Raw genomic sequence first — 56,679 nt, forward strand, 5'->3', positions numbered from 1 at the left:
AGTCGATGCGCCAGTACCTGGAGGCCGTGGCCGACCAGCGGCTGGCCCGGCTCGGCCTGCCGATCCGGTACGGCTCGACCAACCCGTTCGGCTTCATGGAGCTGCAGAACGTCCAGGAGCTGACCAACTTCTTCGAGCGCCGGGTCTCCGCCTACCAGGTCGCGGTCGAGGGCTCGGTCGCCTTCGACGACGACTTCTAGGCCCGCCCACGGCGAAGGCCGCCTCCCCCCGGTCGGGGGAGGCGGCCTTCGTCATGACCGGCCGTCAGTCGTTCGCGACGGTCGCGTAGCGCGGGGTGCCCTCGGCCATCTGCTTGAGGGCGTCCTTGCGGTCCCGCTTCGACAGCTTGTCGATGTAGAGGAAACCGTAGAGGTGGTCGGTCTCGTGCTGCAGGCAGCGGGCGAAGAAGCCGGTGCCCTCGACCCGGAGCGGGTTGCCGTCCTTGTCCTGGCCGGTCACCGCGGCGTAGTCCGGGCGGGGCAGCTCGGCGTAGGCGGTGGGGACGGAGAGGCAGCCCTCGTTGCCGTCGTCCAGGTTGCGCGGGCGGTCGGCCGGGAAGGGCTCCAGCACCGGGTTGACCACGTGGCCGACGTGGCGCACGCCCTCGTCGTCCGGGCAGTCGTAGACGAACACCTTGGCGTCCACGCCGATCTGATTGGCCGCCAGGCCGACGCCCTCGGCCGCGTACATCGAGACGAACATGTCGTCGATCAGCGCCGACAGCTCGGCGTCGAAGGCCGTCACGGTCCTGGTCTCCCGGTGCAGCACCGGGTTCCCCACCACGGTGATCGGACGGGCGGTGCCCTTGGACGTATCCGGCAGCTCACCCACGATCTTGCCCGCGCCCGACTCCTGGTGGTCGTGGTCGTGGTCGTGGCCCTCGTGGTCGTGGTCGTGCTGGTCCGCCATCGCTCCCGCTCTCCTGTACTCGGATCTTCCGGTAAAGAGTACGGTGCCGAACGGAGCGATAGCCCTTACTCAGCAGACCTCTTCGAGGTCCCGGTACGCCCGGCCGTCCGGCGAGGCGGCCACCCAGCGGTCCAGCAGGGTGCGGACCAGGGCGGCGGGAGCGGCGATCCCGCACTCCCGCTCGACCAGCCAGGCCAGGCCCGAACCGGCCTGGCTGAGGTGGCTCAGGTGGCCGGGGTGGGCGGCGTCCCCGTCGTCGTGCGGGTCGTGGTGCACCGTGCGGCCGTCGTCGCTCGGCATCCGGCTCTCCGAACAGGCCCGGCAGAGCAGCCGGACGGAGGAGGTCCAGTCCTCGGCCGCGTACCCGGCCTCGGCCACCAGGCGCTCCAGCGCGTCCCGGTCGCCCGCGGTGGCGGCGTGCAGCAGCACCACATAGGTGGGCACCGGGGAGGGCGCCCAGAGCTCGATCTCGTCGAAGACCGGGTAGGCCACGCCGTCGGCCACCCGTTCGCCGTGCGGGGCGCCGTCGTGCAGCACCACCTCGCCCCAGCGGCGGCCGGAGGAGGGCAGCGGGATGGAGAGCACCTCGATCCGGGACGGGTCCAGCCGGCGGCCCCAGACCACCTCGGCCTCGCCCTCCGGGGAGAGCCGGACGGGGGTGGTGCCGAGGTCCAGCTGGACCGGGCCGTCCTGGGCGCCGCCGGGCAGCCGCAGGCCGTACGCCTGCCAGGCCCGCCGGGCCAGCGACCAGTCCTGCAGGGCGGTGGCGGTGATGCCGAGGTTCCACCAGTCGGGTGCGCCCTGGTCGCGGTCGAGCAGGGCGACGGCGCGCAGCCCGGCGGCCCTGGCCTGCTCCCAGTCACGGCGGAACTTGTGCAGCAGGGCCAGGTTGAACCAGGAGTCGGAGAGCCACGGCTCCAGGTCGGCGGCCATCACCAGCAGGGTTCCGGCGTCCTCGTAGCGGCCGTCCCCGATCAGGGTGAACGCCCGGTCGGTGGTCTGCCGCCAGGTCGCCGACGGCCGGTGCCGTGCGCGGTGGAAGATCCTCACGTTCCGTCCCTGCCGTAGTCGTCCGCCGGTTGCCCGGCCCGCCGGGTGACGGGCCCTCGGCCCGCCCGGTCCGGGCCCTTTCCACGCTATGACCGCATCCAACCACGACGCCCCGGGGCCGCGCTCCTTGCGAGGGTGCTCAGTCAGGTCCGGACGCCACCTCGGCAGGAACCGTCACGGGGGTGTCAGGTAGCGGCGGCCGGGATCAGTCCGGGTACCGAGGACCCGGGGCTGACGGGAGCAGCCCGCCCAGCGCGTCCAGCACCCTCGGGTCGTAGAGCCGGCCGCCCTCGGCCCGCAGCCGGCCGAGCACCTCCCGGCGGCGCTCCGGCTCGCCCGGCCAGCGGTCCCGGGCGGCGGCCGACAGGTCGTCATAGGCGTTGGCCACCCGGATGATCCGGGCCGCCAGCGGGACGGAGGGGTCCTCCCGGCCGTCCGGCCCGCGGCACGGGTCGGCCAGCCGGGCCACCTGCCCGGCCACCCGCCGGGGCACCCCGGTCCGGCTGATCACCTCGCTGCCGAGCCGGGCGATCCGCTGCTGCTCGGCCTGCGGCAGCAGCGCGGTGGCCCCGCCCGGCACCGGCTCGACCAGCGAGAGCTGGCCGATGTCGTGCATCAGCGCGGCGTACTCCAGCAGGGCCAGGTCCCGGCTGCCCAGCCCCAGCTCGCGGCCGAGCGCGCAGGCCGTGTCGGCCACCCGGCGGGCGTGGCCCGGCGGGGTGTACCCGGCCACCTCGGTGGCCCGGGCCAGCGTCTCGATGGTCTGGCCGGTGGTCGCCCGGATCCCGGCGGCCCGCCGGAACGAGGCCTGCGCCAGCACCAGCGGGGCGCAGAACAGCGGCAGCGCCCAGAGCCCGACCTCGCCGGCCAGCAGGCTGATCAGCATGCCGGTGGCCACGATCGCCGAGCCGATCCCGAGCAGCGAGCGCAGCTCGTCCTCCAGCGCGGCCCCGAACCGCAGCCCGTGCGCGGCCCGCCGCTGCACCGCCGCCAGGGTGGCGTCGCAGAGCGCGGCCAGCGCGGCCACCCCGGTCAGGAACACCCCGTACACCGGCCCGGCGAGCGGCAGCTGGTCCAGCGTCCCGCTGTTGTAGAGCGGCTGGAACAGCACCCCGGCGAACCCCACCGTCAGCACCCGCCGGGCCGCCCCGTCCAGCACCCCGGGCCCGGCGGCGGGCGCCTCCCCCGCGTGCGCGCGGCGGCGGGAGCTCCGCCGTCCCGGGATGCGGCCGAGCAGGGTGCCGGCCCCGGCGACCGCGACCACCTGGGAGACGCTGTGCGTGGTGGGCAGGCCGTGCAGCGGCCCGAGCAGGGCGTACGCCAGCGCCACCGCCGTGCCGATCGGGGCCTGCTCGCGGTCGCCCGGCAGGGTGATCCGGACGCGTTCGCCGACCGCCACCACCAGTGCGAAGGCGGCCGCCACCAGCGGGGCGGTCACCCCGTGGTGCAGCACGTCCAGGCAGCAGAGCAGCAGGAACCCGGCCGCCAGCAGCCGCAGGGCCCGGATCACGAGCTGCCGCGCAGCAGGTCCCAGGAGCCGCGCCGGGCGGGCTCGGGCACCCCGAGCGGGATGTCCGGCACCTCGCCGTCCCAGCCGCCGGGCGGCGGCAGCGCGGGCTGCCAGCCGTGCTCGGCCACCGCCGCGACCAGCGCCCGGACCATCCGCGGGTCGAACTGGCTGCCCGCGCACCGCTCCAGCTCGGTCACCGCCTCGGCCACCGGGCGGCCGCGCCGGTAGGAGCGGGTGGAGGTCATCGAGTCGAAGGCGTCCGCCACCGAGATGATCCGGGCGAACTCCGGGATCCGCTCCCCCGCCAGCCCGCTCGGGTAGCCGCGCCCGTCCATCCGCTCGTGGTGGTGCAGGATGCCGCCGCGCGCCTCGCCCAGGAAGTCGATGCCGCGCACCAGCTCGAAGCCGAACACCGGGTGCACCTCGACCGCCCGCCGCTCGGCCTCGGTGAGCGGGCCGTTGCGCCGCAGCAGTTCGGTGGCCACCCCGAGCTTGCCGACGTCGTGCAGCGTCCCGGCGAAGTGCAGGGTGCGCAGCCGGTCCTCGGCCATCCCGAGCTGACGGGCGATCAGCACGGCCGCCCGGCCGACCCGTTCGCTGTGCCCCCGGGTGTAGGCGTCCTTGATCTCCACCGCCTGCACCAGCGCCTGCACGGTGGCCCGGTGCGCCGTCCGCTCCCGGCTGCCCTGGGCCGAGACCCAGGCCGAGATGGAGAACGGCAGCAGCGCCAGCACCGCGGCGAACGCCCCGTACGGGCCCTGCCAGAGCACCGCCACCATCAGCCCGCCGGCCCCGTGCAGCAGCGCCCCGGCCAGCCTCCCGCCGAGCCCCTCCGGCACCCCGGCCCGCCCGGAGCCGCCCTCGGCCAGCCGCCGCATCCCGGCCACCAGGGCCGCGTTGACCAGGCAGAACAGGGCGACGGCGGCCAGCGCGGGCAGTGCGGCGCCCGGGAAGCGGGAGCCGAGCAGCAGCTCGGGGCCGTGCAGCAGCCGGAACAGCAGGGCGGCCGCGAAGGCCGAGAGCCCCAGCTGGGCCGCGTTCCAGACCCGGCGCAGCGCCCGGGGCCCGGCGGCCGGGGCCACCAGCGCGGCGGGGACGGCGACCAGGGCGGCCGCGGCCGGCGGCAGCATCAGCACCCCGGCGAACAGCACCGGCAGGAAGACCGGCCCGGCGCTCTCCCCTTCGGGGCGGCCGCCCTCCGACGGCGCCGGACGCCTCCCGGTGAGCAGCGCCCGGGCCGCCCGCACGGTGCGCAGGCAGGGCGTCGGGCTGCCCTGCGCCAGCGAGTCCCAGCAGGCGTGCAGCAGGGCCAGTAGCCCGAGCCGGGGCCAGTGCACCGGCCCGGCCAGCGCTCCGGGGCCCGGCAGGGCGAGGGTCAGCAGGGCGCCGAGCGAACCGCACAGCACCAGTGCCACGTACCGTCTGGCCGCTCCCGGCAGGGCCGGGGCCGCCTCGTCACCGACGATCTCCGCCTCCCGACGCGGCCGCACTTCCCTTGGGGCACCCACCTGCTGAGGGCCCGTCAGGGAGAATAGGGGCCCGGCGGCCGGGCTGGACGCCCGATCCCGGAATGCCCCGGTCGGCGCAGCACCTACTCACTCGAACGAGTGAGGACGCGGCGGGTACGGAGAAGCCCGGCAGGCCTCAGGCCTGCCGGGCTCGATCGCTCGGTACCGCTACTCGGCCGCCTCGGCGGCCAGCGGCTCTCCCTCGCGCTGGGCGGCCCGGATCAGGTCGATCCGGGCCAGCACCTTGCCGCGCAGGTCGGCCGGCGAGTGCTCGCTGGAGCAGGAGCGCTTGACCAGGGCCTTGATGGCCGCTTCCAGGCCGTACTCCTCCAGGCAGGGGGAGCACTCCTCGAAGTGCACCCTCAGCTTGGCGCAGTCACCTTCGGCCATCTCGTTGTCGAGCAGCTCGTAGAGGTGGTCCAGCACCTCTCCACAGTCGGTGTCGTGCGGATCGCCGCAGCTCATGAGCCCGAGCCCTTCGCTTCCTGCCCTGCACCGCTGCCGGCCGGGACCAGCCCGCGCTCGCGGGCGTAGTCCTCCAGCATGACGCGCAGCTGACGGCGGCCACGGTGCAGCCGGGACATCACCGTGCCGATGGGAGTACCCATGATGTCCGCGATCTCCTTGTACGCAAAGCCCTCTACGTCCGCGAGGTAGACCGCGATCCGGAACTCCTCCGGGATCGCCTGCAGGGCGTCCTTCACGTCGCTGTCCGGGAGATGGTCGAGCGCCTGGGCCTCGGCCGAGCGCAGACCGGTCGACATGTGCGACTCGGCCCGGGCCAGCTGCCAGTCCTCGATCTCCTCGGCGGCGGTGCGCTGGGGCTCCCGCTGCTTCTTCCGGTACGAGTTGATGAACGTATTGGTGAGGATCCGGTAGAGCCAGGCCTTGAGGTTGGTGCCCTCACGGAACTGGTGGAAGGACGCGTACGCCTTGGCGAACGCCTCCTGGAGCAAGTCCTCGGCATCGGCCGGATTGCGGGTCATCCGCAGGGCCGCCGAGTACATCTGGTCCAGGTAGCCGAGGGCGTCGCGCTCGAAGCGCTCGCGCCGCTCGTCCTCGGTCTCGTCGGCGGACACCCTGAAGGTGTCCTCGCCGATCGCCTCGGCCAGCTCCTCACCCGTCAGCACCGCGCTGACCTCGACCGGCTCGGCCTCGTGCTCCGCTCCGACGACCGGACCCACCTCCTCGGCAGTACGGGCAGGCACCGGGGTGGGCCCGCCCGACAGCGAGGATATCGGGCTGACGGACTTCCCGCCCGCGCCGATCCACTCGGACCAGTCCGGCATCACGGCGCTCGCGGCCGCACGCTCGGGGCACGCGATCGAACCCATCTGCCCTGCCTCTCCACCGGTTTCACCTTGCTGACGTGTGGTGACAACCGTGCATCCGGGCAGGTAATTCCCGGTCCCCCGGAAGGACCTGTCACGGCTGGTCAGAGCCAGTCCACCACCGCGTCGGTGAGCACCGTCAGGGCCTCCTGCTGGGAGACCGGCGCCCGCTTGGGGACGGCGAAGCCGTGGTCGCCGTACGGGACCTCGACCAGCCGGTGGGTGGCCGGCAGGGCCGGGTACTCGGCGGGCGTGCCGAAGGTGTCCCGGCCGCCCTGGATCACCAGGGTGCGGCAGCCGGTGGAGAGCATTTCCTCGGCCCGGCTCTTCTCCGGCCGGCCCGGAGGGTGCAGCGGGAAGGCCAGCGCGAGCACCCCGGCCGCGCCGAGCGCCCCCGCCGTCCGGCAGGCCACCCGGGCCCCGGCGCTGCGGCCGCCGAGGTACAACGGCAGCCCCTGCCCGGCGAGTTCGGTGAGTTGGGCGATCACCGGGAGCCAGCCGGTGTCCAGGGTCTTCGGGGCCGGGGCGACCTTCTTGCCGGCCACCCGCCAGGGCTGCTCGACCAAGGCCACGGTGATCCCGTGCCCGGGCAGCACGGCGGCCAGCGCCTGGAGGTCGCGGGCCTCGACCCCGCCGCCGGCGCCGTGGCCGAGGGCGAGCAGGGCGCGCGGTCCGGCGGTGGCCGGGTGCAGGGTGATCCGGGCCTCGCCGGCCGGGGTGGGAACGAGCATGACACTCCGTCAGGTGGGGCGGCGCTCTGTCAGAACCGCGGTGCAGAACTGCGTCGTATCAGAACAACACGCTCTCGTCAGGCTCGATCTCGCTCGCCGGGCGCAGCAGTTCGGGTCCGTTGTTGCGGATGTTGCCCACCGCCGGGCCGATCTTGCGGGCCAGCAGGGCGCCGGGGGCGGGCGGCACGAGCAGCGGGAAGAGCCGGGCCGGGTCGTCCAGCGCCGGGTCCAGCCAGGCGTCGAAGGAGGACGGGTCCAGGAAGAGCGGCATCCGGTGGTGGATCGGGGCCAGCGCGGGCTCGGCGTCGGTGGTGACGATCGCGCAGGTGACCAGCCAGGCCTCCGGGTGGTCCGGCGGGTACCGGCGGTCCCGCCAGAACTCGTACAGCCCGGCCAGCGCGAGCACGGTGCCGTCCGCCCGGTGCACGAAGTAGGGCCGCTTCCTCGGCTTCCCCTTCTCGGTGGGTATGGTCTCCCACTCGTAGTAGCCGTCCACCGGGACGATGCAGCGGCGGGAGGCGAAGGCCTGCCGGTACGAGGGCTTCTCGTGGATCGTGTCGGAGCGGGCGTTGATCATCTTCACCGCCGCCTCGGGCGAGTTCGACCAGGCCGGGACGAGGCCCCAGCGCAGCACCCGCAGCTGGCGGACGGGCGCGCCGCCGCCCTTCGGCGGGCGGTCCAGCACCACGTAGGCCGGGGAGGTCGGGGCGACGTTCCAGCTGGCCGCGATGGTCTCGGTCGGGTCCCACTGCCGCACCCCGAAGATCCCTGCCAGGTCCTCGGGCGCCGTGGTGGAGGCGAAGCGTCCGCACATGACGGCCAGCTTGCCACGGCGGTTCTCACCCGAAGGGCAGAACCGGACGGTTCCGCCGGGCCGTCCTGGCATGGGAGGCTGCCCGTCCGGCGTGGCAGAGGAGGTACGGAATGGACTTCGCGGGACTGTGGGCGACCGTCACCGACGCGGTCACCGCCACCCAGCCGGCCCCGCCGCGCTGGCTGGTGCTGGCGACCGCCGGGGCCGCGCTGCTGGCGGTGCTGCCCCGGCCGCTCTGGCGGCTCAGCCGGAACGTGGTGACCATCGCCCACGAGGGCGGCCACGGCCTGGTCGCGCTGCTGACCCGGCGTCGGCTCTCCGGCATCCGGCTGCACTCGGACACCTCCGGGCTGACCATCTCCTCCGGCCCGCCGACCGGCCCCGGCATGATCCTCACCGCCGCCGCCGGGTACACCGCTCCCCCGCTGCTCGGGCTCGGCGGCGCGGCGCTGCTGGCCGGGCAGCACGTGACCCAGCTGCTCTGGATCTCGGTGGTGCTGCTGGCCGGGCTGCTGGTGATGATCCGCAACCTCTACGGGCTGCTCTCGGTGGTGGTCACCGGCGGCGCCTTCTTCCTGATCTCCTGGTACGGCGGCAGCCAGCTGCAGTCCGCCTTCGCCTACGCGGGCGTCTGGTTCCTGCTGCTGGCCGGGGTCCGGCCGGTGCTGGAGCTCCAGGGCAAGCGCCGCCGCGAGGGCGCCCGCTCCACCGACGCCGACCAGCTCGCCCGCCTCACCGGCCTCGGCCCCCTCCTCTGGGTCACCCTCTTCCTGCTGGTCGCCCTGCTCTCGCTGGCCCTCGGCTCGGCCTGGCTGCTGGCCTGAACCACCGTCAGCTCCACAGGAGCAGTGCGTACAGCGAGGGCCCCTAGACTGAGGCCATGACCGATGAGCTGTGGCCTGCCCCTCTCGCAAGCGGTGCCGTCGACGCGACCGTCACCATCCCCGGCTCGAAGTCGGCGACCAACCGCGCGCTGGTGCTGGCCGCGCTGGCCGACGGCCCCGGGTGGGTCCGGCGGCCGCTGCGCAGCCGGGACTCCCAGCTGATGGCCGACGGGCTGCGCGCCCTCGGCGTCACCATCGAGGAGACGGTCAACAACGCCAGCGGCGGCACCGGCGGCGGCGAGGCCTGGCGGGTCATCCCGGCCGGCCGGCTGCGCGGCCCGGCCCAGGTCGACGTGGGCAACGCCGGTACGGTGATGCGCTTCCTGCCCCCGCTGGCCGCACTGGCCGACGGCCCCGTGCACTTCGACGGCGACCCGCGCAGCCACGAGCGGCCGCAGCACGGCGTGATCGACGCGCTGCGCGCCCTCGGCGTGCGGATCGACGACGGCGGCCGCGGCGGCTTCCCGCTCACCGTGCACGGCACCGGCGCGGTGGACGGCGGCACGGTGGAGCTGGACGCGTCCTCCTCCTCCCAGTTCGTCAGCGCCCTGCTGCTCTCCGGCGCCCGCTACAACAGCGGCGTGGAGGTGCGGAACACCGGCTCCACCGTCCCCTCCCTGCCGCACATCCGGATGACCGTCGACATGCTCCGCAAGGCCGGCGCCCAGGTCGACGCGCCCGAGGACGGCGGCGAGAAGGGCGTCTGGCGGGTCACCCCCGGCGCCCTGATCGGCCGCGACCTGGTGGTCGAGCCGGACCTCTCCAACGCGGCCCCGTTCTTCGCCGCCGCGCTGGTCACCGGCGGCCGGGTGACGGTCCGGGACTGGCCCAAGCACACCTACCAGCCGGGCGACCAGCTCCGTGACCTCTACACCCGGATGGGCGGCAGCTGCGCCTTCACCGACGAGGGCCTGGAGTTCACCGGCACCGGGACGATCCACGGCATCGAGGCCGACCTGCACGACGTCGGCGAGCTCACCCCGGTGATCGCCGCGGTGGCGGCGCTGGCCGACTCCGAGTCGCACCTCTACGGCATCGCCCACCTGCGCCTGCACGAGACCGACCGGCTGGCCGCCCTCGCCAAGGAGCTGAACGAGCTCGGCGGCGACGTCAGCGAGACCGCCGACGGCCTGCGGATCCGCCCGCGCACGCTGCACGGCGGCACCTTCCACACCTACGAGGACCACCGCCTGGCCACCGCCGCCGCCGTCCTCGGCCTGGCCGTGCCCGGCGTGCTGGTGGAGAACGTGGCCACCACGGCGAAGACCCTGCCGGACTTCCCGCAGATGTGGGCCGAGTTGCTCGGCCGGGGCGGCCAGGGCTGACGGGGGATCAGGACATGCGCCGCTACGGCAAGGACACCGACGAGGACGACATCCGCAACCGCCCGGCCCGCAAGGGCTCGCGGCCGCGGACCAGGATCCGGCCCAAGCACGAGGACGCCTCCGAGGCGATGGTGCTCACCGTCGACCGGGGCCGCATCACCTGCCTGGTCGAGGCCGGCACCAAGCGCGAGCGCGAGGTCACCGCGATGAAGGCCCGCGAGCTGGGCCGCAAGGGCGTGGTGGTCGGCGACCTGGTGAACCTGGTCGGTGACCTCACCGGGGAGCCGGACACGCTGGCCCGGATCGTCCGGGTGGAGGAGCGCAGCTCGGTGCTGCGCCGCACCGCCGACGACGACGACCCGTACGAGCGGATCGTGGTGGCCAACGCCGATCAGCTGGCCATCGTCATCGCGCTGGCCGACCCGGAGCCCCGCTCCCGGCTGATCGACCGCTGCCTGGTGGCCGCGTACGACGCCGGGATGACGCCGCTGCTGGTGCTCACCAAGTCCGACCTGGCGTCGGCGGAGCCGCTGTTGGAGACGTACGCGCCGCTGGGCATCGACTACGTGGTGACCCGGCGGGACGAGCTGGAGACCGCCGGTGCGGAGGCCGTCCGGGACCACCTGCGCGGGCTGGCCACCGTCTTCATCGGCCACTCCGGGGTCGGCAAGACCACCCTGGTGAACGCCCTGGTGCCGCTGCACCAGCGGACCACCGGCCACGTCAACGCGGTGACCGGCCGGGGCCGGCACACCACCGTCTCGGCGCTGGCCCTGCGGCTGCCCCCGCCGCCCGGTGCCAAGCCCGGCTCGAAGAAGGCGCTGGACCCGGGCTGGGTGATCGACACCCCCGGCTTCCGCTCCTTCGGCCTCTCCCACATCGACCCGTCCCGGGTGATCCTGGCCTTCCCCGACCTGGAGCCCGGCACCGAGGGCTGCCCGCGCGCGTGCAGCCACGACGAGCCGGACTGCGCGCTGGACGCCTGGGTCGAGGAGGGCCACGCCGAGCAGGCCCGGCTGTACTCGCTGCGCCGCCTGCTGGCCTCCAAGGAGGCCAGGGAAGGCGACTGAGGTGACGAGGGGATGACGGGTCGGCACCTTTCGGCCCGTCAGAAGTGTCACACCCGCCCCACGCGGCGATCATAGGAAGGTCGGACCGGTCGGTCCGGCCTCGCGAGGGGAGTCGGCTCGGATGGCTTGGGCTTTGGTGATCATCGCCGGACTGCTGGAGACCGGCTTCGCGATCAACCTCAAACTCAGCGACGGCTTCACCAAGCTCTGGCCCACCGTCAGCTTCGCGCTCTTCGCGCTCGGCAGCTTCGGCCTGCTGACCCTCTCGCTGAAGACCCTCCCGGTCGGCCCGGCCTACGCGGTGTGGACCGGGATCGGCGCGGCCGGCACCGCGATCTACGGCATGGTCTTCCTGGACGAGACCACCTCGGTGCTCAAGCTGGTCTCCATCTCCCTGGTGGTGGCCGGGGTGATCGGCCTCCAGCTCAGCGGCTCCGCCCACTGAGCCGGGGGCGTCCGGTGTGCGAGCCGAACTGGTCCCGGACCGACCCGGCTCGCTAGGGTTTTCGGTATGGCCGACTACCACGACGATCTCCGACTCGCCCACGTCCTCGCCGACTCGGCCGACTCGATCACCATGGAGCGCTTCAAGGCGCTGGACCTCAAGGTCGAGACCAAGCCCGACCTCACCCCGGTCAGCGACGCCGACAAGGCCGCCGAGCAGGCGGTGCGGCACGTGCTGAGCCGGGCCCGTCCCCGGGACGCGGTGCTGGGCGAGGAGTTCGGCCTCCAGGGCACCGGCCCGCGCCGCTGGGTGGTCGACCCGATCGACGGCACCAAGAACTACGTCCGCGGCGTGCCGGTCTGGGCCACCCTGATCTCGCTGCTGGAGGTCGGCCCGGACGGCGATCAGCACCCGGTGGTCGGCATCGTCTCCGCCCCGGCGCTGAACCGCCGTTGGTGGGCGGCCAAGGGCCTGGGCGCCTACGCCGGGCGCAGCCTGGCCAAGGCCGGCCGGATCGAGGTCTCCAAGGTCTCCCGGCTGGAGGACGCCTCGCTCTCCTACTCCTCGCTCAGCGGCTGGGAGGAGCGCGCCCGCCTGGACGCCTTCCTCGACCTCACCCGCTCCTGCTGGCGCACCCGCGCCTACGGCGACTTCTGGTCCTACATGATGGTGGCCGAGGGCGCGGTGGACGTGGCCGCCGAGCCCGAGCTCTCGCTCTGGGACATGGCCGCGCCCTGCATCGTGGTCCAGGAGGCCGGCGGCCGCTTCACCGGCCTGGACGGCGTCGACGGCCCGAACGGCGCCGACGCGGTGGCCTCCAACGGGCTGCTCCACGACGACGTGCTGCGGTCGCTCGCGATCTGACGCCGCGGCGGAGGAACTGGTGCGGGCCCCGGGGGTGACTGAACACACCCGGGGCCCGCGGTCTGTGAGGAACCGTCACTTCTGCTTGCGCAGCTCCCGGACGGCGTTCTCCAGGCGCTGACCGAAGTCGGCGTCGGCCTGGCGGAAGTTGTTGATCGCGCGCTCCACGATGTCGTCGCGGTCGGCCGAGACCTTGGCGATGAAGCCGCTGAGGTTGCCGATCAGACGGGCCTTCTCGTCCTCGGAGAACAGCCGGTAGAGGTTGCCCGCCTGGACGAAGTCGTTGTCCTCGGCGTGCGAGGGGGCGGCGGTCTCACCGGTGGAGCCGGCCAGCGGCACCGAGGCCCAGAGCGGGCGGTCGATCTGCACCGGGCCGCCGAAGGAGTTCGGCTCGTAGTTCTTGGCCCGGCCGTGGCGGCCGTCGTAGAGGTGGCCGTCGCGGCTGTTGGTGTTCGCCTCGGTGGCGTGCGGGCGGTTCACCGGCAGGTGGTCGGCGTTGATGCCGACCCGGTAGCGGTGCGCGTCGCCGTATCCGAACAGGCGGCCCTGGAGCATCTTGTCCGGCGACGGGCCGATGCCCGGCACGAAGTGGGCCGGCGAGAAGATCGACTGCTCGACCTCGGCGAAGACGTTGTCGGGGTTCCGGTTGAGCTCCAGCTTGCCGATCTCGATCGGCGGGTAGTCCGCGTGCGGCCAGACCTTGGTCAGGTCGAACGGGTTGAACCGGTACTGCGCGGCGTCGGCCGCCGGCATGATCTGGACCTGCACGGTCCAGGTCGGGAAGTCGCCGTTCTCGATCGAGGTGCGCAGGTCCCGCTGGTGGCTGTCCGGGTCCTCGCCGGCCAGCACGTTGGCCTCGGCCGCGGTGAGGTTCTTGATGCCCTGGTCGGTCTTGAAGTGGTACTTCACCCAGAAGTACTCGCCGGCCTCGTTCTCCCACTGGAAGGTGTGCGAGCCGTAGCCGTTCATGTGGCGGTAGGACGCCGGGATGCCGCGGTCACCGAACAGCCAGGTCACCTGGTGGGTCGACTCGGGCGACAGGCCCCAGAAGTCCCAGACGTTGTCCGCCTCCTGCGAGCCGGTGTACGGGTCGCGCTTCTGGGTGTGGATGAAGTCCGGGAACTTCACCGCGTCCTTGATGAAGAAGACCGGGGTGTTGTTGCCGACGAGGTCGTAGTTGCCCTCCTCGGTGTAGAACTTCAGCGCCCAGCCGCGCGGGTCACGGACGGCGTCGGCCGAACCGAGGTTGCCCGCCACGGTGGAGAAGCGGAGGAAGGTCTCGGTCTGCTTGCCGACCTCCGAGAGGAACTTCGCCCGGGTGTACGCGGTGACGTCCGCGGTCACGGTGAAGGTGCCGTAGGCGCCGGCGCCGCGGGCGTGCACCACGCGCTCCGGGACGCGCTCGCGGTTGAAGTGCGCGAGCTTCTCGAACAGCAGCTGGTCCTGGACCAGCGCCGGTCCGCCCACACCCGCGGTCTCGGTGTTCTGGTTGTCCGAGACCGGCGCACCGGCCTCCGTGGTGAGAATGGGCCGCTCGCTCTGGGTGGTCATGTCGGGGTGCCTCCGCGTGTCCGGTCGTCGGTCGTACCGTGCCTGAACTTCGGATCGATCCTAGCTTGGACTTTGTCTAAGTCAACACTGGAACCAAGTCGAGAACCTGGCTTACCCTGTGGGCATGAGTGACCTGTTGGAAAGACTTCGCGGACGCGGCTGGCGCATGACCTCGCAGCGCCGTGTGGTGGCAGAGGTCCTCGACGGCGACCACGTGCACCTCACCGCCGACGAGGTGCACGCCCGGGCGGTGGCCCGCCTCCCCGAGATCAGCCGCGCGACGGTCTACAACACGCTGGGCGAGATGGTCTCCCTGGGCGAGGTGCTCGAGGTCTCCACGGACGGCCGCGCCAAGCGCTACGACCCCAACGCCCGGCACGCCCACCAGCACCTCATCTGCTCCGGCTGCGGCTCGATCCGCGACGTCCACCCCCAGGGTGACCTGATCGCCGCCCTCCCCGCAGCCGAGCGCTTCGGCTATGTCATCTCCAACGCCGAAGTCACGTACCGAGGCCTCTGCCCTTCGTGCAGTCAGAACTGAGCGCCCGGAAGGGCAAGCGCTCAGGGGCGCGAGGAACTGCGCGAATCGGAAGGCGGCCCACCGGCAACTGAACCTGCGGGTTCTACGCGCTGAGGTCCGTGTGCAGCGCACCCAGGAGGCGGGCGGCCCGCTCGGTGACCTCCGGGGGGCCGTAGTCGGCGGCGCGGCGGCACCAGGACTCGGCCTGGACGGGCTCGCCGCGGCGCAGCGCCAGCAGGGCCAGCCGCAGGGCGGCCCGCCCGTGGCCGGCGTCGGCGGCGCGGGTGTACCAGGCGATGGCCTCGCCCTCCTGGTCCTGACGGGCCAGCAGCAGGCCGAGGTTGAAGGCGGCGCTGCGGCTGCCGGCCTCCGCCGCGCGCCGGTACCAGCTCTCGGCGATCTCCAGCGCCCCGCGCTCCGCGGCCCGCACGCCCATCCGGACCTGCGCCCGCCGGTGCCCGGCGTCCGCCGCGACGGCGTACCAGTGCTCGGCCTCCGCGTCGGCGTCGCCGCGCCGGTCCAGCAGCGAGGCCAGCCGGAAGCCGCCCTCCGCCGAACCGCCCGCCGCGGCCTGCCGGTAGCGCTCCAGAGCGCCCGTCAGCTGCCCGCGCTGCTCGTGGACGACCGCGAGCTGGAGCGCGGCCTCGCCGTGCCCCTCGGCTGCGGCGCGCGCGTACCACTCGTGCGCCTGCTGCTGCTCCCCGCGCCCGGCGTGCAGGACCCCGAGGTTGAACGCCCCGTCCACGCTCCCCGCCTCGGCGGCCTTGGAGAACCACGGCTCCGCCCCGGACTCGTCGCCGCGCTGGAGCAGCACGACGGCCAGCGCGTTGCACGCCTCCCGGTGCCCGGCGTACGCCGCGCGCCGGTACCACTGCTCGGCCTGCGCCTCGCGCCCGGCGCCCGCGCAGAGCAGGCCCAGGTTGAAGGCGCCGTTCTGGTCACCCGCCTCCAGCGCCAGCCGGTACCAGTGCTCGGCCTCGACGGCCTCGCCCCGCCCGGCGTACAGCGCGCCGAGGGCGTTGGCGGCGTTGCCGTCGCCGGCCTCGGCGGCCTCCTGCCACCACTCGGCGGCCGAGCCGAGGTCACCCGCGTCGCGGTGCAGGAAGCCCAGCGCGCACGCCGCGCGCGCCTCCCCGTTCTGCGCCGCCTGCCGGTACCAGCGCGCCGCCTCCTCCAGACAGGCGGGATCCTCGCCGGCCCGCTCCTCCAGGAGCACGCCGAGCCGCAGCCCCGCGCGGGCGTGGCTGCGGGCGGCGGCGGTGCGGTACCAGGTCTCGGCGGTGTCCTTGTCGCCGGCCGCCTCGCGCATCCGGGCGAGGCGGTAGGCGGCCTCGCGGTGGCCGGCGTCGGCGGAGACCTTGAACCAGCGCTCGGCGCGCACGTCGCGCCGGTGCTCCATCAGGTCGCCCAGCGCGTAGGCGCCGAGCGGGTGGCCGTGCTCGGCGGCGAAGTGCAGCCAGTACTCGGCGGCCTCCTCCTCGCCCTGGTCCCGGAGCTGGAGCCCGAGCGCGTGCGCGGCCGGGGCCGAGCCGGCCACGGCGGCCTGCCGCCACCACTGGGCGGCCTCGGCCCGGTGGCCGCGCTGGTGCAGCAGCACGCCGAGGTTGTTGGCGGCGGCCCGCAGTCCGGCGGAGGCGGCGCTGCGCAGGTAGGGCTCGGCGTCCTCCAGGTCACCGCGGCGCAGCAGCAGCGCGCCGAGCTGGCTGGCCGCGTTCGGGTCGCCCTGGTCGGCGGCCTGACGGTGCCTCACCTCGAGGGCGGCCTGCTCGCGGGCGGCGAGGGCGGTCTCGAAGCTGTCGCGGTCGGGCCCGGGCTCGTCGGCGGGCGCGGTGTAGCTGCCGGCGGCGGGCGCGAACTGCTTGGCGGGCACCCGGACCAGACTGTCCGGCCCGTAGCCGGAGGCGGTGGCCCGAGGGACCGTCAGACCGCTGGTGCGCTGGGCCGGCAGCGCGGCGGCCGGCTCCTCGCTCTGCGCCCACGCCTCGGTGTCGACCGCCCCCACGGCCGACTTGTCCGCCCTGCCCGGATCGTTCCTTCCGATCAGCCTCATGCCGACTCCCGCTTCCCCCGAGTGCCGCGGCATCCGCCGGGGACGTCGAGGCTGCGACGGCGACCTCCCCGGGGCAGGGGAGTCAACTGCCGTACGGCGTCCCCCATGTGCTCCATCGTCGCATCACCCGCAACCCGCGTACACCTGCCCCGGCCAGGTTTGGCGGGAGCGGGCCGAAGCCCGGCGAGATTGCTTCAGCGCTTTGTCGATTTCCCGACACTTGCCCCCTACAAACCCCGGGGACGCATCGTACCGGAGCACGAGCCGGACGGGTGAGCCCATTTGACGGGCGATCAGGTCCCGGGAAGCACCGAAGGCCCGGAGATAATCTCCGGGCCTTCGGTTCAGAGTAGCGGGGACAGGATTTGAACCTGCGACCTCTGGGTTATGAGCCCAGCGAGCTACCGAGCTGCTCCACCCCGCGTCGTTGTGTTCACAACTGTAGCACGGGGTTTGATCAGGTCGTTAACCGGCCGTCTGCTGCGCCGCCGCCGTGGCGGCGTCCAGGGCCGACTTCAGCGCCTTCTGGGCCTCGCCGTACTTGGCCCAGTCGCCGTCCTTGCGCGCCTGTTCCATGTCGTTGAAGGCCTTCTGGGCGTCGGCCACCGCCTTCTGCTGCGCCGCGCTGCCGGTGCCCGGCGTGGTCGGCGTCGTCGGGGTGGTCGGGGTGGTCGGCGTGCTGGGCGTCGTCCCCGGCGTGGTCGGTGCGGTCGGGGTGGTCGCGGTCGCGTTGCCGAGGACCTTCTTCAGCGCCTCCTCCAAGGTGCTCTCGAAGGCCACGTTGTCGTTCCCGTAGACCGCCAACACCCGCTGCAGCACCGGGTAGTTGGCGCCGCGGCCGCGGACGTACACCGGCTCGATGTTGAGCAGGCCGCCGCCGACCGGGAGGGTCAGCAGGTTGCCGTACTCGACCTCGGAGTCGCCGCCGATCTTCAGGGTGTTCAGCTTGTTCGCCACGTCGGCGTTGGAGTTGAACTGCGACTGCACCAGCTTGGGGCCGAGCGTGTTGGAGTCGCCCGGCACCTTGAGGATGCGGATCTTCCCGTACTCCGGCCCCGGGTCCGCGCTGACGGCCATGAAGGCGGCCAGGTTGTCCCGCTTGCTGGGCACGAAGGTGGTGGTCAGCGAGAAGCTCGCCTGGGTCACCGCCGGGTCCGGCATCCGCACCGTCATGTAGTACGGCGGCTGCACGTCACCGGTGTTGGTGGTCGGGTCCACCGGGACCTGCCAGATGTCGGTGCCGTTGAAGAAGGAGTTGGCGTCCGTCATGTGGTACATGCCGAGCAGGTCGCGCTGCACCTTGAACATGTCCTGCGGGTACCGCAGGTGCGGCATCAGGGCGGCCGGGATCTTGTCCTTGGCCTCGACCGTGCCGGGGAAGGCCTTCATCCAGGTCTTCAACACCGGGTCGGCGTCGTCCCACTGGTAGAGCGTCACCTCGCCGGTGTAGGCGTCCACGGTCGCCTTCACCGAGTTCCGGATGTAGTTGACCTTGTTGACCGTGGTGAGCGTGCGCCCGCGCTGGTCGGTCAGCGAGTCCTTGGTGACGTCGCCCAGGGTGGTCTTGGAGGCGAACGGGTAGCCGTCCGAGGTGGTGTAGCCGTCCAGCACCCAGACCAGCTTGCCGTCCTGCACCACCGGGTACGGGTCGGCGTCGATCGACAGCCACGGGGCGACCTTCTCCACCCGCTCCTTGGGGGTGCGGTCGTAGAGCACCTTGGCGCCGTCGGTGATGGCGCCCGCGTAGAGGATCTGCGGCTCGGCGAAGCGCACCGCGTAGGCGGCCCGGGTGAACGGGTTGTTGAGCGAGACGCCGCTGTCGCCGGTGTACTTGAACTGCTTGGAGCCGGCGTCGTCGGTGGAGTAGTCGATCTCCTCGTTGGAGCCGCCGACGATGGAGTAGGTCTTGGTCTCCTCGCCGTAGTAGATCCGCTGCTGGTAGTCGCCCAGCGAGCCGCTGGACGGCAGGCCCGACTCGGTGAAGACCGGCTGGCCCTTGTCGTTGACCTGGTTGCCCTTGGCCGAGACGACGCCGTAGCCGTGGGTGTACTTGAAGTGGTCGTTGATCCAGTTCCGCTGCTGCACCCCGTTGAGGTCCAGCTCACGGAGACCGATCACGGTGTCCTGGCCGCCGATCTGGCCGTTGGTGTACCGGTCGACGTCCAGCGTCTTCGGGAACTTGTAGTACGACCGCTGCTGCTCGATCTGCTGGAAGGTCGGCGAGACCACGTTCGGGTCCAGCAGCCGGATGTCGGCGATGGTCTGCGCGTCCTGCTTGAGCGCGTCGGTGGAGGTGGACGCCTTCGGCGAGTACGGCTGGGTCGAGCTGTCGGCGATGCCGTACGCCAGCCTGGTGGCGTCGATGTTCTTCTGGATGTACGGCGTCTCCTTGGCCTGCTCGTTCGGCTTGACCTGGAACTGCTGCACGATCGCCGGGTAGAGCCCGCCGATCAGCACCGCCGAGAGCGCCATCAGCCCGAAGCCGATCAGGGCCGGGGCCCAGGTCTTGCGGATCGGGGTGAGGAAGAACAGCAGGGCGCAGATGATCGCGACGAAGAACAGGATGGTCTTGGCCGGCAGGAACGCGTTGGCGTCCACGTAGCGCAGGCCGGTCCAGCCGTCCACGCCCTTGTACCCGCCGGTCTTGACCGCCAGCGCGTACCGGTCCAGCCAGTACGCGACCGCCTTCAGCAGCACGAACACGCCCAGCAGCACCGCCAGGTGGCCCTGCGCACCGGGGCTGGCCTTGCGGCCGGGGCCCTGGAGCCGCAGCCCGCCGTACAGGTAGTGCACCAGCGCGGACGCCAGCAGCGAGACGATCACCGCGCTGAACGCGAAGCCCAGCAGGAACTCGTACCAGGGCAGCTCGAAGGCGTAGAACGAGACGTCCAGGTGGAACTGACTGTCCTTCACCCCGAACGGCGTCTGGTTGGTCCACAGCATCCAGGTCCGCCACTGCCCGGCCGCCGCCGCGCCGGCCACCAGGCCGGTCAGCAGCGAGATCCCGATCAGCAGCCACTTCCGGTACGGGGCCACGCCCATCCGGTAGCGGTCCAGGCTCTGCTGCTCCACCGACATCGCGGCCAGCGGCGGGCGCAGCCGGTGCGCCAGCCAGACGTTCAGGCCGACCACCACCGCCATCGCCAGGCCGAAGACGGCGAACAGGCCCACCTTGGTCCAGAGCTGGGAGGTGAACACGGAGGAGTAGTGGAGCGACTTGAACCAGAGCCAGTCCGTCCAAAGACCCGCGAACATCACGAACAGCAGGAACAGCACCGCGAGGACGCCTGCGGTCAGCAGGAGCACCCGGGTGCGGCGGGAGGGCGGGCCGACTCTGGCACGGAAGCCCGGGCCTTGCGGGCGGTCCGGCATCTGGAATACCAAGGGGGCACCTCTGGTGTGTCGTGTCGTCAGATTTCGGGCGGGTCTCCTGATGCAACTTAATGGCTCTTTACCTGAGTTCCCACGGTTCACCACGACTTCACGCACTCCGTCCGGTCGGACGGCGGCACGCCCGGGCCGGGCGCACCCGCGGCACCCCTCCCCGCGGCCTGCGCAGCGCGCGTCCACGGCCGTGTGAGGATGGAGCCATGTCCGATGCCCTTGATGCCCTGGCCGGCGGCAAGCCCCCCGCCGCCTCCCCGCTGACCCGCGCCGCGCTGGAGATCGACGAGTACGCCGCCACCCTCGGCTGGGACCTGCCGACCCGGCTGTTCGCCCTGGTCGACAGCTCCGCCCTGCGCCGCCAGGACCCGAAGCTGGCCAAGCAGCTCGGGCTGACCGCCGACGACAACGGGCTGACCCCGGTGGAGCAGGACGAGCTGCCCGCCGGGATGGAGCTGGACAAGTTCCTCGGCACCATCGCCTGGCCCGCGCAGGTGGCCGGCTGCGCCCTCGTGGTGGAGCGTCAGATGCTGCCGCCGGGGGCCGAGCAGACCCGGCCGAAGAACGCGACCGAGGCCCAGATCGCCGAGTGGGTGGCCAACCAGCCGAACCGCGAGGAGGTCCGGATCACCGCCGCCGTGCTGCGCGACGGCAAGAAGGAGATCGCGCTGCGGCTGCGCTCCAAGGACATCGCCCGTGAGGTGCTGACCGGCCCGGACCTGGTGCCCGGCCTGACCGAGGCGCTGCTCGCCACCTTCTCCTGACCGTCTCCGGCCGCCTCCTGACCCGAGGTCAGGAAGCCTTGCAGGACGGCAGCTCGGCCGCCTTGCCGTCCCGGATCAGGTCCAGCGACTTCAGTGCGCTGTCGAGGGTCTCCGCCTTCACCAGGCGGAGGCCCTCCGGCGTGTTCTTGGAGGCCTCGGCGCAGTTGTCGGCCGGGGTGAAGAAGTACTGGGCGCCCTTGTCCCGGGCGGCGATCAGCTTCATCGAGATGCCGCCGATCGGGCCGACCCGGCCCTCGTCGGTGATGGTGCCGGTGCCGGCCACGAACTTGCCGCCGGTGAGGTCGGTCGGGGTCAGCTTGTCCACGATGCCGAGGGCGAACATCAGCCCGGCGCTGGGGCCGCCGACGTCCTGCAGCCCGATCTCGATCTTGAACGGGTAACTGTGGCTGACCCGGGGCCGGATGCCCACGACCGCGCGGTCGGAGTCGGTGGCCTTGGCAGTGGTGATGGTGACCCGCTGCAGGTCCGCCTGGTCCGGGGCGGTCCCGCCCTTGTCCTTGTCCTTGGGCACGACGGTGAAGACCACGTCCTCGCCCGGCTTGTGCTTGGTGACCTGCTCGGCCACTTGGGCGTCGGTGGTGATCGTGGTGCCGTCCACCGCGACGATCCGGTCGCCCGCGTGCAGCTTGCCGTCGGAGGGGCCGCCGGCCACCACGGAGTTGACGATCACTTCGCTACCGATCGGGATGCCCAGCTGGTTCAGCGCCGCGGTCTTGGCGCTGTCCTCGGAGGAGGCGAACTCCTCCGCGTTCTGCTGCTGCGCCTCCTGGTCGGTCTGCCCCTCGGGGTAGACGTTGTCGTGCGGCACCACCAGCACGTCCCCGCGCAGCCAGCCGACCACCGCCGAGACCAGGCTCGGCTCGTACTTGGCCCCCGTCACCTGAACGGTCGTCATGTTGAGGTGACCGCTGGTCGGGTAGGTCTCGTGCCCGGAGATCTGGATCACCGGCTTGTCGCTGTTCTCCTGCATCCCGAGCGTGTTGTACGTCGGGCCGGGGCTCATCTCCGTGTACGGGACCTTCATCAAGACCGACGCGCAGAGCAGTGCTATGAGCAGCAGGGTGGCGGCGAGCATCGTCGCGGAGCGGCGTGGCATGGGACCGACAGTACGGGACGGAACCGTCACCGTGCCGCCCGGGTCACCGGTCCCGTTCCGCTCCGGAGGAGGTGCTGCGCTCCATCGCGGCCTTGAACCGCTGGTGCTCGGCGAGCGAGGCCGGATCCCCGGTGGCCCTGGGGGTGCGGGCGGCCCAGCCGGCCCAGACCATGGCGCAGAGCGCCGCCACCACAGGAATGATCAACCAGGCGAGCGCAGCCATGTCCCCAACTCCCAGCTCCTCGTTCGTATGAGCAGATTAACCACCCGGGAGTCCAACGGTGACGGCGCCATTCGGGTTACGGCGCGGGGATCGCGCTCAGCAGCGCGGCGTATTCGTATGACCGGGTGCGCCCGAACGTGACCCGGTGAGGCCGAACGGACGTACCGGCCGGAGGAGTACGGCGGTCGTCGGGAGCGCGGCGGTCAGCAGGAGCCTGCGCCGACCCACTCCTCCTCGCCGTCGCTGAAGACCTGGTGCTTCCAGATCGGCACCTCGTGCTTGAGGTCGTCGATCAGCCGCCGGGCGGCCGCGAAGGCCTCGCCCCGGTGCGGGCAGGAGACGGCGACGATCACGGCCTTGTCGGTGATCTCCAGCCGGCCCACCCGGTGCACCGCCGCGAGCGCCCGGACCGGGAACTCGGCGACGATCTTCTCGGCGATCCGGCGCATCTCCGCCTCGGCGGTCGGGTGCGCGCTGTACTCCAGCGCGGAGACCGACTTGCCGCCGTCGTGGTCCCGCACCGTGCCGACGAAGACGGTGGTGCCGCCCGCGGCGTCGTCGCCGACCGCTTCGTACACCTCGTCCAGCGAGAGCGGGGTCTCGCGGATGGCCAGCAGCCGGATGGGGTCGTGGTTCTCGGACATGCTCCCCATGATTCCTCATCCCCCCGGGCCCGCGACAAGGGCCTTCCGCATCACGATTGGAGCATTCCGCACTGCGGAACACCCGCAGTGCGTCGGCACTCCGTCAGATCCGCCGCCGCTTCCGCATCTGCCGCACCAGCGCCGCCGTGCCGACCAGCGCCACGGTGGCCCCCGCCGCACCCAGCCCGGCCGTCGCCTCCTTGCCGCCGAGGCGCCGCCCGGCCACCGCGTGCTTCCCGGCGACCTGCTCCAGCAGCTCGGCCAGCACCTCCTCGTTGCTGAACGTGGGCCGCCAGCCGGCCTCGTACAGCCGGGAGCCGGAGACCACCCACGGGTACATGGTGTACGCCAGGTCCCCCGCCGGGGCCGGGGTGAGCCCGAGCCGGTGCAGCCGGGCCGCGGTGCCGAGCGCCAGGGCGGCGGGCAGCTCCATCCGGCGGATGCCGGAGAGCGCCTCGACCTCCTCCTGCTCCAGCCAGCCGTCGCAGCCGACCGTCACCTCGCCCTCGACCAGGCCGAGCACCGCGTACTCCAGCGCCGCCGCCAGGTCGTCCACGTGGCAGAACTGCCAGCACGGCCGCGAGCCCGCCACCACCAGCAGCCGCGGCGCCTCGAAGTGCCTGGTCAGCACGGTGTCGACGCCGGGGCCGACCACCACGGCCGGGCGCAGCACCGTCACCTGCAGGCCGGGGTGCGCCCGGGGCGCGCGGCGGGCCAGCCGCTCGATCTCCAGCAGGTCGCCGACCAGCGAGGCCTCCTCGGTGGCCCGCAGCTCGGCCGACTCGGCCAGCGGCACCTCGTTGTCCGGCAGCGCGCCGTAGACCATCGCCGAGGTGCAGAGCACCACCCGGCCCACGCCGGCGGCCGCGGCGGCGGTGATCACCGTCTGCGCGCCCCGCACGTTGTACGCGCTCCGGGCGCGCGGGTCGGACTCCATGCCCAGGTCCATCGCCAGGTGCACCACCACGTCCACCCCGGCCAGCCGTTCGGCCACCGCCGGGTCGCGGACGTCCAGCACCCGCCACTGCACGCCGGGCACCTCACCGCGCCGGTCGTCCAGCGCCAGCACCTTGCGCACCGAGGGCGAGGCCACCAGGCGGGCGGCCACCCGTTCGCCGAGCACTCCGGCGGCGCCGGTCACGGCCACGGTCAACGGCTTGCCGCCGTAGGCTGGAGGCGGCGAACCCGCGGTGGCAGGGACGTCCTCTCCTCCGGTCAGCCCAGAGCGAACGTCCGAGGGCGGGGAACTCACCGGCCATCCTCCACGGTTAGCTTAAGTGCGTACGTACGAGTGTCTTGTACGTCCATCCTGCCCGAGGCACGGCCCCGGCGGTGCACCCGGCGCGGTCGGGCCGCGATCCCGCCGGTGGTTTTCCCCGGGCTACGCAGCCCCCGCCACACCACTTGCGTGACGGCCGACCGGATCGAGGACCCCGTGAGCGACCTTCCCTTCGGATTCGGCGTTCCTCCCGAGGAGCCCGAGGACGGCAAGGCCAAGGGCGACAAGGACAAGAAGGACGAGAGCTCCGGCGGCACCCCGCCGCAGCAGCCGTTCGGCTTCGGCGGGGCCAATCCGTTCGGCGCACTCTTCGGCATGGGCGCCCCCGGTGCGGGCTCCGGCGCCCCCGGGGACAACCCGTTCGGGGCGATGTTCGGCAACCTGAACCCGAACGACCTGGGCGCCGCCTTCCAGCAGCTCGGCCAGATGCTCTCCTTCGAGGGCGGGCCGGTGAACTGGGACCTGGCCCGGGACATCGCCCGGCAGACCGTGGTCGCCGAGCAGCCCGAGGGCAAGAGCAAGGACCGCTCGGTCAGCGCCACCGAGCGCTCGGCGGTGGCCGAGGCCGTCCGGCTGGCCGACCTCTGGCTGGACTCGGCGACGGAGTTCCCGTCCGGCGCGGGCACCGCCGTGGCCTGGAGCCGGGCCGAGTGGGTGGAGGCCACCCTGCCGGTCTGGAAGGACCTGGTGGACCCGGTGGCCGAGCGGGTCGGCAACGCGATGGGCGGTGTGCTGCCCGAGGAGATGCAGGCCGTGGCCGGGCCGCTGATGGGCATGATGCGCTCCATGGGCGGCGCCATGTTCGGCACCCAGATCGGCCAGGCGCTGGGCGCGCTGGCCGCCGAGGTGGTCGGCTCCACCGACGTCGGCCTGCCGCTGGCCCCGGCCGGCAAGGCCGCGCTGCTGCCGCAGAACGTGGCCGAGTTCGGCGAGGGCCTGAGCGTGCCCGCCGAGGAGGTCCGGCTCTACCTGGCCCTGCGCGAAGCCGCCCACCAGCGGCTCTTCGCCCACGTGCCGTGGCTGCGGGCGCACCTGTTCGGCGCCGTCGAGGCCTACGCCCGCGGCATCAAGGTCGACACCACCCGGATGGAGGAGCTGGTCGGCCAGCTCGACCCGTCCAACCCCGAGGCGCTCCAGGAGGCCCTGGGGAACGGACTGCTCCAGCCCGAGGACACCCCCGCCCAGAAGGCCGCGCTGGCCCGCCTGGAGACGGCCCTGGCGCTGGTCGAGGGCTGGGTGGACGCGGTGGTGCACGCCGCCGCCGAGCCGCACCTGCCGCAGGCCGGGGCGCTGCGCGAGACCGTCCGCCGCCGCCGCGCGGCCGGCGGCCCCGCCGAGCAGACCTTCGCCACCCTGGTCGGCCTGGAGCTGCGCCCGCGCCGGCTGCGCGACGCCTCCCGGCTGTGGGCCTCGCTGGCCGACGCCCGCGGCGTCGAGGGGCGTGACGCGCTCTGGGAGCACCCCGACATGCTGCCCACCGCCGCCGACCTGGACGACCCGGACGGCTTCGTGCACCGGGGCTCGGGCGACTCGCTGGAGGGCGGCATCGACTTCTCCGAGCTGGACAAGCTGCTCGGCGAGGCGGCGGCCGGCTCCGCGGGCGGCTCCGACGCCGCCAAGAAGGACGACGAGGACGAGGACGGCAAGGGCAAGTGAGCACCACCCTGCACGCGGACGCGGTCCGCGCACTGACCGACTGGGCCGTGGCCGACGCCGGGCAGGACGGGCTCCGGCAGGACTACCTGGCCCACCTGGCCGCCGAGCCGGAGGGCCTGTGGCGCTCCTGCCTGCCCGCCCACATCACCGCCAGCGCCCTGGTGGTCGACCCGGCGGCCGGGCGGGTCCTGCTGACCCTGCACCCCAAGGTCGGCCTCTGGCTGCAGATGGGCGGGCACTGCGAGCCCGGCGACGCCACGCTGGCCTCGGCCGCGCTGCGCGAGGCCACCGAGGAGTCCGGCATCGCCGGGCTGGAGCTGCTCGCGGTGGACGGCGCCCCGGTGCCGGTGAAGCTGGACCGGCACAGCGTCCGCTGCACCGGCAAGGACGGGCCGGAGAACACCCATCTGGACGTGCAGTACGTCGCGCTGGCCCCGGCCGGGGCCGAGGCGCTGATCAGCGAGGAGTCGCTGGAGCTGGGCTGGTTCCCCTTCGACGCCCTGCCGGAGCCCACCGACGACGCGGTGCGCGAACTGGTCGAGCTGGCGCGGAAGCTGACGGAGCGTTAGGGGTCGCCCCTAGCCCGCCTCCTCGGCGGGATCCTGACGGGCCTGCGGGAGCCTCGGAGCGGCGGCCACGCCCTCCAGGTACCCGCGGGCCCGTTCCGTGCGCGGGTAGGCCTCCAGCAGGGCCCAGAAGGCCGGGCCGTGGTCGGCCTCCAGCAGGTGGGCAAGCTCGTGCAGCAGCACGTAGTCCACGACGTACTCGGGCATGCCGCGCAGGCGGTGGGAGAGCCGGATGCTGCCCTCGGCCGGGGTGCAGGAGCCCCAGCGGGAGTTCTGGTTGGTGACCCAGCGGACCACGCTGGGGCGGGCCCGGCCGCCGAGGTAGGCCGCCGAGAGCCGCTCGGCCCGGCCGGCCAGCTCCTGGTCCCCGCCGAGCTCGCGGCGGCTCTCCTGGCGGGCCAGCCGCTCCACCATCTTGGCCACCCAGCGCCGCTCCTCGGCCAGCGACATCCGGGCCGGGATCAGCACCACCGTGCGGTCGCCCTCGCGGTAGGCGGAGACGGTGCGGCTGCGGCGGGCGCTGCGCCGGACCTCCACCAGGGGCTCACCCGGGGCCGCCAGAGGCTCGCCCGGGGCGTGCGGTGCCACGCCCCGCGCCGTCGGGTCCTGCGCTGTCCGACCCTGCCGCCGGGAGTCCTGTTCGGTCGCCATGCCAACCGACGGTACCGTCCGGCACCGACGGCCCGCCTCCACCGGTGCGGGCACCGTCACCTCGGGGCGGACAGTTGTCCACAGGCTGTGCAGAACGATCGTCGTACAACCCACCGGGCCTGTGGACAGGCCTCGGCGGGACGGCCGCCGGGTCGGGCATGCTGCCTCTGTCAGCCCAGCCCCGACCTCCCCGGAGGTGTCCCGTGCGACCGATGGTGAAGCCCGCGCTCTCCCGCCTGTGGCGGGACGGATCGACCCTGCAGTTCGGCACCGTGCACCGGCACGCCCGGGTGGTGGAGGAGGTCGGCCAGCCGGTGGCCGCCTTCCTGGAGCTGCTGGACGGCAGCCGGGAGCGGCCGGCCCTGCTGGAGGCCGGCGAGCGGCTCGGGCTCGGCAGGGAGGTGGCCGAGGAGCTGCTCGGCTCGCTGGAGCAGGCCGGGCTGCTGGACGACGCCGAGGCCGGGCAGGCCGCCCTCGGCGGCTTCCCCCGGGCCCGCCAGGAGCTGCTCGGCCCTGACGTGGCGTCACTCTCCCTGGTGCACCCGGCCCCCGGGGAGGCACCCGCGGTGCTCCGCGGCCGGGCCGCCTCCCGGGTGGAGATCCACGGGGCCGGCCGGGTCGGCGCCTCGATCGGCGCGGTGCTGGCCGCCGGGGGCGTCGGCACCGTCACCCTCACCGACCGGGGCCGGGTCACCGCCCGGGACTGCTCCCCCGCCGGGTACCCGCCGACGGACGTCGGGCGGCTGCGCACCACCGCCGCCAGGGAGGTGGTGCACCGCACCTCGGGCACCCCGGCCGGGGAGCGGCAGCGCCGCCGGCCGGGCGACGACCCACCGCCCGCCCTGGTGGTGCTGGCCCCCCGGGACGGCGCCGGAGCCTTCGCCGGGGTGGCGGCCGAGGCCCACAAGCTGATGCGGGCCGGGGTGCCGCACCTCTACGTCGGGGTGCTGGAGCACCTCGGGGTGGTCGGCCCGCTGGTGCTGCCGGGCGCCTCGGCCTGCGGCGCCTGCGCCACGCTGACCAGACGGGACGAGGACGAGGCCTGGCCCCGGCTGCTCGCCCAGCTCGGCGAGGAGGGAGCCGGGCGCCCCCGCACCCCCGCCTGCGACAGCGCGCTCGCCACCGCCGTCGCGGGGCTGGCCGCCCTGCACGTGGAGCTCTGGCTGGACGGTGTCCGCCCGCCCAGCGTGGACGGCTGGTGCGAGATCTCCGCCGCCGACGGCATAGCCCGCCGCCTCCGGCTGCCCACCCACCCCGCCTGCGGCTGCACCTGGCCCTCCGGCCCGCCGGTGCACCGGACGGAGGTGATCACCCCGCCCCGCTGAGCACGCCTGTGACGGAGCACGTGATCCGCTGCTCACACTCCGGCCGGGCCCTCACCCGGAGCGGGCACAATGGCGTAGTGACACGCCCACCGACGGGCGTCGGAGCAGGGAGGCCCTGGGGTGAGCGATCTTCCGCGCAAGGCAGTGACCCGGACGGCACGGCTGGCCGCCCTGCCGCTCGGGATGGCGGGCCGGGCCACCCTCGGCCTGGGGCGGCGGATCGGCGGCCGCTCGGCCGAGGTGGTCACCGCCGAGCTCCAGCAGGCCACCGCCGACCAGCTGTTCAAGGTGCTCGGAGAGCTCAAGGGCGGGGCGATGAAGTTCGGGCAGGTGCTGTCCGTCTTCGAGGCCGCGCTGCCCGAGGAGGTGGCCGGCCCCTACCGGGCCGCCCTGACGAAGCTTCAGGACGCCGCTCCCCCGATGCCCTCCGCCAAGGTGCACACGGCCCTGGCCGAGCGGCTCGGAAAGGACTGGCGGAAGAACTTCCGCAGCTTCGACGACCGGCCGGCCGCCGCCGCCTCGATCGGCCAGGTGCACCGCGCGGTCTGGAAGGACGGCCGGCAGGTGGCCGTCAAGATCCAGTACCCGGGCGCGGGAGACGCGCTGCTCTCCGACCTGGCCCAGCTCAGCCGGGTGGCCTGGCTGCTCGGCCCGCTGATCCCGGGCCTGGACATCAAGCCGCTGATCACCGAGCTGCGCGAGCGGGTGGCCGAGGAGCTGGACTACGCGCTGGAGGCCGAGGCCCAGCGCCGGCACGCCGAGGAGTTCGCCGGCGACCCGGACATCACCGTCCCCCGGGTGGTCGCCCAGGCCGACCAGGTGCTGGTCAGCGAGTGGCTGGACGGCACCCCGCTCTCCGAGGTGATCAGCACCGGCACCCAGGAGGAGCGGGACAGGGCCGGGCAGCTGATCGCCCGCTTCCTGTTCGCAGGCCCGTCCCGGACGGGCCTGCTGCACGCCGACCCGCACCCGGGGAACTTCCGGCTCATCAAGGACGACGGCCCGGCCGAGGGCTGGCGGCTGGGCGTGCTGGACTTCGGCACGGTGGACAGACTGCCCGGCGGCCTCCCCCGCCCGATCGGCGACTCGCTCCGGATGGCGCTGGCCGGGGACGCCGACGGGGTGCTGGACATGCTCGGCGAGGAGGGCTTCGTGAAGCCCTCGATCAAGCTGGACCCGGCGGCGGTGCTGGATTACCTGCTGCCGATCATCGAGCCCGCGAGCGTGGAGGTCTTCCACTTCACCCGGGCCTGGATGCGGGCCCAGGCGGCCCGGATCGCCGACCCGCGCTCGCCCGCGTACGACCTGGGCAAGCAGCTCAACCTGCCGCCCGCCTACCTGCTGATCCACCGGGTCACCCTCTCCACCATCGGGGTGCTCTGCCAGCTCGGCGCCAAGGCCCCGTTCCGGGCCGAGATGCAGGAGTGGCTGCCCGGCTTCGCCGCACCGGTCGCCACACCTTTCGCCGAGCCGGCCGAGGGCTGACGCCCCGAAAGCTCGCACTCCGTCAGAACGCGCCGATGGCCGCCCTCCTCCAGGAGGGCGGCCATCGGCGTTCGGGGAATGACACTGCTGGGCACTGCTGTTGGTACCGCTGGAACGACGCGCCGCGTGGGCCTACGCGGCTGTCACTCCGTCAGCTCTCGGTCCGTCAGGTCTCACATGAGCGCGACGGCGAGGGCCTTGCGGGCGCGGAGCGAGGCACGCTCGGCCCTGCGCATCAGTCGGGCGGCGCGGGCGACGCGCTCGCCCATCCGTTGGTGTTCGGCCTCGTGCAGTCGTTCCTGCATATGGGCACGGGCCAGGGTTTCTTGCATGAGTTGCATCTCGCGGGTCCTGTTCTGGATCTGAAGTTCTTTGGCCTGGTCGGCGCGGGCGGTCTTGTCGGCTGCGGCGGTCATGTGGTGGTCCTGCTCGTGGCACGTGCTCGGAAACGGACGGGGGTGTGCGGCTGCGTCGACCTTGGCTGTGGCGACGCGGACCGAGTGGCGCAGTGTGGTGGTGCCCAGCGGGGGCTGCTCTCCCCGGCGGGCGGTCACTGCGATCGCGGCGGGGTTCACGCCATGACCTCGGTCTTGCGCGGACGGCCCCGGGGCCGCTTGCGGGCGACGACCACACCCTGGACGAAGAGCTCGCCGCCCCAGACGCCCCACGGCTCACGCCGCTCGAGGGCGCCGGCCAGGCAGGCCTCCTTGACGGGGCAGGTGCCGCAGAGCGACTTCGCGTACTCGACGTCGGCGGGGGTCTCGGCGAAGAAGACCTCCGGGTCGAAGGCCCGGCAGGGGATGGGCTGGCCGTTGACCTCGGCCACGTCGATCGCGGTGAGCTGCATGAGAGAAACCTCCGGGGGGTCGGCCTGGTCGGCCTTGGTGATGTCTGTCGGTACGGACGGGAGTGGCGGCGTGATGACCGTGGACACTGTGGCGTCTTCCTCGTCTTTGCTTGTGGTTCCGGCCAGCTGACTGGTGGGGCTGGACCGGAGGACCCGAAGGTCCAGGCTGGGTCTTGACGTACCGGACAAAACAGAAGGGCCGCGAATCCCGGTGTGACGGGTTCCGCGGCCCTGAAGGTGCCGACCTGAAGCTACTCAGGTTCGAACTCTCCAGGGTTCGGGGCCGCGGAAGGCCCACATCCGGACGGCCTCGGCGCCCGCGAAGGCGGCCTTGGCCTCGATCTGCTTCTCGTCCTGCTTCTGCTTCGCTCCGGCATCGACCGCCGCCACATAGGCGCCATGCTTGGCGTCTACCTGTGCGGCCTTCGATGCCTGGAGCGGTCGCTCGTTGCGCAGTCCACGACCGCCGCCGAACGCCGTCCCGGCAAGGGACAGACCCGTCTCGACGGAGGTGCCGCGGGTGCCGTTGCCGCCCAGACCATTAATCCGGGAGCCACTGACAACGCCGGAGACACCGGTGCCGTTGAGACCCAGACCGAAGGGAGCGGTGACGACCTGCGAGGAGACGCACGAAGGCACGGCGATGACGGTCTGGCCAGTCAGGTTGGTGATCATCTTGGTTTCCACTGTCTTCGCCTCCTCTCGGCGTCTCGCGCGGCCCAGTCTCCCGGGCCCCGATGTTCGGATGTTTGGACGGTCGTGCAGGTACTGCGGTGCTGCTGGCAGGCGCGCGGAAGGGAGCCTTCCGAGGCCTTGCGATCTCGTTCCCTTGACCGCTCCGGCAGGCTATTGCGCCCCGTGTACGGCGCGCAAACTATTTTTCCGGCGAGTTTCGCGGAGTGACTCGGGCGGCTCCCGGAAGCGGCTTCACGCCTGCTCCTCGGACTCCCCCCGAAGCCCCTCGACGGTGGCCTCGGACTCGTCCGTGGGCTCCTCGCCGGCACACAACAACAGCACGTCGACACCGTACTTGTCCAGCTTCATGGCGCCGACGCCCGAGATCAGGGCCAGTTCGCGCTCGCTGGCGGGCACCGCCTCGGCGATCGCCATAAGGGTCGCGTCGGTGAAGACCACGTAGGCCGGGGCGCCCTGCTTCTTCGCCTGCACCGAGCGCCACTCGCGCAGCCGCTCGTACAGCGCCTCGTCCATGTCCGAGGGGCAGCTCTCGCAGCGGCGCAGCTTGCGCTCCACCGCCTCGGTCAGCGTCTTGTCGCAGACCCGGCACTTGACCGGGCCGCGGGCCTTGCGCCCGCCCGAGCGCTCGGCGCCCTGCTCGACGCCGCCCCGGCCGCCCCGGCTGCTGGGGCCGGAGTACGAGGAGCCGGGCCGCAGGCCGTCCAGGAAGCGGGTGGGCTTGCGGCTGGCCCGGCCGCCCGGGGAGCGGGAGAGCGCCCAGGAGAGCGAGAGGTGCACCCGGGCCCGGGTGACGCCGACGTAGAGCAGCCGGCGCTCCTCCTCGACCTGCTCGTCGGTCTTGGCGTAGATGATCGGCAGGGTGCCCTCGGTCAGGCCGACCAGGAAGACCGCGTCCCACTCCAGGCCCTTGGCGGCGTGCAGCGAGGCCAGCGTGACGCCCTCGACGGCGGGGGCGTGCTGGGCGGCCGCCCGGGCGTCCAGCTCGGCCACGTAGGCCGCCAGGTCGGCCGGCTGCCCGGCCTCCTGCCGGGCCGCCTCGAACTCCTCGGCCAGCCGCACCAGGGCCGCCAGCGACTCCCAGCGCTCGCGCACCGTGCCGGAGCCCGACGGCGGCTCCGGGGTGAACCCCCGGGTGGCCAGCACCGCGCGGACCTGCCCGGCCAGCGCCGGGCTGTCGGCCGTCAGCGGGTCCTCGGAGGCCCGGGCCGCGCCGCGCACCAGCGTCACCGCGTCCCGCACCTCGGGGCGCTCGAAGAACCGCTCCGCGCCCTTGAGCTGGTACGAGATCCCCAGATCGGCGAGGGCCTGCTCGTAGACCTCGGACTGCCCGTTGGTCCGGAACAGCACGGCGATCTCACTGGCCCGGACGCCCTTGCCGAGCAGGGTGCGGATCTCCCGGGCGGTGGACTCGGCCTCGGTCGGCTCGTCGGCGTACTCGACGTAGACCGGGGCCGGGCCCGCCTCGCGCTGGGAGACCAGCTCCAGCCGGTGCTGGGCGGCCTGGCCGCGGGCCTTGGCGAGCAGCCCGTTGGCCAGGTGGACCACCTGGGGGGTGGAGCGGTAGTCCCGGACCAGCTTGACCACGGTGGCCTCGGGGTGCCGGTGGCGGAAGTTCAGCAGGTGGTCGGGGGTGGCGCCGGTGAAGGAGTAGATCGTCTGGCTGGCGTCGCCGACCACGCAGAGGCTGGCGCCGCCGGTGGACCACTGCTCCAGCAGGCGCTGCTGGAGCGGCGAGACGTCCTGGTACTCGTCCACCGTCAGGTGCCGGTACTGGGCCCGGACCCGCTCGGCGATCTCCGGGCGGTCCTCCAGGATGGCCGCGGTGAGCAGCAGCACGTCCTCGAAGTCGATCACGCCGCGGTCGCGCTTGGTCTGCTCGTAGGTGGCGTAGACCCGGGCGATCTCGGCCGGGTCGCGCGGGGCGTCGCGGCCGGTCTTGAGCACGGCGGCGGGGTAGTCGTCGGGCACGATCTGGGTGACCTTGGCCCACTCGATCTCGCTGGTCAGGTCGCGCAGCTCGGTGCGCTGCACCCGCAGGCCGGAGCGGCCGGCCGCCTCGGCGACCAGCTGCACCTTGCGCTCCAGCAGCCGCGGCACCTCGCCGCCGATCGCCCGGGGCCAGAAGTACTGGAGCTGGCGCAGCGCGGCGGAGTGGAAGGTGCGGGCCTGCACGCCCTCGGCGCCGAGCTGGCGCAGCCGGCCGCGCATCTCGCCGGCCGCGCGGGCGGTGAAGGTCACGGCGAGCACCTGCTGCGGCTGGTAGACGCCGCTGCGCACGCCGTAGGCGATCCGGTGGGTGATGGCCCTGGTCTTGCCCGTGCCGGCGCCGGCCAGCACGCAGACGGGGCCCTGCAGCGCGGTGGCGACGGCCCGCTGCTCCGGGTCGAGCCCGGCCAGCACGGCGTCGGCACTGGCGGCCGAGCCGTGCGGGGCGCCGTAGTGCGCGCCGCCACCTGACGCAGTGCCGTACCGGTCGCCGTGGCCGTCGGGGAGGCCCAAGAGCTGTTCCTGCATGCCGTCCATCCTCGCAGGGCGCTCGGACGTTCCGGTCCGCATCGTCCACAGGGCCCGCCCCGGCGGACGATAATCGCCCTGCCGACCGGCGCGCGTGGTAGCTCACACGCCCGGCGCGCGCGGAATGTTCCGTCGCGCCCCGGACGTTGTCGGCACAGACCGCACGCCCCTTGACGAAGGAGTCCCCCGAATGTCCGGCAGCGTCACGATGTACAGCACGACCTGGTGCGGGTACTGCAACCGGCTGAAGAGCCAGCTGGACCGCGAGGGCATCGGCTACGACGTGATCAACATCGAGGAGGACCCGGCCTCGGCGTCCTACGTCGAGTCCGTCAACAACGGCAACCAGGTGGTGCCGACCGTCATCGTCAAGCCGGCGGGTGGCGGCGAGCAGGTCGTGATGACCAACCCGAGCCTGCGTCAGGTCCAGGCCGCACTGGCCGGCTGACGCGGCGTCAGGCGTAGTGCCCCAGGTGGCCCTGTCCCGCACGGGACGGGGCCACCGGTGCGTCGTCCACCGGCCGGGACGGCCCCGGCACCGACCCAGCCCCCGGCCCCGCCCCCGGGAGCACGGCCGCTCGCCCGGCCAGCTCGCCCAGCCCGTAGACCAGCCGGCAGCGGTCCGCCGAGTACCTGGTCTCGATCACCCGGACCGGCCCGCGGGCGTCGTAGCTGACCCGGGTCTGCACCAGCAGCGGCGCGCCCGGGCCGCCCTGGAACCAGGCGGCCTCCTCCGGCCCGGGCATCCGGGAGACCAGGTGGTCCACCGCGCCGATCTCGGTCCGGCCGAGCGCCTCCAGCACCGACTCGTCGCCGTCCGGCACCTGGTCCGGCTCCATCAGCGGGGTGCCGGCCGCCAGCCCGGCCCGGTAGTGGCTCTCCTCGATCGAGTAGGGCTCGCGGTCCAGCAGCCGCAGCTGACGGCGCACCACCACCGCCTCGCCGGGCCGCAAGCCGAGCCGCTCGGCGATGTCCACCCGGGCCCGGACGATGAGCATCTCGAAGTCGACGGTGAGCCGCCGCCCGCTCTCCCCGGCCTCCGCCTCGTAGACGCCGGTGGGCGCGTTCAGGCAGTGCCCGGCGGCGCGGCCGGGCGGTGGGCCGGGGAGCAGGTCGGGTCCGAAGACCCGGTGGTCCAGCACCGGGTGGTCCTTGAGGTACGTGCCCTTGCCCTGGAGCCGGACCAGCCGGCCCTCGTTGACCAGCACGTCCACGGCCAGCCGGACGGTGTTCCGGGCGACCCCGTACTGCTGCTCCAGCTCGGTCTCGACCGGCAGCGGCGCGTCGCCGCGCCACTCGCCGGCCGCGATCCGGCGTCGCAGGTCGGCGGCCAGCCGCTGGTACTTCGGTGATTGGGAACTGCCCCGCGAGATTGTCACGCGAGTGAATGTAGCGATCCGGGTTGCGCCATTTCAGCGAAACCGGCCAATATTGCCCGGGATCGGGGATCTCGGTTTCCGTCCCGATCAGGTCGTTCGCAGTCGCCCGGCGGCACTCGGCCCTTCCGGATGAGCGCCGCACATTCCAGCCACGTACAACCGGGGGCGGAGCCATGCCCGTGACCAGTACCGCGCACCACTTCGAGGTGCGGCCGACCATCCTTCGAACCGACGAGCCGGACGGCGCCCGGCCGCGTCCGGGGCGGGCCCTGGGGGCCGCCGACCGGGGCGCCTGGCACGCCACCGCCAGCTTCCCGCCGCGCCCGCGCAACGTGGCCCGGGCCCGGCAGCTGACCCGCACCGTGCTCACCGCCTGGGGCGCCGCCGAACTGGCGGACAGCGCCGAGCTGTTGATGTCCGAGCTGGTCACCAACGCGCTCCGGTACGGCCGGGGCGCGGTCTCGGTGACGCTGGCCCTGACCGACCGGGCGCTGCAGATCTCGGTGGCCGACTACGGCCGGGCGCTGCCCGAGCCCCGGGAGGCCGGGGAGGAGGAGACCAGCGGCCGCGGCCTGGCCATCGTCGGGGCCCTGTGCACCGACTGGTCGGTGACCACCCGGCTGACCGGAAAGACCGTCAGCTGCTGGTTGGAAATCGACCGGAAGAGCGACTGACCGAGGGATTTCGAATCCGCTCGAAAAAGCCGAAGAAAAGCACAAGGGGCGTACGGTTTTCCACCGCACGCCCCTTATTCACCTCGATCGGCCTCCGGCGCCGCCGCTACCAGCGGGCGGCGCTCGGCAGCGGTTCCCCGTACCAGAGTTCGACCAGGTGACGGGCGATCGAGATGCCCGAGGGCGGCAGGATCTCGCCCGCCTCCATCCCGGCCTTCAGCTCCTCGCGGGAGAACCAGCGGGCCTCCGCCAGCTCCTCCCCGTCGACCGTGATCGCGGTGCCGGCCGGGTCGGCCCTGCCCACGAAGCCCAGCATCAGGCTGGACGGGAACGGCCACGGCTGGCTGGCCACGTACTCCACCTCGGCGACCCGGACCCCGGCCTCCTCGTAGACCTCGCGGGCCACCGCCTGCTCGATCGACTCGCCCGGCTCCACGAACCCGGCCAGGGTGGACCAGCGGCCCTCCGGCCAGAGCGCCTGACGGCCCAGCAGGCAGCGGTCCTCCGGGTCGGTGATCATCATGATCACCGCCGGGTCGGTCCGCGGGTAGTGCTCGGCCGCGCAGGAGGTGCAGCGCCGCACGTGCCCGGCGCCGGCCTTCTCGGTCCGGTGCCCGCAGCGCGAGCAGAAGCTGTGCAGCCGGTGCCAGTGCTCCAGCGCGACGGCGTGCACCAGCAGCCCGGCGTCCCGGTCGGAGAGCTGGGCGCCGACCTCGCGCAGGCCGGCCGGGCGGGCGTCGCCGTCCAGGCGCCCGGGCAGCGTCTCGTTCACCAGGGCGAAGTAGGAGGTGCCGTCCTCGTCGGTGCCGAGGAAGTAGCGGTCACCCGTCTCCGGCGCCTCGAAGGAGGGCAGCAGCACCAGCTCGGTGCCGTGCTCGGTGTCCACCACGAAGGCCTCGCCGCTGGCGATCGGCAGCACCTTGGTGCTCGGGTGGCTCCAGGCGGCGGCCAGCCACGGCTCGTCGAACCGGTGCTCGGCGGCCCGGTCGACCCCCGCCCGGGCCAGCGCCAGCGGCTTGGTGTCAGGCACGGTGCTCAACGCGGTCCATCCCCATCGGTCGGAAGGCTTCGGTCGGAGTGCTGTCGGAACGCGGTGCGCTCGGAAGGGTTCATGCCCGGGGCCAGCCCTCGGCCAACTCGCTCCACAGGTACGCGGCCGTCTCGACACCCTTGGACAGCAGCGGCAGCTCGACCTTCTCGTCCACCGAGTGCCAGCCGTCCGAGGGCACCGAGATGCCGAGGAAGACCACCGGCGCGCCCAGCACGTCCTGCAGGTCGGCGGCCGGTCCGGAGCCGCCCTCGCGGGTGTACAGGACCTCCTGCTCGAAGGCCCGGCCCATCGCCCGCACGGTGGCCTGCAGCGCGGGGTGGTCCAGCGGGGTCAGGCAGGGCCGGGTAACGCCCGGGAATTCCAGCTCGTACCGGATGCCGGCCGGCACCTGGGCCGCCACCCACTCCGCCACCGCCGTGCGGACGGCGTCCACGTCCTGCCCGGCGACCAGCCGGAAGGAGAGCTTGAGGTGCGCCTCGGCCGGGACGATGGTCTTGCCGCCGGGGCCGGTGTAGCCGCCCCAGATGCCGTTCACCTCGGCGGTCGGCCGGGCCCAGACCCGCTCCAGCACCGAGTACCCGGCCTCGCCGAGCACCCCGTGGGACTTGGCGGTCCGCAGCCACTGGTCCTCGTCGAAGGGCAGCGCCGCGAACAGCTCGCGCTCACGCTCCGTCAACTCGACCACGCCGTCGTAGAACCCGGGGACGGCGACCCGGCGGTCCTCGTCGTGCAGGCCGGCCACCAGCTCGGCGGCGACCGCGGCGGGGTTGGGCACCGCGCCGCCGAAGGAACCGGAGTGGATGTCGGTGTCCGGGCCGTAGAGGTCGATCTGGGCGTCGGCCAGACCGCGCATGCCGGTGCAGACGGTCGGGGTGGTCTCGTTCCACATCCCGGTGTCGGAGACCACCACCAGGTCGGTGGCGAGGCGCCCGGCCTCGCGCCGGACCAGCGCCTCGAAGTTCGGCGAGCCGGACTCCTCCTCGCCCTCGATCAGCAGCTTGAGGTTGACGGCGGGGGCGGTGCGGCCGGTGGCGGCCAGGTGGGCGCGCAGGCCCAGGGTGTGGAAGAAGACCTGGCCCTTGTCGTCGGCCGCACCCCGGGCGTACATCCGCTCGCCGATCACGGTGGGCTCGAACGGGTCGGTCGCCCAGCCGTCCTCCTTGGCGGCCGGCTGCACGTCGTGGTGGCCGTAGACCAGCACGGTGGGAGCGTCGGCGTCCCCGGACGGCCACTCGGCGAAGACCGCCGGCAGCCCCTCCGTCTCCCACACCTCGGCCACCGGGAAGCCGGTCTTCCGCAGCTTCTCCGCCAGCCACTCGGCGGAGCGGCGGACGTCCCCGGCGCGGGCCGGGTCGGCCGAGACCGAGGGGATGCGGAGCCAGTCGGCCAGGTCGGAGAGGAACTCCGCCCGATGGAGGTCGATGTAGGAGCGGACGACGCTGTCCGGGGTTTTCGTCATACGGACGACTTTAGTTCGCCGGTGCCGCCCGGTGAACGGCCCGTCCACCGGGCGGTCCCGTAACCTGCGTCACCCCGTGCGGCCCACGGGCCCCACGGGGTGACACGGATCACGGGTGACGGAGCGTCAGGCGGAGCGCCGCAGCAGGCCCAGCCGGGACCGGGTGAAGAGCATCGCCAGCAGCACCGCCACCACCGGCAGCACCACCAGGGTCAGCCCCATGGTCGCCCACGGGAAGGCGATCACCGCCTCCCTGGCCTCCTCGCCGGGGGAGGCCGGCAGCGCCTCCATCTTCCGCAGCGCCACCGAGGGCACCAGCCCGCAGACGGTGCCGAGCACGGCGCCCATCGCGGCGATCACGCCGCACTGGAACCCGGACAGCCGCCGCCGGATGCCGCCGGTGGCGCCGACCGCCGACAGGGTGGCCAGGTCGCGCTGCGAGTCGGCCGCGGCCAACCCGGTGGCGATGCCCGCCGCGCCGAGCGCGACCAGCCCCGCGAAGCCGGTCAGGGCCAGCGGCACCAGCTCGTTCGAGGGCCGGAAGCCGCGCTCCACACTGAAGCTGTAGGCCGAATCACCGCCGGTCCTGGCCATCGCGGCCTCGGCCTTCTGCTCGGCGGCGCTGCTGGGCACCGTCGCGGGCAGCCAGACCGTCGCGGCCTGACTCGGCGTCAACCCCAGCCGCGCGGCGGTCTCCCGGCTGGCGAAGGCCCCGGTGTTCTGCACCGCGGGGGTGAACAGGGCCGCGTCCACGGCCAGTTCGCGGCTCTGCACCTTGGGCCTGACCAGCGTTCCGTCCGCACTGCGGGCCATCCCGGTCATCGGGTCCCGGTCCCCCTGGTCCGGCTCGACCAGCAGCAGGCTGACCTTGCCGTCGTCGAGGTACGCCTGGTCGAAGACCAGCACCTTGCCCTCGGCCAGCGCCTTGGCGGCGGCCGGGTCGCGGACCCCGGTCAGGTTGGCCAGCGCGGTGCCGTCACCGACCAGCAGCGAGCCGCCGACCGGGGACATGTACTGGCCGACCGGATGCTTGCACCGCTCGTCCTGGTAGAGCCGCTCGCGCTGCTCCGCCGGGAGCGCGTCGGCCTCCGGCGCGTTCGCCGGGCAGCGCCGCTCCTTCGGCAGCTCCAGCTCCAGCCGCCCGCCGCCCCGCTGGTCGGCCGAGCTCTTGTACTCGGCCCGGTAGAGCTCGCCGCGCGGGCCGAGGCCCGTGATGGCCCCCTCCAGGGTGCTCTGCCGGAGCCCGTAGGCCGCCTGGTCCGACTGCGGGCCGTACCCCGCGTGCAGCAGCACCGCGCCGGGCGGCAGGGACGCCGTGTAGTTCTGCCGCTGCTCGGCCTCCGCGCTGGCGGTGTAGATGCCGACCGCGACCGAACCGGCCACCGCCGCCATCACCGCCGCCACCGCCGGGGCGGTCCGGCCCCGGTGGCGGACCGCGTCGCGCAGCGCCAGCCGGGGGCTGAGCGGCAGCCAGCGGCCCAGCCGGCCGAACAGCCCGACCAGCATCGGGGTGCAGGCGACCATGCCGAGCTCGGCCAGCACCGAGCCGCCGAGCACCGACAGGACCCGGTCCGTCACCCGGGAGCCGAGCAGCGCGAGCACCGCGCCGCCGCCCACCATCACCAGGCCGAGCACGGCCAGCCGCTTGCTCGGCGCCTTGACCGAGCCGCGGCCGGTGAGCGCCTCCACGACGTCCTGCCGGGAGGCCTGGACGGCCGGGACCACGGCCGCCAGCAGGCCGGTGACCAGGCCGATCACGGCGATCCCGAGCAGGTCCAGCGGGGCCAGGTCGAAGCTGCCGAAGCGGCGTTCGGCCAGCTCCTCCAGCCAGGGCCGGGTGGCCGCCACCAGCAGCACCGCCAGCAGCAGGCCGGCCACCGCACCGGAGAGGCCGAGCACCGCGCCGCCGCCGAGCACCACCGCCCGGACGTGCTTGCGGTCCCCGCCACCGGCCGCCAGCAGCCCGAGCTGACGCCGCGAACGGCGCGCGCCCACCGCGAAGGCCGGGCCGGCCAGCAGCACGATCTCCAGCAGCGCCATGCCGACCACGGTGGCCAGCACCGCCAGTGCGGTCTTGTCGATCAGCGGGCCACCGACCTGCTGCTGGTAGTACGGCACCTCGGAGCGCGGCGGCGGGTCGATCAGCACGGCCCGGGAGGTCACCGAGAAGCCGTACTTGTTGAGCTCCAGCACCTGGGGCCAGGTCATCGTCGACCCGGCCGGCAGCCGGACCAGCCACTTGCCGCTCTCGAACGGCCCCTGGTCGGGCTTCTTCTGCGCCGCGGGCGCGGAGCCCGGTCGCAGCACCAGCTGACGGAAGCCCAGGTCGCCGGGGTACTCGACCTCGGCGGTGATGGTGAACGGGCGGTCCTTCCCGGTGACCGCGGTGGTGTCACCGACCTTCAGACCGGACGCCTCCAGGAACCCCCGGCTGGCCGCCACCTCCGTGGCCGCGGTCGGCACCCGGCCGGCGGTCAGCACCGTGTGGCCGTTCCAGACCGGGTCGGTCAGGTCCGCCTCGATCAGCCGGGTCCTGAGCTGGCCCTCCTTGGTGCCGGCGTTCGCGGACACACCCGCGTCCAGCGGGGTCAGCCGGGTGCCCGCCGGGAGCAGCGTCGGGAGCAGCTCGGCCGGGGCGGTGTCCAGGCTCCTCTGCTGCTCCCGGGTGGGCTTCTGGCCCTCCCGGGGCATGTCCGCGTTGGCGCCCTCGCCCGGGTTCGGTGGCTGGACGACCGTCATGCCCCGGCCGTACGCGGACACCATCGCGTCGGCCTCGCCCATGAGCCGGACGATCTTCTGCTCCGGCTCCAGCTGGGCACTGCGGAAAACCACGTCGGCCCCGGTCACCCCGAGCACCGGCAGCGCGATCATCGCGATCACCAGCGCGCTGCGCCCCTTGGCCCGGAGCGCGTCCCTCCGGGCGATCCGCAGGGCCACCCGCCACGACGTCAGACTCACTCCGCCACCGGGCCGTTCATGCTGTTGGTGGCCGCCGATACCAGCAGGCTGGCCGCGTCCCGGCTGACGCTCTCGTCCACCACCCGGCCGTCCCGGATGAAGACCACCCGGTCCGCCCAGGCCGCGTGCCGGGCCTCGTGGGTCACCAGCATGGCCGCGGCACCCGCGTCGCAGCGGGCCCGCAGCACCGCGAGCACCGACTCGCCGGTGGTGGAGTCCAGCGCCCCGGTCGGCTCGTCGGCCAGCACCAGCCGGCGCTCGCCGATCAGCGCCCGGGCGATGGCCACCCGCTGCTGCTGACCGCCGGACATGTCGTCCGGGAAGCGGTCGGCCAGCTCCTCGATGCCCATCTCCACCAGGGCCGCCATCGCCTCCTTGCGGGCCGCCCGGCTGGAGACCCCGTCGAGCTCGCGCGGCAGCGCGATGTTCTCGGCGGCGGTCAGCGCCGGTATCAGGTTGTAGTCCTGGAAGACGTAACCGACCGCCCGGCGGCGCAGCTGCGCCTGCTGACGGCGGCTCAGCTCGCCCAGCGCACTGCCCTCGACCAGCACCCGGCCGGAGGTCGGGGTGTCCAGCCCGCCGGCCAGCGTGAGCAGCGTGGACTTGCCGGAGCCGGACGGCCCCATCACGGCGACCAGCTCGCCGGGGTGGACCTTGAGGTCGACCCCGCGCAGGGCGTGGACCTCGGCCGCCCCCTGGCCGTGGACCCGGGTGACGTTCTCCAGGTGCAGCACCGGGGCGGTGCCGGACCGGTCGTTCTGGGTGCTCATCGCTTCCCCCTGACGGTGGTTCAGAATCGGGTGCGCCGACGGGCGCGGGGTGGGGCGGGCTCCGGATCGGGCTCGGCGGTCTCGGAGGCGGCCGCCGGGGCGGCCGGTCGGTACTGGGCGAGGCGGGTCTCGCAGTGGTCCAGCCAGCGGATCTCCGCCTCGGTCTGGAAGATCAGCTGCTCCAGCACCAGCAGCCAGGCCAGGTCCGACCCGCTCTCCTGGGCGGTCAGTGCCTGCCCCTTGAGCCGGGTGTAGTCCTGCAGCGCCTTCATGCTGTGCCGCCGCTGCCCCTGCACCACGGCCGTGACGTCGACGCCGGGCACGGTGACCGCCATCGCGAGCTTGATCGCCAGCTCGTCCCGGGGCGGGTTGGTGCGCGGCACCGGGGTGTCGAACCAACTGCGCAGCTCCGCGCGTCCCTTCTCGGTGACGGCGTAGAAGACGTGGCCCTCCTCGTCCTCACCGTCCGGGACCACCAGGCCGTCGCGCTCCAGGCGCCCCAGCGTGGTGTAGACCTGGCCGACGTTGAGCGGCCAGGTGGCCCCGGTGCGGGCCTCGAACTCGGTTCTCAGCTGGTAGCCGTAGCGCGGGCCCTGGTCGAGCAGGGCGAGCAGACCGTGACGGATGGACATACCGAGTATGTATACCGGGTATGCCCCACCGGCTCAAGCGCAGCCGGTACCGTCATGCCTTGTGAGCCAGCTGCGCATCGCCACCTTCAACCTGCTGCACGGCCGCCCGCTGGCCGCCGACGGCAGCCCGCTGCCCTTCCCCGCCGAACCGGGAGAACCCCTGGCCGAAGCGGTCGCCGCCCTCGACGCGGACGTCCTCGCCCTCCAGGAGGTCGACCGCCACCAGGAGCGCTCCGGCTTCACCGACCAGACCGCGGTGGCCGCCAAGGCGATGGGCGCCGGCGACTGGCGGTTCGCCGCCGCCCTGCACGGCCGCCCGGCCACCGGGGCCGGCTGGATCCTCGACCCGGACCGGCCCGGGCTCCAGGTCTACGGGCCCGCCGAGGCCGGCACCGGCCTCCAAGTCCCCTCGTACGGAACGGCGTTGCTCACCCGGCTGCCCGTCACCCACTGGCGCGCCCGCCGCTTCGCCCCGGCACCGTTCGGCCTCCCGCTGCGGGTCGCCGGACGGCGGGGGCTGACGCCGGTGCCGGACGAGCCGCGGGCCGCGTTGGCCGCCGTGCTGCGGGGGCGCCACGGCGAGTTCACGGTGGTGGCGACCCACCTGTCCTTCGTGCCCGGCTGGAACATGGCCCAACTCGCGGCGATCCGGCGGTGGATCGCCGACCTGCCCGGGCCGCACCTGGTGCTCGGGGACTTCAACCTGATCGGGGCCGTGCCCCGCACCGTCCTCGGCGGGGCGGCCGCCCTCGGCCCGCGGCCGGCCCGTCAGCCGGGGCCGCGTCGCCGCCGCGTCCTGCGCGGCTGGCACGACCTCGCCAAGACCCCCACCTACCCCTCCCACCGCCCCGCGGTCCAGTTCGACCACGTCCTCGCCATGGGCGTCCCCCGCACCGCCGTCGGCACCATCACGGCCCCCCGCACCCCGGTCTCCGACCACCGTCCCCTCCTCGTCGAGGTCGACCTCTGACGGACCCCAGGGGGTGCGGGGGAAATTGGTCACACCGGGGGCGCGGGGAACCGCGCGCTGGGGAACGGCAGCACGTGCAACTGGCTGACGTGCCCTCAGTCGCAGGTGAGCCGCCTTCCGACTCGCGCGGTTCCTCGCGCCCCTGAGGGCCCCTCCGGGGCCCCGGCATCACGTAGTGGGTACGAGCTCCGCCGTTGCCTGGTGCGGGAGTTGCACGGGTTCGTGGTGGAGCAGCAGCATCGCCGCGTCGTCCCCCAGCTTGTGCCCCACGTGCCGCACCACGTCCTCGTGCAGCCGCCGCAGCACCTCCGCCGGCGCACCGACCGCGCAGTACGGCAGCCGCTCCGCCAGCGGGTAGAAGACGCCGCGGTGGTCGCGGGCCTCGATGACGCCGTCGGTGTAGAGCAGGATGCGGTCCCCGGGGGCGACCGTGAGCCGCTGGACCGGCGGCCGGACGTCGGCCGGATCGAGCACGCCGAGCGGCGGCACCGTCTCGGGCAGCTCCAGCGCCCGCACCGGCGCGCCGGGGCTGAGCAGCAGCGGAGCCGGGTGCCCGCAGTTGACGATCTCCACGGACCCGTCCGGACGGACCCCGATCAGCACCAGGGTGACGAACTCCTCCTCGACCCCGGGGTGTTCCCCTTCGTGCAGGACCCGGTCCAGGCTGACGGCCAGCCACCCCGCGACCCGGTCGAGCTCCGGCTCCTGGTGGGCGGCCTCGCGGAAGGCGCCGAGCACCGCCGCCGCCGTCTCGACCGCGGCCAGGCCCTTGCCCCGGACGTCGCCGACCACGGCCCGCACGCCGTGCCGGGTGTTGACCACCTCGTACAGGTCGCCCCCGATGGAGGCGTGTGCGGCGGCGGCCGCGTAGTGGACGGCGGCCCGGACGCAGCCGAGCCGGTCGGGGACGGAGCGGAGCAGCACCCGGCGGGCCACCTCGGCGACCAGCTGGGCGTCGGCGAGGGCCTGCTCCTGACGGACCCTCAGGGTGGCGCTGACCCAGCCGATGCCGGCCACCAGCGCGATGGCGAGCACGGTGGCGGTGTGCACGGACTCGCCGAGCACGCCGTTGTACCAGGCGAGCAGGAAGGCGACGGCCTCGGTGGCGAGGCCGAGCACGAGCGGGTACCAGGTGCGGCGGCTGACCACGGCGGCCAGCGCGGGGACGGCGGTGAGGGCGGGTTCGACGGTCAGCGCGGTGGCGCTGAACCAGTCCAGGGCGAGCACCAGCAGCATGCCGATGAACGGCAGCGCCATCGAGGTCTTCGGCCACGTTCCGGTGACCGTGCCCGGCACGGCTCCGGGGGAAGGCCCCGCGAGCCGGTCCTTGATCCATCCGGTCGCGCTCAACTTCGGTCTCTCCAGCGAGGGTGCGCAGGCGCGCGTGGCACCTGCGGTGATGACTGAGGGTCAGAGGTGGGGCCCTGCCCGGCGGCCGGAGTACCTTGATTGACCGGTTACCGACCCCACAATAGGCGCGAAACGTGCATGAAGCACAGGTTTCGCACGCGGCCGTGACGGCATCGATGCGCTGCGTGACTCATTCATCACTATTCCCGATCAGAAGCCGAGTCAACTCTTTTCGGCCCGGAAGTCCTGACGGTCTGTCGACCCGGCCGCTGCGGACGTACAGGAACGAAGCGGTGACCTGCTCGGGGTCTACGCCCGTCAACTCGGCCCAGGCCAGCCGGTAGACCGCGAGCTGGAGCGGATCGGCCGCCTCGTCCCGCTGGGTCTTCCAGTCCACCACCTCCCAGCGCTGCTCCGACGGTGACCCTGAGCCACCGTCACCGTCCCGGTAGACCGCGTCGATCCGGCCGCGCACCAAGCGCCCCCCGAGCACCAGCTGCACCGGCACCTCGACCCGGTGCGGCCGCCGCCCTGCGTACGGGCTGCGCAGGAAGGCCTCCTTGAGCCGCTCCAGGTCCTGCTCGTCCTCGATGCCCTCGTCGTCCAGCCCGGGCAGCGCGTCCGGGCCGACCAGCGGCAGCTCCTCGTACGGCAGCTCGTACTGGGCCTGGATCCAGGCGTGGAAACGGGTGCCCCGGCGGGCGGCCGGCTGCGGGGGGCGGGGCATCGGGCGGGCCAGGTCGCGGGCGAAGCCGTCCGGGTCTGCGTTGAGGCGCAGCAGCTGGGTGGCGGAGAGCGAGGCGGGCAGTTCGACCTCGCGGACGGCGCGGCGGGAGCGGGCCAGCTCGCCCAGCAGGGCCGCGAGGTCGCGGTCCCAGGAGTCGATCCGGCGCTGCTCCTCGGGGGCGTGCTGCTCCGGCGGCGGGGCGGGCTGCCCGGCCAGCCGCCGGTGCACCACCTCGGCCACCCGCCGGCGGGCCAGCTGGGCCCCGGCGTCCAGCGGCAGCGGCCAGGGGGTCTCGACCGAGGTGTCCAGGGCCGGGTTCTCGGCCTCCGGCAGCGGCGGGTCGGCCCAGAGCTCGACCTCGCCGTTGCCGGGCCGCTCGGCGTGCTCGCGCAGCGCGGTCAGGAAGGCGGACGGGCCCCGGCGGCGCTTCTGGCTGGGGCCCCACCAGTGGCCGGAGGCGAGCAGCAGCTCGCGCGGGCGGGTGAAGGCGACGTAGCCGAGCCGCAGCTCCTCGACGTGGCCGTGCTCGGCCATCTCGGCCTTGAAGGCCTTCATGTCACGCGGCGTCAGGTCCACCAGGTCCGGCAGGGTGGCGGCGTCGCCGCGCAGGCGGTGCGGCAGCACCTGCTTGGTGCTGGTCCAGCGCTCACGGCCCCGGCCGCTCGGGAAGGCGTCCTTCACCAGGCCGGGGACGGCCACCACGTCCCACTCCAGGCCCTTGGACTTGTGCGCGGTGAGCACCTTCACGGTGTCCTCGCCGCCGGGCAGGCTGCTGTCCAGGCCGCGCTCGTACTCCTGGGCGGCCCGCAGGAAGGCCAGGAAGGCGGTCAGCCCCGGGTCCCCGTCCAGGTCGGCGAAGCCGGCCGCCACGTCCAGGAAGGAGTGCAGCGTCTCCCGGCGGCGGGCGGCCAACGCGCTCGGGGAGGCCGAGAGTTCGACCTCCAGGCCGGTGACGGCCAGCACCCGGTGCAGCACGTCCATCAGCGGCTCGGCCAGCACCCTCCTCAAGTCCCGCAGCTCGCGCGCCAGTTGGGCGAAGCGGTGGCGGGCATCCGGCGAGAACGGCAGCTCGTCCGGCTGCTCGGTCTCGATGAAGGTCTCCAACGCGTCCGCCAGCGAGACCACTTCGGTCGGGTCGGTCTCGGCCACCGCCGCCGTCAGCGGGTCGGCGCCCTCGGAGCGGCCGGTCCGCACCAGCTCGGCGGCCCGGCGGCCCAGCAGCGCCAGGTCACGCGGACCGGTCCGCCAGCGCGGGCCGACCAGCAGCCGCACCAGCGAGGCGTTCGCGGTCGGGTCCTGGAGCACCTCGCAGACCGCCACCAGGTCGGCCACCTCAGGGAGTTGGAGCAGCCCGCCGAGCCCGACCACCTCCACCGGCACCTCGCGGGCGACCAGCGCGGCATGGATGTCCGGGAAGGCCGAACCGCCCCGGCAGAGCACCGCGATCCGCCCCGGCGGGGTGCCGGTCGCGGTCAGGTGGGCGATCCGGTCGGCCAGCCAGTCGATCTCCTCGGCGTGGGTGGGCAGCAGCGCGCAGCGCAGGAAGCCGTCCAGCTCGGCCCCGGGGGCCGGCCGCAGCGCCTCCACCCCCTCGTGCATCTCCCGCAGCGGGGCGGCGAGTTCGTTGGCGAAGGCCAGCAGCCGGCCGCCGCTGCGGCGGTTCTCGCTCAGCGCGTACCGGTGCGCCGGGGCGCCGTCCCGGCGCGGGAAGTGCCGGGGGAAGTCGTCCAGGTTGGCCACCGAGGCGCCGCGCCAGCCGTAGATGGCCTGGCACGGGTCCCCCACGGCCGTCACCGGATGGCCGCCCTCGGTGCCGAACAGCCCTGCCAGCATGAGGCGTTGGGCCACCGAGGTGTCCTGGTACTCGTCCAGCAGCACCACCCTGAACTGCTCCCGCAGCAGCCGCCCGACCTCCGGCCGCTCCTGGGCCAGCCGGGCCGAGGCGGCGATCTGGTCGCCGAAGTCCATCAGGTTGGCCCGGCCCTTGCGGCGGCGGTACTCCTCCACCAGCTCCAGCAGCTCCAGCCGGGCCCGCGCGGTCACCGGGATCGGGCGCAGGTCGTCGTTGCCGAGCTTGGCGGTGGCGGCGCGGTCGAGCAGCTCGTGGTCGAAGGCCCGCAGCTGCTCCGGCTCCACCAGGTGCTCGGCCAGCTCGGAGTCCAACGCGACCAGCTCGGCGACCAGACTGCTGAACGCACCCGTCAGATGCGGGTACGGACCGCGCGAGGACCGCAGCACCCGGGCCGCCAGCTGGTACCTGGTCGCGTCGGCCAGCAGCCGGACGTCGGGCTCGATGCCCAGCCGCAGGCCGTGCTCCTTGAGCAGCCGCCCGGCGAACGAGTGGTACGTGGAGATCTCCGGCTCCCCGAGCACCTCCTCCTCCGGACCGGCCACGCCCGCCCGCAGCAGCGCCGCCCGGACGCGCTCGGCCAGCTCCCCCGCCGCCTTGTTGGTGAACGTCAGCCCCAGCACCTGCTCCGGCCGCACCGCCCCCGACCCGACCAGCCACACCACCCGGGCCGCCATCACCGTGGTCTTCCCCGACCCGGCCCCCGCCACGATCACCCCCGGCTCCAACGGAGCCCCGATCGCCGCCACCTGCTCCGGGTTGAACGGCACCCCGAGCAGCACCTTCAACTCCTCGGGGCTGCTCAGCGCGGATCTCATCCGCCAAGCCTAACCAGCACCTCCGTCACGAAAGTGGCTGCGCCGCTGGGGGCGCGGGGACTGCGCGAGTACGGAAGGCGGACCAGAGCCAGGTCGGGGCAGGCGAACCAGTTGCACGTGCTGCCGTTCCCCTGCGCGCAGTTCCCCGCGCCCCCGGCACTAGTCCAAGAGTTGGCGCCCGTCGCGCTGCGCGGAGCAGGACGCCCGGAAGGCGCACCGCGCGCAGCCCTCGCTCGCCTTGGGCGTGAAGCGTTCCGAGAGCACCCGCCCCGCCGACTCCGCCAGCAACCCCTCGATCCACGGCTCCGACGGCGGCCCCTGGTGCTGCACCTTCGGAGCCTCCGGCTCCTTCTTCGAGGCCTCCGCCCGCAGGTGCACCAGCTCCGCACCACCCACCTCGGCCCCGGTGAGCCCCTCGACCCCGTCCAACGCCCCGCTCCGGGCCGCCAACTGGTAGACCGCCAGCTGCTTGTGCTCGGGCAGCGACTTGTCGGTCGGCAGCTGCTTGCCGGTCTTGAAGTCGACCACGTAGACCCGCCCCGCCGCGTCCTGCTCGACCCGGTCCATCGACCCCCGGATCCGCACCGAGACGTCCCCCACCGGCAGCGTCAGGTCGAAGTCCTGCTCGGTGGCCACCGTCACCCGCCCGCGCTCCAGCACGTGCCAGTGCAGGAAGCGTTCCAGCGCCGCCCGGGCCTGCTCCTTCTCCTGCTGGGACTTCCACGGCGCGTCGAAGGCCAGCGCGTCCCAGACCGTGTCCAGGCGCTCCATCAGCACCGCGAGGTCCGCCGGGGTGCGCCCCGAGCCGACCTCGTCGGCCAGCGCGTGCACCACGTTCCCGAAGCCCTGGGCCGCCGTGGTGGTCGAGCCCGCCCGGACGTCCTTCTCCAGGAACCACTTCAGCGAGCACCCGTCCAGCTGCTCCAGCCCGCTGCCCGAGAGCCGCACCGGCTCCGCCGGGTCCCGTAGCGGCACGGCGGACTCGGTCCGCTCCACCAGACCCCACCACCGGTCGGGGTGGGCGGCCGGCACCAGCGGCACGCCCTCCTCGTCGGCGGCCGCCGCCAACGCCGCCAGCCGCTCGCCCGCCGCCCGCCGCAGGCCGGGCGACTGTGCCGGGTCGACCGTGACCGCCCGGAGTTCGGCCACCAGGGCGGCCACCGAGAGCGGCCGCTTCGGACGGTGCGTCACCTCCTCCACCGTCACCGGAGGGGTGCGGCGCAGGACCTTCCCGGTCTGCCGGTCGATCTCCTCCCGGTAGAGCTCGCGCAGGAAGCGTGACGGTTCGTCACCGTCCTCGCTCGGCGCCTTGACCGCCGTCACCACCAGGCGGTCCTTGGCCCGGGTGACGGCGGTGTAGAAGAGGCGGCGCTCCTCGCCGAGCAGCGCGCCCGGGGAGAGCGGCTCGGCGAGGCCGTCCCGGCCGATCCGGTCGGCCTCCAGCAGCGAGCCGCGGCGGCGCAGGTCCGGCCAGAGGCCCTCCTGCACCCCGGCCACCACCACCAGCCGCCACTCCAGGCCCTTGGAGCGGTGCGCGGTCATCAGCCGGACGGCCTCCGGGCGGACGGCCCGCACGGTCAGGGTGTCGGCGGCGATGTCCTGGGCCTCCAGCTCGGCCAGCAGTTCCAGGGCGCCCCGGTGTCCGGCCGACTGCTCCTCGGCCCTGGCCGCCGTGTCGAACAGCGCGCACAGCGCGTCCAGGTCCCGGTCCGCGTTGCGGCCGGCCGGCCCACCACCCCGGAGTGCGGCCCGCTCCAGGCGCTCCCGCCAGCGGCGCGCGCCGTCCCAGAGCTGCCAGAGCCCTTCCTCCGCACTGCCGCCTCCGGCCAGCAGTTCGCGCACCTTGCGCAGCAGCATGCCGAGCTCCAGCGCCCGCCGGGCGTACGAGGGCTCCATCGCCACCAGTCGCTCGGGCTCTGCCAGCGCCTCCCGGATCAGTTCCTCCGCCGACCGCACCACCACCGGCCCGTCACCCGACGGACCGTCAGGACCATCCGAACCGTCACCCCGCAGCGCCTGCCGCTCCTCCTCCCGCAGCGCCCGCCCGAGCCGTCGCAGGTCCGAGCCGTCCAGCCCGCCGAGCGGCCCGGTCAGCAGCGCGTGCGCCTGCTCCACGTCGCACTCCGCCGCCGGGTGCGCGCAGACCCGCAGGGCGGCGAGCAGCGCGGCCACGGCCGGCTCCTCGCGCAGCGGCAGGTCGTCGCCGTCGATCTCCAGCGGCACCCCGGCCGCGCCGAGCGCCCGCCGCACCCCGGGGATGGACCTGGCACCGGCCCGGACCAGCACCGCCATCTCGCCCCACGGGACGCCGTCCTCCAGATGGGCCCGGCGCAGCAGGTCGGCGATCGAGTCCAGTTCGGCGCCGGGCGTCGGGTAGGTGTACACCTCGACCCGGCCGCCCTCCCGGGACGGCAGCAGTGACCGGTGCTGGGCCAGCTTGTCGGCGGGCAGCCGCCCCATCGGCATCCGGCCGGCGAGCTCCCGGGCCGCCGCCAGCAGCACGGCGCCCGAGCGGCGGGAGACCCGGAGCACCTTGACCTCCGCCGGGCTCCCGTCGGCCCGGGGGAAGGCGTGCGGGAAGTCCAGGATGCCGTTCAGGTCGGCGCCGCGGAACGCGTAGATCGACTGGTCCGGGTCGCCGACCACCACCAGGTCCCGCCCGCCGCCCGCGAGTTGGCGCAGCAGCCGGACCTGGGAGGGGTCGGTGTCCTGGTACTCGTCCACGAACACCACGTCGTACTTCTCGCGCAGCTCCCCGCCCACCTCCGGACGCTCCGCCAGCAGCACGGCGCGGTGCACCAGTTCGGCGTAGTCCAGCACCCCGCGCAGGTCCAGCACGTCCAGGTACTCGGCCAGGAAGTGCGCGGCGGCCGACCAGTCCGGCCGCTGCACCCCGTCCGCGAAGCGGGCCAGCTCCTCGCCGCCGAGCCCGAGCTCCCGGCTGCGGGCCAGCACCGCGCGGACCTCGTCGGCGAAGCCGCGGGTGGTCAGACAGGCCCTCAGGTCCAGCGGCCAGTCGAAGCGGGAGGTCCCCGCCCGGGCGTCCTCGGCGCCGCCGGCCAGCAGCTCACGGACCATCACGTCCTGCTCCGGGCCGGAGAGCAGCCGCAGCGGCTCGGCGTAGGCCTCGGGCGCCTGGTGCGCGCGCAGCAGCGCGTAACAGAAGGAGTGGAAGGTGGTGGCCTGCGGAGTGGCCGAGCCGTTGCCCAGCCGCGCGGTCATCCGGTCCCGGAGCTCGGCGGCGGCCTTGCGGCTGAAGGTCAGCACCAGGATCCGCTCCGGGTCGGTGCCGCGCTCGATCCGCCGCACCACCGACTCCACCAGCGTGGTGGTCTTGCCCGTCCCCGGCCCGGCCAGCACCAGCAGCGGCCCGTCCCGGTGGTCCGCCACCGCCCGCTGGTACTCGTCCAGGACGGGCGGCACCGGCTGCGCCAGTGCGTTGCGGACCAGACGGAACGGAGAAGCCATCCTTCGAGCCTAACGGCCCGTCGAAGATCGGCTAACCGCCGTCCCAGCGGGCCTTCTTGAGGTCCACCCGGGGCTCACCGCCCACGGTCTTCAGCGGCGTGCCCTCGACCCGGTACTCGGGCAGCGCCCGGTGCTCGTGGCCCGGCAGCGGACGCCCGTCCGCCCGGATCACCCGCCACCAGGGCACCCCGGCGCCGTACAGCGCCATCACCCGGCCGACCTGCCGGGGGCCGCCCTGGCCGAGGTACTCGGCCACGTCCCCGTACGTCATCACCCGGCCCGGCGGGATCCGCTCGGTCAGTTCGAGCACCGACTCGACGTACGTCGGAAGCTCATCCGGCGGCTCACGGTTCGTCACTCTGGCATCCTGCCAAACAGCACCGACAGCCGGAGCCCGTCCGGGGGATTCGCCGCGCCCGATGCGGACCCTGTCCCGCACCGGTGCCCCCGGCATGCCACCATCTGTCGGGGCGGTGAGTGGTGATACGAGGACAAGACCAGATGACCGGGACGGCAGACGTGGACGTGGAAGAGGGCCCAGTGGAGCCCGCCACCGTCCAGTCGTCCGGCTCTCCGGAGCCGTTGGCCAGGCTGACCAAGGGGGAAGAGGGAGTGGCCGAGGAGCCACCGAACGGCGAGCACGTCGCCGTCGACGAGCCGCTGCTGGCGGCCCGGGCACACCGTCCGTCGGACCTGCTCCGGTTCCTGGCCGGACTGCTCGGGATAGTGGCCCTCTTCCTGGTGGCCCGCTTCGCGGTCTCGACCACCTCGGGCCTGGAGACCGACATCTCCACCAACGCCGAGCACATCCCGAGCTGGCTCACCACCGTCTCCGGCCTGGTGGCCAGCATCGCGGTGCTCGCGGTGCCGCTCTCCTTCGCGGTCGAGCGGCTGATCAAGCGGGACGGCCTGCGGGTCGCCGACGGCGTGCTCGCCTCGGTGCTGGCGTACGGCGTCTCGCTCGGCGTCGACTGGTGGGTGGCGGCCGGGGCGCCGAACGAGATCCGCCGCGCGCTCACCCAGTTCCCGCCCGGATCGCAGTCGCTGACCGACCCGGTGCACGGCTACCTGGCGCCGGTGATCGCCTACATGACCGCCGTCGGCATGGCGAGCAGACCGCGCTGGCGGGTGGCCCTCTGGTCGGTGGTGCTGCTCAGCGGCCTGACCGAGCTGGCCAGCGGCTACACCACCGTGCTCTCCCTGCTCCTGACGGTGCTGATCGGCTGGTCGGTGGCCTACGCCACCCTCTACGCCATCGGCTCCCCGAACATCCGCCCGACCGGCCAGCACCTGCTGATCGGCCTGCGCAAGGTCGGCTTCTCCCCCTCCGTCGCGCACGTCGCCCCGGACGCCCCCGGCGGCACCCGGCGCTACTACGTGGACCAGGTCTCCGGCCCCCCGCTGGACGTCCACGTGATCGACCGGGAGCAGCAGGCCTCCGGCTTCTTCTACCGCGCCTGGCGCCGCCTCAGACTCCGCTCGGTGGCGGTCCGGCGCAGCCCCCAGTCACTCCGTCAGGCCCTCGAACAGGAGGCCCTGATCGCCTATGCGGCCACCGCCTCCGGGGCCCGCGCCCCGCAGCTGGTGGCCACCTCCGAGCTCGGCCCGGACGCCGCCATCCTGGTCTACGAGAAGCTGACGGGCCGTCCGCTGGACGAGCTGGTCGACGAGGAGATCACCGACGAGGCGATGGCCTCGCTCTGGGAAGCCACCGACGCCCTCCACCAGCGCCGCATCGCGCACCGCCGCCTCACCGGCGAGTCCCTGCTGGTGGTCGACGAGAAGACCGGCTACCTGGTGAACCTCTCGGGCGGCGACATCGCGGCCGGCGACCTCACGCTGCGGATCGACATCGCCCAGCTGCTCACCACCTTCGCCCTGCGGGTCGGCCCCGAGCGCGCGGTGGCCACCGCCAACCTGGTCCTCGGCGCCGACCGGGTGGCCGCCTCGCTCCCGCTGCTCCAGCCGGTCGGGCTGAGCCGCACCACCCGGCTCGACCTCGGCAGGCTGAACAAGGACCGCAAGTCCACCGCCCAGGCCCTGGCGCTGGAGCAGGTGGCCTCCGGTGAACGGACCCAGCAGCAGGCCGAGGAGGACATCGCGATCGCCGGCGAGGACCTGCTCAGCCGGATCCGCGGCCAGATCCTCCAGGTCGTCCCCGAGGCGCCGCTGGCCCCCGAGAAGATCGAGCGGCTCAAGCCGAAGACCGTCATCACGGTGGTGGCCCTGGCCTTCGCCGCGTACTTCGCGCTGACCGCGATCAAGCCCGAGCAGTTCAACCTGGACCAGATGAACTGGGCCTGGGCGGCGGCCGCGCTGGCCGCCTCGGCGCTGACCTACATCGCGGCCTCGATGAGCCTCACCGGCTTCGTGCTGGAGCGCCTGCCCTTCTCCCGAACGGTGGCCGCGCAGGTGGCCGGCTCCTTCGTGAAGCTGGTCGCGCCCGCCGCGATCGGCGGCATCGCGCTGAACACCCGCTACCTGCAGAAGGCCGGCATCCGCCCGGTCCAGGCCGCAGCCAGCGTCGGCGCCTCCCAGCTGGCGGGCCTGGCCGGGCACCTGCTCCTCCTCTTCACCTTCGGCCTGATCACCGGTCAGCAGCGCGAGGGCGAGTTCGGCGCTTCCCGGGCCCTGATCATCGGCGTGCTCAGCGCCGCCGTGCTCTCGCTGGTGATCGCGGCGGTGGCCCCACTGCGCCGCTTCGTGGTGACCCGACTGCGTGGGCTGCTCTTCGGTGTGGTGCCCCGGATGCTCGACCTGATGCGGAACCCGAGCAAGCTGATCACCGGCTTCGGCGGCATCCTGCTGCTGACCCTGTCGTTCACCGCCTGCCTGGACGCCTCGGTCCGGGCCTTCGGGTACACGATGAGCTTCTCCGCCGTCGCGGTGGTCTTCCTGACCGCCAACGCCGCAGGATCGGCCATCCCGACCCCTGGTGGCATCGGCGCCGTCGAACTCGCCCTGTTCGCCGCACTGATCGCCTCGAACGTCCCGCCCACCGTCGCCACCCCGGCGGTCTTCCTCTACCGCGCCCTGACCTTCTGGCTCCCGGTCATCCCGGGCTGGATCTGCTACAACGTCCTCCAGCGCAAGGACGCGCTCTAGCAACGCCGAAGGGGCGGGCGGCCACCGGCCACCCGCCCCTTCCGCATTCCGACGGACCGTCAGTAGGACGGCTTGTGCGGCTCGATCTGGTTGACCCAGCCGAGGATGCCGCCGCCCAGGTGGACCGCGTCGGAGAAGCCGGCCGACTTGAGGACGGCCAGCACCTCGGCCGAGCGGACGCCCGACTTGCAGTGCAGCACGATCTTCTTGTCCTGCGGCAGGGACTCCAGCGCGTTCCCCATCAGGAACTCGTTCTTCGGGATCAGCGTGGCGCCGGGGATCGAGACGATCTCGTACTCGCCGGGCTCGCGGACGTCGACCAGGAAGATGTCCTCCTCGTCGTCCTGCCACTGCTTGAGCTGCTTCGAGGTGATGGTCGAACCGGCGGCGGCCTCCTGGGCCTCCTCCGACACCACGCCGCAGAAGACGTCGTAGTCGATCAGCTCGGTGACCGTCGGGTTCTCACCGCAGACCGCGCAGTTCGGGTCCTTGCGGATCTTGACCTGACGGTAGTTCATCTCCAGGGCGTCGTAGATCATCAGACGGCCCAGCAGCGGCTCGCCGACACCGGCCAGCAGCTTGATCGCCTCGGTGACCTGGATCGAGCCGATCGAGGCGCAGAGCACCCCGAGCACGCCGCCCTCGGCGCAGGACGGGACCATGCCCGGCGGCGGGGCCTCCGGGTAGAGGCAGCGGTAGCAGGGGCCGTGCTCGGCCCAGAACACGCTGGCCTGGCCGTCGAAGCGGTAGATCGAGCCCCAGACGTACGGCTTGCCGAGCAGCACCGCGGCGTCGTTCACCAGGTACCGGGTGGCGAAGTTGTCGGTGCCGTCGACGATCAGGTCGTAGCCGGAGAAGATCTCCATCACGTTGTCGTTGTCGAGGCGGTCCTCGTGCAGGATCACGTTGACGTACGGGTTGATCTCCAGCACGGAGTTCTTCGCCGACTCGGCCTTGGAGCGGCCGATGTCCGACTGGCCGTGGATGATCTGCCGCTGGAGGTTGGACTCGTCCACCGTGTCGAACTCGACGATGCCGAGCGTGCCGACACCGGCGGCGGCCAGGTACATCAAGGCGGGCGAGCCCAGGCCGCCGGCGCCGACACAGAGCACCTTGGCGTTCTTCAGCCGCTTCTGCCCGGCCATCCCGACGTCGGGGATGATCAGGTGGCGGGAGTACCGGCGGACCTCGTCGATGGTGAGCTCGTCGGCCGGGTCGACCAGGGGTGGCAGCGACACAGTGACTCCGATGGTCGTCAGTTCGGGGCTTGGCGGGCCACCGAAGTGGCTCAGCTACGCCAACAGTGTCACTCGACCGAGGTATTCCGAGACAGCAGGTCCGCCTGGTGAGACACCCTCCGCCGGATCGTGGGACCGCGCCGGATTCCCGCAACACCCCTGGTGGGAGCGGGCGGTGAAGGGTCAGACCCGGCAGGCGGTCTCCAGCCAGATGTCCCCGAGCGACTCCTCCAGCGGCACCTGTGTCCGCCAGCCGAGACGGTCCCTGGCGGTCCGGGCGTCGGCCTGCCGCCACTGCACCGGCTCACCCCCCGGCCGGAACGGCGGGTACTGCGGCGGGTGGTCCCCCACCGGCGCCACCGGACCGGACTGGCCCGGCAGCACCGACGGCCGGGCGTCCTCGCTGATGGAGCCCTCGAACCCGGCCGCCCGGAGCAGCAGCTGTGCCCCGTCCCGGGCCCGGACGGCGTGGCCGCTGCCGATGTTGATCACCCCGGTGGCCGCCGAGACGGCCGCCG

The 56,679-nt window shown here is 73.4% G+C and carries 48 protein-coding genes and 1 tRNA gene (2 of these 49 cut by a window edge); 16 read left to right on the forward strand and 33 right to left on the reverse strand.

The window, feature by feature from the left end; genetic code table 11:
• Positions 1-200, forward strand: the final stretch of a protein-coding gene (locus ACZ6ZR_RS20990) for a ribonucleotide-diphosphate reductase subunit beta (protein ID WP_465644438.1). Its footprint begins 796 nt before the window's first position; the window shows 200 of its 996 coding nt (coding positions 797-996); its start codon lies beyond the left edge, outside the window; the stop codon is at positions 198-200.
• Positions 201-264: 64 nt separating this feature from the next.
• Here ACZ6ZR_RS20990 and def read toward each other — a convergent pair whose 3' ends face one another.
• The 8 genes from def to ACZ6ZR_RS21030 all read right to left on the reverse strand — a co-directional run bounded on the left by def (position 265) and on the right by ACZ6ZR_RS21030 (position 7,853).
• Complete coding sequence (def, locus tag ACZ6ZR_RS20995) at positions 265-909, reverse strand: peptide deformylase (RefSeq protein ID WP_465644364.1); 645 nt, start codon at positions 907-909, stop codon at positions 265-267.
• A 69-nt stretch (positions 910-978) separates the two neighbouring features.
• Positions 979-1,959, reverse strand: a complete 981-nt coding sequence (locus ACZ6ZR_RS21000) for a tetratricopeptide repeat protein (protein ID WP_465644365.1) — start codon at positions 1,957-1,959, stop codon at positions 979-981.
• 205 nt (positions 1,960-2,164) lie between these two features.
• The gene (locus tag ACZ6ZR_RS21005; protein WP_465644367.1) at positions 2,165-3,469 is read right to left on the reverse strand and encodes an HD-GYP domain-containing protein; all 1,305 of its coding nucleotides are present in this window, start codon (positions 3,467-3,469) and stop codon (positions 2,165-2,167) included.
• Positions 3,466-4,959: an HD-GYP domain-containing protein gene (locus ACZ6ZR_RS21010; protein WP_465644369.1), complete on the reverse strand. Its 1,494-nt coding sequence runs from the start codon at positions 4,957-4,959 to the stop codon at positions 3,466-3,468. The genes ACZ6ZR_RS21005 and ACZ6ZR_RS21010 overlap by 4 nt, the downstream gene beginning before the upstream one ends.
• Before the next feature lie 186 nt (positions 4,960-5,145).
• Entirely contained in the window at positions 5,146-5,442 is a 297-nt protein-coding gene (rsrA, locus tag ACZ6ZR_RS21015) for a mycothiol system anti-sigma-R factor (protein WP_465644370.1), read from the reverse strand.
• Complete coding sequence (locus ACZ6ZR_RS21020; RefSeq protein ID WP_465644372.1) at positions 5,439-6,311, reverse strand: sigma-70 family RNA polymerase sigma factor; 873 nt, start codon at positions 6,309-6,311, stop codon at positions 5,439-5,441. The genes rsrA and ACZ6ZR_RS21020 overlap by 4 nt, the downstream gene beginning before the upstream one ends.
• A 101-nt stretch (positions 6,312-6,412) precedes the next feature.
• A complete protein-coding gene (locus ACZ6ZR_RS21025; RefSeq protein WP_465644374.1) occupies positions 6,413-7,039 on the reverse strand; it encodes an alpha/beta hydrolase family protein in 627 nt (208 codons plus the stop codon).
• 58 nt (positions 7,040-7,097) lie between these two features.
• Entirely contained in the window at positions 7,098-7,853 is a 756-nt protein-coding gene (locus tag ACZ6ZR_RS21030) for an SOS response-associated peptidase (protein WP_465644375.1), read from the reverse strand.
• A gap of 110 nt (positions 7,854-7,963) precedes the next feature.
• Between ACZ6ZR_RS21030 and ACZ6ZR_RS21035 the strand changes: the two genes are divergently transcribed.
• From ACZ6ZR_RS21035 to hisN, 5 genes are all read left to right on the forward strand, one after another.
• Entirely contained in the window at positions 7,964-8,677 is a 714-nt protein-coding gene (locus ACZ6ZR_RS21035) for a M50 family metallopeptidase (RefSeq protein ID WP_465644377.1), read from the forward strand.
• 56 nt (positions 8,678-8,733) lie between these two features.
• Positions 8,734-10,062 carry a 3-phosphoshikimate 1-carboxyvinyltransferase gene (gene aroA, locus ACZ6ZR_RS21040; RefSeq protein ID WP_465644379.1) on the forward strand — a complete coding sequence of 443 codons (1,329 nt, stop codon included), beginning with the start codon at positions 8,734-8,736 and terminating at the stop codon, positions 10,060-10,062.
• Between the two features lie 14 nt (positions 10,063-10,076).
• Positions 10,077-11,132, forward strand: coding sequence for a ribosome small subunit-dependent GTPase A (rsgA, locus tag ACZ6ZR_RS21045; RefSeq protein WP_465644380.1), 1,056 nt, complete (start codon positions 10,077-10,079; stop codon positions 11,130-11,132).
• Between the two features lie 121 nt (positions 11,133-11,253).
• Complete coding sequence (locus tag ACZ6ZR_RS21050; RefSeq protein ID WP_465644382.1) at positions 11,254-11,577, forward strand: DMT family transporter; 324 nt, start codon at positions 11,254-11,256, stop codon at positions 11,575-11,577.
• A 66-nt stretch (positions 11,578-11,643) separates the two neighbouring features.
• Positions 11,644-12,441 (forward strand): histidinol-phosphatase, encoded by a 798-nt coding sequence (hisN, locus tag ACZ6ZR_RS21055; protein ID WP_465644383.1) that lies wholly within the window; start codon positions 11,644-11,646, stop codon positions 12,439-12,441.
• A gap of 75 nt (positions 12,442-12,516) precedes the next feature.
• Here hisN and ACZ6ZR_RS21060 read toward each other — a convergent pair whose 3' ends face one another.
• Entirely contained in the window at positions 12,517-13,992 is a 1,476-nt protein-coding gene (locus tag ACZ6ZR_RS21060) for a catalase (RefSeq protein ID WP_465644384.1), read from the reverse strand.
• Between the two features lie 124 nt (positions 13,993-14,116).
• On the opposite strand from ACZ6ZR_RS21060, the gene ACZ6ZR_RS21065 reads away from it, so the two are divergent.
• Positions 14,117-14,533 (forward strand): Fur family transcriptional regulator, encoded by a 417-nt coding sequence (locus ACZ6ZR_RS21065; RefSeq protein WP_465644386.1) that lies wholly within the window; start codon positions 14,117-14,119, stop codon positions 14,531-14,533.
• An 82-nt stretch (positions 14,534-14,615) separates the two neighbouring features.
• Here the strand turns inward: ACZ6ZR_RS21065 and ACZ6ZR_RS21070 are convergent, their stop codons facing one another.
• The 3 genes from ACZ6ZR_RS21070 to ACZ6ZR_RS21080 form a co-directional block, all read right to left on the reverse strand.
• Positions 14,616-16,562 carry a tetratricopeptide repeat protein gene (locus ACZ6ZR_RS21070; protein WP_465644387.1) on the reverse strand — a complete coding sequence of 649 codons (1,947 nt, stop codon included), beginning with the start codon at positions 16,560-16,562 and terminating at the stop codon, positions 14,616-14,618.
• 350 nt (positions 16,563-16,912) lie between these two features.
• Positions 16,913-16,986: transfer RNA gene (locus ACZ6ZR_RS21075), tRNA-Met, on the reverse strand.
• Positions 16,987-17,027: 41 nt separating this feature from the next.
• Positions 17,028-19,934: a UPF0182 family membrane protein gene (locus ACZ6ZR_RS21080; protein WP_465644440.1), complete on the reverse strand. Its 2,907-nt coding sequence runs from the start codon at positions 19,932-19,934 to the stop codon at positions 17,028-17,030.
• A gap of 218 nt (positions 19,935-20,152) precedes the next feature.
• Here ACZ6ZR_RS21080 and ACZ6ZR_RS21085 point away from each other — a divergent pair, with 218 nt between their 5' ends.
• Entirely contained in the window at positions 20,153-20,710 is a 558-nt protein-coding gene (locus ACZ6ZR_RS21085) for a PPA1309 family protein (protein WP_465644389.1), read from the forward strand.
• Between the two features lie 28 nt (positions 20,711-20,738).
• Here ACZ6ZR_RS21085 and ACZ6ZR_RS21090 read toward each other — a convergent pair whose 3' ends face one another.
• The 4 genes from ACZ6ZR_RS21090 to ACZ6ZR_RS21105 all read right to left on the reverse strand — a co-directional run bounded on the left by ACZ6ZR_RS21090 (position 20,739) and on the right by ACZ6ZR_RS21105 (position 23,946).
• Positions 20,739-21,827: a YlbL family protein gene (locus ACZ6ZR_RS21090; protein ID WP_465644390.1), complete on the reverse strand. Its 1,089-nt coding sequence runs from the start codon at positions 21,825-21,827 to the stop codon at positions 20,739-20,741.
• Between the two features lie 43 nt (positions 21,828-21,870).
• Complete coding sequence (locus ACZ6ZR_RS21095) at positions 21,871-22,050, reverse strand: hypothetical protein (RefSeq protein ID WP_465644392.1); 180 nt, start codon at positions 22,048-22,050, stop codon at positions 21,871-21,873.
• Positions 22,051-22,253: 203 nt separating this feature from the next.
• Positions 22,254-22,703, reverse strand: a complete 450-nt coding sequence (locus tag ACZ6ZR_RS21100; protein WP_465644393.1) for a molybdenum cofactor biosynthesis protein MoaE — start codon at positions 22,701-22,703, stop codon at positions 22,254-22,256.
• Positions 22,704-22,797: 94 nt separating this feature from the next.
• Positions 22,798-23,946 carry an NAD-dependent epimerase/dehydratase family protein gene (locus ACZ6ZR_RS21105; protein WP_465644395.1) on the reverse strand — a complete coding sequence of 383 codons (1,149 nt, stop codon included), beginning with the start codon at positions 23,944-23,946 and terminating at the stop codon, positions 22,798-22,800.
• 183 nt (positions 23,947-24,129) lie between these two features.
• Between ACZ6ZR_RS21105 and ACZ6ZR_RS21110 the strand changes: the two genes are divergently transcribed.
• Positions 24,130-25,629: a zinc-dependent metalloprotease gene (locus ACZ6ZR_RS21110; protein ID WP_465644396.1), complete on the forward strand. Its 1,500-nt coding sequence runs from the start codon at positions 24,130-24,132 to the stop codon at positions 25,627-25,629.
• A complete protein-coding gene (locus tag ACZ6ZR_RS21115; RefSeq protein ID WP_465644397.1) occupies positions 25,626-26,198 on the forward strand; it encodes an NUDIX hydrolase in 573 nt (190 codons plus the stop codon). Before ACZ6ZR_RS21110 ends, ACZ6ZR_RS21115 begins: the two co-directional genes overlap by 4 nt.
• A gap of 9 nt (positions 26,199-26,207) precedes the next feature.
• Here ACZ6ZR_RS21115 and ACZ6ZR_RS21120 read toward each other — a convergent pair whose 3' ends face one another.
• A complete protein-coding gene (locus ACZ6ZR_RS21120) occupies positions 26,208-26,846 on the reverse strand; it encodes a M48 metallopeptidase family protein (RefSeq protein ID WP_465644398.1) in 639 nt (212 codons plus the stop codon).
• 212 nt (positions 26,847-27,058) lie between these two features.
• Here ACZ6ZR_RS21120 and ACZ6ZR_RS21125 point away from each other — a divergent pair, with 212 nt between their 5' ends.
• Together ACZ6ZR_RS21125 and ACZ6ZR_RS21130 are read left to right on the forward strand one after the other, a co-directional pair.
• Positions 27,059-28,171 (forward strand): TOMM precursor leader peptide-binding protein, encoded by a 1,113-nt coding sequence (locus ACZ6ZR_RS21125; protein ID WP_465644400.1) that lies wholly within the window; start codon positions 27,059-27,061, stop codon positions 28,169-28,171.
• Between the two features lie 120 nt (positions 28,172-28,291).
• Positions 28,292-29,656, forward strand: a complete 1,365-nt coding sequence (locus tag ACZ6ZR_RS21130) for an ABC1 kinase family protein (protein ID WP_465644401.1) — start codon at positions 28,292-28,294, stop codon at positions 29,654-29,656.
• A 173-nt stretch (positions 29,657-29,829) separates the two neighbouring features.
• On the opposite strand, the gene ACZ6ZR_RS21135 is transcribed toward ACZ6ZR_RS21130, so the two are convergent.
• From ACZ6ZR_RS21135 to ACZ6ZR_RS21150, 4 genes are all read right to left on the reverse strand, one after another.
• Complete coding sequence (locus ACZ6ZR_RS21135) at positions 29,830-30,072, reverse strand: hypothetical protein (protein ID WP_465644402.1); 243 nt, start codon at positions 30,070-30,072, stop codon at positions 29,830-29,832.
• Positions 30,073-30,227: 155 nt separating this feature from the next.
• The gene (locus tag ACZ6ZR_RS21140) at positions 30,228-30,590 is read right to left on the reverse strand and encodes a WhiB family transcriptional regulator (protein ID WP_465644404.1); all 363 of its coding nucleotides are present in this window, start codon (positions 30,588-30,590) and stop codon (positions 30,228-30,230) included.
• Between the two features lie 168 nt (positions 30,591-30,758).
• Positions 30,759-31,178 carry a hypothetical protein gene (locus ACZ6ZR_RS21145; protein ID WP_465644406.1) on the reverse strand — a complete coding sequence of 140 codons (420 nt, stop codon included), beginning with the start codon at positions 31,176-31,178 and terminating at the stop codon, positions 30,759-30,761.
• Positions 31,179-31,430: 252 nt separating this feature from the next.
• Positions 31,431-33,599, reverse strand: coding sequence for an ATP-dependent DNA helicase UvrD2 (locus tag ACZ6ZR_RS21150; protein ID WP_465644441.1), 2,169 nt, complete (start codon positions 33,597-33,599; stop codon positions 31,431-31,433).
• Positions 33,600-33,903: 304 nt separating this feature from the next.
• Here ACZ6ZR_RS21150 and ACZ6ZR_RS21155 point away from each other — a divergent pair, with 304 nt between their 5' ends.
• Positions 33,904-34,161 (forward strand): mycoredoxin, encoded by a 258-nt coding sequence (locus ACZ6ZR_RS21155; protein WP_465644407.1) that lies wholly within the window; start codon positions 33,904-33,906, stop codon positions 34,159-34,161.
• Positions 34,162-34,168: 7 nt separating this feature from the next.
• On the opposite strand, the gene ACZ6ZR_RS21160 is transcribed toward ACZ6ZR_RS21155, so the two are convergent.
• Entirely contained in the window at positions 34,169-35,092 is a 924-nt protein-coding gene (locus tag ACZ6ZR_RS21160; protein WP_465644409.1) for a GntR family transcriptional regulator, read from the reverse strand.
• Between the two features lie 179 nt (positions 35,093-35,271).
• On the opposite strand from ACZ6ZR_RS21160, the gene ACZ6ZR_RS21165 reads away from it, so the two are divergent.
• Entirely contained in the window at positions 35,272-35,766 is a 495-nt protein-coding gene (locus tag ACZ6ZR_RS21165) for an ATP-binding protein (protein ID WP_465644410.1), read from the forward strand.
• A 106-nt stretch (positions 35,767-35,872) separates the two neighbouring features.
• Here the strand turns inward: ACZ6ZR_RS21165 and nudC are convergent, their stop codons facing one another.
• The 5 genes from nudC to ACZ6ZR_RS21190 all read right to left on the reverse strand — a co-directional run bounded on the left by nudC (position 35,873) and on the right by ACZ6ZR_RS21190 (position 42,636).
• Positions 35,873-36,805, reverse strand: a complete 933-nt coding sequence (nudC, locus tag ACZ6ZR_RS21170; RefSeq protein ID WP_465644412.1) for an NAD(+) diphosphatase — start codon at positions 36,803-36,805, stop codon at positions 35,873-35,875.
• 70 nt (positions 36,806-36,875) lie between these two features.
• The gene (locus tag ACZ6ZR_RS21175; RefSeq protein ID WP_465644413.1) at positions 36,876-38,276 is read right to left on the reverse strand and encodes a dipeptidase; all 1,401 of its coding nucleotides are present in this window, start codon (positions 38,274-38,276) and stop codon (positions 36,876-36,878) included.
• A 126-nt stretch (positions 38,277-38,402) separates the two neighbouring features.
• Entirely contained in the window at positions 38,403-41,234 is a 2,832-nt protein-coding gene (locus ACZ6ZR_RS21180; RefSeq protein WP_465644415.1) for an FtsX-like permease family protein, read from the reverse strand.
• On the reverse strand, positions 41,231-42,004 hold the full coding sequence (locus ACZ6ZR_RS21185; RefSeq protein WP_465644417.1) for an ABC transporter ATP-binding protein: 774 nt from the start codon (positions 42,002-42,004) through the stop codon (positions 41,231-41,233). The genes ACZ6ZR_RS21180 and ACZ6ZR_RS21185 overlap by 4 nt, the downstream gene beginning before the upstream one ends.
• Before the next feature lie 20 nt (positions 42,005-42,024).
• On the reverse strand, positions 42,025-42,636 hold the full coding sequence (locus ACZ6ZR_RS21190; RefSeq protein ID WP_465644419.1) for a PadR family transcriptional regulator: 612 nt from the start codon (positions 42,634-42,636) through the stop codon (positions 42,025-42,027).
• Between the two features lie 61 nt (positions 42,637-42,697).
• On the opposite strand from ACZ6ZR_RS21190, the gene ACZ6ZR_RS21195 reads away from it, so the two are divergent.
• Entirely contained in the window at positions 42,698-43,606 is a 909-nt protein-coding gene (locus ACZ6ZR_RS21195) for an endonuclease/exonuclease/phosphatase family protein (protein ID WP_465644421.1), read from the forward strand.
• Between the two features lie 168 nt (positions 43,607-43,774).
• Here the strand turns inward: ACZ6ZR_RS21195 and ACZ6ZR_RS21200 are convergent, their stop codons facing one another.
• The 4 genes from ACZ6ZR_RS21200 to ACZ6ZR_RS21215 form a co-directional block, all read right to left on the reverse strand.
• On the reverse strand, positions 43,775-44,956 hold the full coding sequence (locus ACZ6ZR_RS21200; RefSeq protein WP_465644423.1) for a PP2C family protein-serine/threonine phosphatase: 1,182 nt from the start codon (positions 44,954-44,956) through the stop codon (positions 43,775-43,777).
• A 190-nt stretch (positions 44,957-45,146) separates the two neighbouring features.
• On the reverse strand, positions 45,147-48,350 hold the full coding sequence (locus ACZ6ZR_RS21205) for an ATP-dependent helicase (protein WP_465644425.1): 3,204 nt from the start codon (positions 48,348-48,350) through the stop codon (positions 45,147-45,149).
• Between the two features lie 159 nt (positions 48,351-48,509).
• Entirely contained in the window at positions 48,510-51,818 is a 3,309-nt protein-coding gene (locus tag ACZ6ZR_RS21210; protein WP_465644426.1) for an ATP-dependent helicase, read from the reverse strand.
• Positions 51,819-51,849: 31 nt separating this feature from the next.
• Complete coding sequence (locus tag ACZ6ZR_RS21215; RefSeq protein ID WP_465644428.1) at positions 51,850-52,176, reverse strand: MGMT family protein; 327 nt, start codon at positions 52,174-52,176, stop codon at positions 51,850-51,852.
• A 143-nt stretch (positions 52,177-52,319) separates the two neighbouring features.
• Between ACZ6ZR_RS21215 and ACZ6ZR_RS21220 the strand changes: the two genes are divergently transcribed.
• Positions 52,320-54,923, forward strand: a complete 2,604-nt coding sequence (locus tag ACZ6ZR_RS21220; protein WP_465644430.1) for a flippase-like domain-containing protein — start codon at positions 52,320-52,322, stop codon at positions 54,921-54,923.
• 59 nt (positions 54,924-54,982) lie between these two features.
• Here the strand turns inward: ACZ6ZR_RS21220 and moeZ are convergent, their stop codons facing one another.
• Together moeZ and ACZ6ZR_RS21230 are read right to left on the reverse strand one after the other, a co-directional pair.
• Complete coding sequence (gene moeZ / locus ACZ6ZR_RS21225; RefSeq protein ID WP_465644432.1) at positions 54,983-56,161, reverse strand: adenylyltransferase/sulfurtransferase MoeZ; 1,179 nt, start codon at positions 56,159-56,161, stop codon at positions 54,983-54,985.
• 183 nt (positions 56,162-56,344) lie between these two features.
• Positions 56,345-56,679, reverse strand: the 3' end of a protein-coding gene (locus tag ACZ6ZR_RS21230) for an NAD-dependent epimerase/dehydratase family protein (protein ID WP_465644434.1). Its footprint extends 625 nt past the window's final position; 335 of the gene's 960 nt are visible here — the last part of the coding sequence; the start codon falls outside the window, past its right edge; its stop codon occupies positions 56,345-56,347.

This window comes from Kitasatospora sp. NPDC088742 (assembly GCF_055584905.1).

Coding starts and splice junctions, on each gene's coding strand:
- def (WP_465644364.1), bottom strand. CDS start 909: ATGGCGGACCAGCACGACCACGACCACGAGGGCCACGACCACGACCAC.
- rsrA (WP_465644370.1), bottom strand. CDS start 5,442: ATGAGCTGCGGCGATCCGCACGACACCGACTGTGGAGAGGTGCTGGAC.
- ACZ6ZR_RS21020 (WP_465644372.1), bottom strand. CDS start 6,311: ATGGGTTCGATCGCGTGCCCCGAGCGTGCGGCCGCGAGCGCCGTGATG.
- ACZ6ZR_RS21025 (WP_465644374.1), bottom strand. CDS start 7,039: ATGCTCGTTCCCACCCCGGCCGGCGAGGCCCGGATCACCCTGCACCCG.
- ACZ6ZR_RS21030 (WP_465644375.1), bottom strand. CDS start 7,853: ATGTGCGGACGCTTCGCCTCCACCACGGCGCCCGAGGACCTGGCAGGG.
- ACZ6ZR_RS21035 (WP_465644377.1), top strand. CDS start 7,964: ATGGACTTCGCGGGACTGTGGGCGACCGTCACCGACGCGGTCACCGCC.
- aroA (WP_465644379.1), top strand. CDS start 8,734: ATGACCGATGAGCTGTGGCCTGCCCCTCTCGCAAGCGGTGCCGTCGAC.
- rsgA (WP_465644380.1), top strand. CDS start 10,077: ATGCGCCGCTACGGCAAGGACACCGACGAGGACGACATCCGCAACCGC.
- ACZ6ZR_RS21050 (WP_465644382.1), top strand. CDS start 11,254: ATGGCTTGGGCTTTGGTGATCATCGCCGGACTGCTGGAGACCGGCTTC.
- hisN (WP_465644383.1), top strand. CDS start 11,644: ATGGCCGACTACCACGACGATCTCCGACTCGCCCACGTCCTCGCCGAC.
- ACZ6ZR_RS21060 (WP_465644384.1), bottom strand. CDS start 13,992: ATGACCACCCAGAGCGAGCGGCCCATTCTCACCACGGAGGCCGGTGCG.
- ACZ6ZR_RS21065 (WP_465644386.1), top strand. CDS start 14,117: ATGAGTGACCTGTTGGAAAGACTTCGCGGACGCGGCTGGCGCATGACC.
- ACZ6ZR_RS21070 (WP_465644387.1), bottom strand. CDS start 16,562: ATGAGGCTGATCGGAAGGAACGATCCGGGCAGGGCGGACAAGTCGGCC.
- ACZ6ZR_RS21080 (WP_465644440.1), bottom strand. CDS start 19,934: ATGCCGGACCGCCCGCAAGGCCCGGGCTTCCGTGCCAGAGTCGGCCCG.
- ACZ6ZR_RS21085 (WP_465644389.1), top strand. CDS start 20,153: ATGTCCGATGCCCTTGATGCCCTGGCCGGCGGCAAGCCCCCCGCCGCC.
- ACZ6ZR_RS21090 (WP_465644390.1), bottom strand. CDS start 21,827: ATGCCACGCCGCTCCGCGACGATGCTCGCCGCCACCCTGCTGCTCATA.
- ACZ6ZR_RS21095 (WP_465644392.1), bottom strand. CDS start 22,050: ATGGCTGCGCTCGCCTGGTTGATCATTCCTGTGGTGGCGGCGCTCTGC.
- ACZ6ZR_RS21100 (WP_465644393.1), bottom strand. CDS start 22,703: ATGGGGAGCATGTCCGAGAACCACGACCCCATCCGGCTGCTGGCCATC.
- ACZ6ZR_RS21120 (WP_465644398.1), bottom strand. CDS start 26,846: ATGGCGACCGAACAGGACTCCCGGCGGCAGGGTCGGACAGCGCAGGAC.
- ACZ6ZR_RS21125 (WP_465644400.1), top strand. CDS start 27,059: ATGGTGAAGCCCGCGCTCTCCCGCCTGTGGCGGGACGGATCGACCCTG.
- ACZ6ZR_RS21135 (WP_465644402.1), bottom strand. CDS start 30,072: ATGACCGCCGCAGCCGACAAGACCGCCCGCGCCGACCAGGCCAAAGAA.
- ACZ6ZR_RS21145 (WP_465644406.1), bottom strand. CDS start 31,178: ATGATCACCAACCTGACTGGCCAGACCGTCATCGCCGTGCCTTCGTGC.
- ACZ6ZR_RS21155 (WP_465644407.1), top strand. CDS start 33,904: ATGTCCGGCAGCGTCACGATGTACAGCACGACCTGGTGCGGGTACTGC.
- ACZ6ZR_RS21175 (WP_465644413.1), bottom strand. CDS start 38,276: ATGACGAAAACCCCGGACAGCGTCGTCCGCTCCTACATCGACCTCCAT.
- ACZ6ZR_RS21185 (WP_465644417.1), bottom strand. CDS start 42,004: ATGAGCACCCAGAACGACCGGTCCGGCACCGCCCCGGTGCTGCACCTG.
- ACZ6ZR_RS21190 (WP_465644419.1), bottom strand. CDS start 42,636: ATGTCCATCCGTCACGGTCTGCTCGCCCTGCTCGACCAGGGCCCGCGC.
- ACZ6ZR_RS21205 (WP_465644425.1), bottom strand. CDS start 48,350: ATGAGATCCGCGCTGAGCAGCCCCGAGGAGTTGAAGGTGCTGCTCGGG.
- ACZ6ZR_RS21210 (WP_465644426.1), bottom strand. CDS start 51,818: ATGGCTTCTCCGTTCCGTCTGGTCCGCAACGCACTGGCGCAGCCGGTG.
- ACZ6ZR_RS21220 (WP_465644430.1), top strand. CDS start 52,320: ATGACCGGGACGGCAGACGTGGACGTGGAAGAGGGCCCAGTGGAGCCC.